49 protein-coding genes (1 of these 49 cut by a window edge) are annotated in these 57,199 nt (G+C 66.4%); 28 read left to right on the top strand and 21 right to left on the bottom strand.

Annotated elements, in window-relative coordinates; translation table 11 throughout:
* Positions 1-723 carry the 5' portion of a TRAP transporter substrate-binding protein gene (locus tag B3098_RS05425; RefSeq protein WP_105238069.1) on the bottom strand. It extends 252 nt beyond the left edge of the window, so 723 of the gene's 975 nt are visible here — the first part of the coding sequence; it begins with the start codon at positions 721-723; its stop codon lies off the left edge, out of view.
* 102 nt (positions 724-825) lie between these two features.
* Between B3098_RS05425 and B3098_RS05420 the strand changes: the two genes are divergently transcribed.
* The 9 genes from B3098_RS05420 (at position 826) to B3098_RS05380 (ending at position 9,664) form a co-directional block, all read left to right on the top strand.
* A complete protein-coding gene (locus B3098_RS05420; RefSeq protein ID WP_286892258.1) occupies positions 826-3,357 on the top strand; it encodes an ABC transporter permease in 2,532 nt (843 codons plus the stop codon).
* Positions 3,357-3,779 (top strand): group II truncated hemoglobin, encoded by a 423-nt coding sequence (locus B3098_RS05415; RefSeq protein WP_218345069.1) that lies wholly within the window; start codon positions 3,357-3,359, stop codon positions 3,777-3,779. Before B3098_RS05420 ends, B3098_RS05415 begins: the two co-directional genes overlap by 1 nt.
* Positions 3,769-4,500 carry a 3-deoxy-D-manno-octulosonic acid kinase gene (locus B3098_RS05410; RefSeq protein ID WP_286892255.1) on the top strand — a complete coding sequence of 244 codons (732 nt, stop codon included), beginning with the start codon at positions 3,769-3,771 and terminating at the stop codon, positions 4,498-4,500. Before B3098_RS05415 ends, B3098_RS05410 begins: the two co-directional genes overlap by 11 nt.
* 145 nt (positions 4,501-4,645) lie before the next feature.
* Entirely contained in the window at positions 4,646-5,749 is a 1,104-nt protein-coding gene (locus B3098_RS05405) for a polyamine ABC transporter substrate-binding protein (protein WP_286892253.1), read from the top strand.
* A 5-nt stretch (positions 5,750-5,754) separates the two neighbouring features.
* Positions 5,755-6,882: an ABC transporter ATP-binding protein gene (locus tag B3098_RS05400; RefSeq protein WP_175138744.1), complete on the top strand. Its 1,128-nt coding sequence runs from the start codon at positions 5,755-5,757 to the stop codon at positions 6,880-6,882.
* Positions 6,879-7,790 carry an ABC transporter permease subunit gene (locus tag B3098_RS05395; protein WP_175125746.1) on the top strand — a complete coding sequence of 304 codons (912 nt, stop codon included), beginning with the start codon at positions 6,879-6,881 and terminating at the stop codon, positions 7,788-7,790. The genes B3098_RS05400 and B3098_RS05395 overlap by 4 nt, the downstream gene beginning before the upstream one ends.
* Positions 7,787-8,596: an ABC transporter permease subunit gene (locus tag B3098_RS05390; RefSeq protein WP_056567137.1), complete on the top strand. Its 810-nt coding sequence runs from the start codon at positions 7,787-7,789 to the stop codon at positions 8,594-8,596. Before B3098_RS05395 ends, B3098_RS05390 begins: the two co-directional genes overlap by 4 nt.
* Positions 8,593-8,949, top strand: coding sequence for an arsenate reductase (locus B3098_RS05385; protein WP_286892247.1), 357 nt, complete (start codon positions 8,593-8,595; stop codon positions 8,947-8,949). The genes B3098_RS05390 and B3098_RS05385 overlap by 4 nt, the downstream gene beginning before the upstream one ends.
* Positions 8,918-9,664 (top strand): DNA-3-methyladenine glycosylase, encoded by a 747-nt coding sequence (locus B3098_RS05380; protein WP_286892245.1) that lies wholly within the window; start codon positions 8,918-8,920, stop codon positions 9,662-9,664. Before B3098_RS05385 ends, B3098_RS05380 begins: the two co-directional genes overlap by 32 nt.
* On the opposite strand, the gene B3098_RS05375 is transcribed toward B3098_RS05380, so the two are convergent.
* Complete coding sequence (locus B3098_RS05375; protein ID WP_246282971.1) at positions 9,661-10,359, bottom strand: PhoP regulatory network YrbL family protein; 699 nt, start codon at positions 10,357-10,359, stop codon at positions 9,661-9,663. The genes B3098_RS05380 and B3098_RS05375 overlap by 4 nt on opposite strands.
* Positions 10,360-10,491: 132 nt before the next feature.
* Here B3098_RS05375 and rmuC point away from each other — a divergent pair, with 132 nt between their 5' ends.
* From rmuC to phoU, 5 genes are all read left to right on the top strand, one after another.
* Entirely contained in the window at positions 10,492-11,877 is a 1,386-nt protein-coding gene (gene rmuC / locus B3098_RS05370) for a DNA recombination protein RmuC (protein WP_175125740.1), read from the top strand.
* Between the two features lie 70 nt (positions 11,878-11,947).
* Complete coding sequence (locus tag B3098_RS05365; RefSeq protein ID WP_286892240.1) at positions 11,948-13,516, top strand: amidase; 1,569 nt, start codon at positions 11,948-11,950, stop codon at positions 13,514-13,516.
* 50 nt (positions 13,517-13,566) lie between these two features.
* Positions 13,567-15,231, top strand: a complete 1,665-nt coding sequence (locus B3098_RS05360; protein WP_279975648.1) for an isovaleryl-CoA dehydrogenase — start codon at positions 13,567-13,569, stop codon at positions 15,229-15,231.
* 39 nt (positions 15,232-15,270) lie between these two features.
* Complete coding sequence (gene rpiA, locus B3098_RS05355) at positions 15,271-15,951, top strand: ribose-5-phosphate isomerase RpiA (protein WP_286892238.1); 681 nt, start codon at positions 15,271-15,273, stop codon at positions 15,949-15,951.
* 164 nt (positions 15,952-16,115) lie between these two features.
* Positions 16,116-16,844 (top strand): phosphate signaling complex protein PhoU, encoded by a 729-nt coding sequence (phoU, locus tag B3098_RS05350; protein WP_175138741.1) that lies wholly within the window; start codon positions 16,116-16,118, stop codon positions 16,842-16,844.
* Between the two features lie 21 nt (positions 16,845-16,865).
* Here phoU and B3098_RS05345 read toward each other — a convergent pair whose 3' ends face one another.
* From B3098_RS05345 to B3098_RS05290, 12 genes are all read right to left on the bottom strand, one after another.
* The gene (locus B3098_RS05345) at positions 16,866-18,818 is read right to left on the bottom strand and encodes a phosphocholine-specific phospholipase C (protein ID WP_286892235.1); all 1,953 of its coding nucleotides are present in this window, start codon (positions 18,816-18,818) and stop codon (positions 16,866-16,868) included.
* A 145-nt stretch (positions 18,819-18,963) separates the two neighbouring features.
* A complete protein-coding gene (locus tag B3098_RS05340) occupies positions 18,964-19,236 on the bottom strand; it encodes an oxidative damage protection protein (RefSeq protein WP_105238082.1) in 273 nt (90 codons plus the stop codon).
* A gap of 104 nt (positions 19,237-19,340) precedes the next feature.
* The gene (gene argA / locus B3098_RS05335; protein WP_175125729.1) at positions 19,341-20,699 is read right to left on the bottom strand and encodes an amino-acid N-acetyltransferase; all 1,359 of its coding nucleotides are present in this window, start codon (positions 20,697-20,699) and stop codon (positions 19,341-19,343) included.
* Between the two features lie 236 nt (positions 20,700-20,935).
* Positions 20,936-21,610: an amino acid ABC transporter permease gene (locus tag B3098_RS05330; protein WP_062838418.1), complete on the bottom strand. Its 675-nt coding sequence runs from the start codon at positions 21,608-21,610 to the stop codon at positions 20,936-20,938.
* Positions 21,611-21,722: 112 nt separating this feature from the next.
* Complete coding sequence (locus tag B3098_RS05325; RefSeq protein ID WP_234015831.1) at positions 21,723-22,400, bottom strand: amino acid ABC transporter permease; 678 nt, start codon at positions 22,398-22,400, stop codon at positions 21,723-21,725.
* Positions 22,401-22,420: 20 nt separating this feature from the next.
* On the bottom strand, positions 22,421-23,167 hold the full coding sequence (locus tag B3098_RS05320) for an amino acid ABC transporter ATP-binding protein (RefSeq protein ID WP_279975643.1): 747 nt from the start codon (positions 23,165-23,167) through the stop codon (positions 22,421-22,423).
* Between the two features lie 73 nt (positions 23,168-23,240).
* Positions 23,241-24,095 (bottom strand): transporter substrate-binding domain-containing protein, encoded by an 855-nt coding sequence (locus tag B3098_RS05315; protein WP_286892229.1) that lies wholly within the window; start codon positions 24,093-24,095, stop codon positions 23,241-23,243.
* Between the two features lie 10 nt (positions 24,096-24,105).
* Complete coding sequence (locus B3098_RS05310) at positions 24,106-25,053, bottom strand: N-carbamoyl-D-amino-acid hydrolase (RefSeq protein ID WP_175125726.1); 948 nt, start codon at positions 25,051-25,053, stop codon at positions 24,106-24,108.
* Positions 25,054-25,075: 22 nt separating this feature from the next.
* Positions 25,076-26,554, bottom strand: a complete 1,479-nt coding sequence (gene hydA, locus B3098_RS05305) for a dihydropyrimidinase (protein WP_286892226.1) — start codon at positions 26,552-26,554, stop codon at positions 25,076-25,078.
* 28 nt (positions 26,555-26,582) lie between these two features.
* Positions 26,583-27,362 carry an SDR family oxidoreductase gene (locus B3098_RS05300; RefSeq protein WP_279975637.1) on the bottom strand — a complete coding sequence of 260 codons (780 nt, stop codon included), beginning with the start codon at positions 27,360-27,362 and terminating at the stop codon, positions 26,583-26,585.
* A 13-nt stretch (positions 27,363-27,375) separates the two neighbouring features.
* The gene (locus B3098_RS05295; RefSeq protein WP_279975636.1) at positions 27,376-28,302 is read right to left on the bottom strand and encodes a dihydrodipicolinate synthase family protein; all 927 of its coding nucleotides are present in this window, start codon (positions 28,300-28,302) and stop codon (positions 27,376-27,378) included.
* 120 nt (positions 28,303-28,422) lie between these two features.
* Positions 28,423-29,364: a LysR substrate-binding domain-containing protein gene (locus B3098_RS05290; RefSeq protein WP_175125722.1), complete on the bottom strand. Its 942-nt coding sequence runs from the start codon at positions 29,362-29,364 to the stop codon at positions 28,423-28,425.
* 174 nt (positions 29,365-29,538) lie between these two features.
* On the opposite strand from B3098_RS05290, the gene B3098_RS05285 reads away from it, so the two are divergent.
* The 3 genes from B3098_RS05285 to hrpA all read left to right on the top strand — a co-directional run bounded on the left by B3098_RS05285 (position 29,539) and on the right by hrpA (position 35,725).
* Positions 29,539-30,219 carry an aspartate/glutamate racemase family protein gene (locus B3098_RS05285; protein WP_279975635.1) on the top strand — a complete coding sequence of 227 codons (681 nt, stop codon included), beginning with the start codon at positions 29,539-29,541 and terminating at the stop codon, positions 30,217-30,219.
* A gap of 7 nt (positions 30,220-30,226) precedes the next feature.
* Complete coding sequence (locus tag B3098_RS05280; RefSeq protein ID WP_279975634.1) at positions 30,227-31,636, top strand: FAD-binding oxidoreductase; 1,410 nt, start codon at positions 30,227-30,229, stop codon at positions 31,634-31,636.
* An 84-nt stretch (positions 31,637-31,720) separates the two neighbouring features.
* The gene (hrpA, locus tag B3098_RS05275; protein WP_286892223.1) at positions 31,721-35,725 is read left to right on the top strand and encodes an ATP-dependent RNA helicase HrpA; all 4,005 of its coding nucleotides are present in this window, start codon (positions 31,721-31,723) and stop codon (positions 35,723-35,725) included.
* A gap of 68 nt (positions 35,726-35,793) precedes the next feature.
* Here hrpA and lpxO read toward each other — a convergent pair whose 3' ends face one another.
* Entirely contained in the window at positions 35,794-36,693 is a 900-nt protein-coding gene (gene lpxO / locus B3098_RS05270; protein ID WP_286892221.1) for a lipid A hydroxylase LpxO, read from the bottom strand.
* 150 nt (positions 36,694-36,843) lie between these two features.
* Here lpxO and dnaE point away from each other — a divergent pair, with 150 nt between their 5' ends.
* From dnaE to B3098_RS05235, 7 genes are read left to right on the top strand one after another with little or no spacing between them, the layout of a single operon-like run.
* Complete coding sequence (gene dnaE, locus B3098_RS05265; protein ID WP_286892219.1) at positions 36,844-40,335, top strand: DNA polymerase III subunit alpha; 3,492 nt, start codon at positions 36,844-36,846, stop codon at positions 40,333-40,335.
* Positions 40,335-41,438, top strand: a complete 1,104-nt coding sequence (locus B3098_RS05260) for a glycosyltransferase family 4 protein (RefSeq protein WP_175138732.1) — start codon at positions 40,335-40,337, stop codon at positions 41,436-41,438. The genes dnaE and B3098_RS05260 overlap by 1 nt, the downstream gene beginning before the upstream one ends.
* A complete protein-coding gene (locus tag B3098_RS05255; protein WP_279975630.1) occupies positions 41,435-42,283 on the top strand; it encodes a polysaccharide deacetylase family protein in 849 nt (282 codons plus the stop codon). The genes B3098_RS05260 and B3098_RS05255 overlap by 4 nt, the downstream gene beginning before the upstream one ends.
* A complete protein-coding gene (locus B3098_RS05250) occupies positions 42,280-43,032 on the top strand; it encodes a glycosyltransferase family 2 protein (protein ID WP_286892215.1) in 753 nt (250 codons plus the stop codon). Before B3098_RS05255 ends, B3098_RS05250 begins: the two co-directional genes overlap by 4 nt.
* Complete coding sequence (locus B3098_RS05245) at positions 43,029-44,144, top strand: glycosyltransferase (RefSeq protein WP_279975628.1); 1,116 nt, start codon at positions 43,029-43,031, stop codon at positions 44,142-44,144. The genes B3098_RS05250 and B3098_RS05245 overlap by 4 nt, the downstream gene beginning before the upstream one ends.
* An 18-nt stretch (positions 44,145-44,162) precedes the next feature.
* On the top strand, positions 44,163-44,888 hold the full coding sequence (locus tag B3098_RS05240; RefSeq protein ID WP_286892212.1) for a polysaccharide deacetylase family protein: 726 nt from the start codon (positions 44,163-44,165) through the stop codon (positions 44,886-44,888).
* Positions 44,863-46,011 (top strand): glycosyltransferase family 4 protein, encoded by a 1,149-nt coding sequence (locus B3098_RS05235; RefSeq protein ID WP_286892210.1) that lies wholly within the window; start codon positions 44,863-44,865, stop codon positions 46,009-46,011. The genes B3098_RS05240 and B3098_RS05235 overlap by 26 nt, the downstream gene beginning before the upstream one ends.
* 27 nt (positions 46,012-46,038) lie before the next feature.
* On the opposite strand, the gene B3098_RS05230 is transcribed toward B3098_RS05235, so the two are convergent.
* The 3 genes from B3098_RS05230 to B3098_RS05220 are packed head-to-tail and all read right to left on the bottom strand — an operon-like array spanning position 46,039 to position 48,069.
* The gene (locus B3098_RS05230) at positions 46,039-46,320 is read right to left on the bottom strand and encodes a YkgJ family cysteine cluster protein (protein ID WP_414631262.1); all 282 of its coding nucleotides are present in this window, start codon (positions 46,318-46,320) and stop codon (positions 46,039-46,041) included.
* Positions 46,317-47,081 (bottom strand): YdcF family protein, encoded by a 765-nt coding sequence (locus B3098_RS05225; RefSeq protein WP_175138726.1) that lies wholly within the window; start codon positions 47,079-47,081, stop codon positions 46,317-46,319. Before B3098_RS05225 ends, B3098_RS05230 begins: the two co-directional genes overlap by 4 nt.
* Positions 47,082-47,100: 19 nt before the next feature.
* Positions 47,101-48,069: a glycosyltransferase family 9 protein gene (locus B3098_RS05220; protein WP_279975622.1), complete on the bottom strand. Its 969-nt coding sequence runs from the start codon at positions 48,067-48,069 to the stop codon at positions 47,101-47,103.
* A gap of 103 nt (positions 48,070-48,172) precedes the next feature.
* Between B3098_RS05220 and msbA the strand changes: the two genes are divergently transcribed.
* From msbA to B3098_RS05200, 4 genes are all read left to right on the top strand, one after another.
* Positions 48,173-49,948: a lipid A export permease/ATP-binding protein MsbA gene (msbA, locus tag B3098_RS05215; protein WP_175138724.1), complete on the top strand. Its 1,776-nt coding sequence runs from the start codon at positions 48,173-48,175 to the stop codon at positions 49,946-49,948.
* Between the two features lie 165 nt (positions 49,949-50,113).
* A complete protein-coding gene (locus B3098_RS05210; protein ID WP_218345051.1) occupies positions 50,114-51,919 on the top strand; it encodes a monovalent cation:proton antiporter-2 (CPA2) family protein in 1,806 nt (601 codons plus the stop codon).
* A 134-nt stretch (positions 51,920-52,053) separates the two neighbouring features.
* Positions 52,054-52,281, top strand: coding sequence for a hypothetical protein (locus B3098_RS05205; protein ID WP_175125694.1), 228 nt, complete (start codon positions 52,054-52,056; stop codon positions 52,279-52,281).
* Between the two features lie 238 nt (positions 52,282-52,519).
* Positions 52,520-54,010, top strand: coding sequence for a sensor domain-containing diguanylate cyclase (locus tag B3098_RS05200; RefSeq protein WP_286892204.1), 1,491 nt, complete (start codon positions 52,520-52,522; stop codon positions 54,008-54,010).
* Positions 54,011-54,075: 65 nt separating this feature from the next.
* Here the strand turns inward: B3098_RS05200 and B3098_RS05195 are convergent, their stop codons facing one another.
* From B3098_RS05195 to rng, 3 genes are all read right to left on the bottom strand, one after another.
* Entirely contained in the window at positions 54,076-54,777 is a 702-nt protein-coding gene (locus B3098_RS05195; RefSeq protein ID WP_175125690.1) for a DUF3053 domain-containing protein, read from the bottom strand.
* Between the two features lie 129 nt (positions 54,778-54,906).
* A complete protein-coding gene (locus B3098_RS05190) occupies positions 54,907-55,176 on the bottom strand; it encodes a hypothetical protein (protein ID WP_286892201.1) in 270 nt (89 codons plus the stop codon).
* Positions 55,173-56,636 (bottom strand): ribonuclease G, encoded by a 1,464-nt coding sequence (rng, locus tag B3098_RS05185; protein ID WP_286894699.1) that lies wholly within the window; start codon positions 56,634-56,636, stop codon positions 55,173-55,175. The genes B3098_RS05190 and rng overlap by 4 nt, the downstream gene beginning before the upstream one ends.
* Between the last annotated feature and the right edge of the window lie 563 nt (positions 56,637-57,199).

Here is a 57,199-nt window from a genome sequence, read left to right as displayed (position 1 = left end):
GGACATCAGCACCAGGGCCGGGCCGTACACGTGGCCGGTCAGCGACAGGTACTTCTGCATCTGCGACAGCTTGGCCGACGTGATCACGGACAGCGGATTTTCCTGGCCGTCGATGGTGCCCTGCTGCAGCGCGGTGGCCACTTCGGGCCAGGCCATCGGCGTGGGCAGGATGCCGATTTGGCGGAAGGCCGTGATGTGGATCGGGTTTTCGGTGGTGCGGATCTTCAGGCCCTTGGCGTCCGCCGGGGTCTTGACCGGGCGCACGTTGTTGGTCAGGTGGCGAAAGCCCTGTTCGCCCCACGCCAGCGCCACGATGCCGCGGCTGGGGAACTTGGCCAGCATGTCCTGGCCGATCTTGCTGTCCAGGACGGCGCGGGCGTGCGGCAGGTCGCGCAGCAGGAACGGGATGTCGAAAACGCCGGTCTCGGGAACAAAATTCAGGGTTGCACCGGTCGAAACGATCGCGAGATCGATGGTGCCGATCTGCAGGCCTTCGATCACTTCACGTTCGCCGCCCAGCGCGCTATTGGCAAACTGCTGGACCTTGAACTTGCCGTTGGTGGAGCCTTCGATGGATTTGGCCATCGCGTCGGCGCCGGCGCCGTAGTGCGACGACGTCGACAGGGCGTAGGCCATCTTCAGGGTGGTCTGCGCTGCCGAGGGCAGCGAGGTGGCGGCCGCGCAGGCGGCCAGAATCGTGGCCGCAAGCCAGGTTTTACGCATTGTCTTCTCCGGAATTGGTTATCTTTATGGGCGGCTTTGCCTCCCGCCCCGGGATGATATCGGGATTCGGACGCCCTACAGGCGCTTAGTTAACATGGACGAATGATGGATTTCCCTGATATGTCACAGGCCAGGCGCCCTGGTTTCTGGTCAACCTTGCGCCTGGGCGCCCGGATGATGATGCGCGATGCGCGAGCCGGCGAGCTCCGTTTGCTGGTCCTGGCGCTGGTCGTGGCGGTGGCCGCCGTCACCAGCGTGGGCTTTCTGGCCGACCGGGTGGGCCGCGCGCTGGAACGCGACGCCGGCCAGATGCTGGGCGCTGATCTGGTGCTGGACGCCGACGAACCCGTGCCCGCCGCCTTCAAGGATCAGGCGCGCGAGCGCGGGCTGACCGTTTCCGGCACGTGGCAGTTTCCTTCCATGGTGGGCGCCGGGGACGGCGCGCAACTCGCGGCGCTGAAAGCGGTGGAGCCCGGATATCCGCTGCGCGGGGCCTTGCGGGTGGCCGAGGCGCCGTTCGCGCCCGACGCGCCCACACGCGACATCCCGCCCGAAGGCGCGGTGTGGGTCGACGCGCAGTTGCTGGCGCTCTTGAACCTGAAGGTGGGCGACACGCTGAACGTGGGCGACGCCCACATGCGCATCGACCGCGTCATCACGTATGAGCCGGACAAGGGCATGCAGTTCGTCAACGTCGCGCCGCGCGTGCTGCTGCGCGCCAACGACCTGCCGGCCACCGGCCTCATCGCGCCGGGCAGCCGCATCGGCTATGCCATGCTGGTCGCCGGCCAGCCCGACGCCGTGGCTGGATATTCCGCCTGGCTGAACCAGAATCTGAAGCGCGGCCAGAAGATCGCCACTCTGGAATCGGGCCGCCCGGAAGTGCGCCGCACGCTGGACCGCGCGCAGCGTTTTCTGTCGCTGGTCGCGCTGCTGGCCGTGCTGATCTCGGCCGTGGCCGTGGCGCTGGCGGCGGGACGTTACATGACGCGGCATCGTGATGGCATCGCGGTCATGCGCTGCCTGGGCGCCGTGCAATCGCAGGTCGCGCGCATGCTGACGCTGGAATTCACGCTGGTCGGGCTGTTCTCGTCCGCCGCCGGCTGCCTGCTGGGGTTTGGTGTGCACCAGGTGCTCGTCATGCTGCTGGGCTCGCTGATCGACACGACCTTGCCGGCCCCGTCTGCCATTCCGGCCTTGCAGGGCGTCCTGACCGGATTGCTGCTGCTTCTGGGATTCGCGCTGCCCGCGCTGGCGCAATTGCGCCACGTGCCGCCCGCCCGCGTCCTGCGGCGTGATGCGGACACGATCAGCGCGCGCAGCGCGTTCGGCTACGTGCTGGGCGCGGCGGGTTTTGCGCTGCTGATCTGGTGGTTCGCGGGCGATGCCAAGCTGGGCGGCGTGGTGGCGGGCGGCTTTCTGGGCGCCTTTGGCGTGTTCGCGCTGGTCGCCTGGCTGTGCATCCTGGGCCTGGCGCGCGTGCGCCGGCTGGCCGCCGGCCTGCCCGCGCTGCGCTTTGCGCTGGCGGGCGTGGTGCGCCGCCGGGCGGCCACGATCACCCAGGTCTGCGCGCTGGCGGTCGGCTTGATGGCGCTGCTGCTGTTGACGATGACGCGCACCGATCTGATCCAGGGCTGGCAGCGCACGATGCCGCCGGACGCGCCCAACCGCTTTCTGATCAACGTGCAGCCGGACCAGCGCCAGGCCGTGACCGACGCGTTGACGCGCGAAGGCCTGGGCCGCATCACGCTGTCGCCGATGGTCCGGGGGCGGCTGATTGCCGTCAACGGCAAGCCGGTGGGACCGGACGATTATGAAGAGCCGCGCGCCAAGCGCCTGGTGGACCGCGAATTCAACCTGTCCTATGGCGACGAGATGCCGTCGTCCAACCGGATCGAGCAGGGCCGCTGGCTGACGCCGGGTTCCGCGGAGGTCTCGCTGGAGGCCGGGCTGGCGCAGTCGCTGCGCATCGGGCTGGGCGACAAGATGACGTTCGACGTGGCCGGCCAGCAGGTCGAGGTGGCGGTGTCGAGCATCCGCCGGGTGGATTGGGATACGATGCGCGTCAATTTTTTCGCCATCCTGACCCCCGCCGCACTGGCCGACATGCCCCAGAGCTGGATCACGTCCTTCTACCTGCCGCCCGAAAAGGCGGCGGTGTTGCCCGCCCTGGTGCGGGAGTTTCCGAACCTGACGGTGTTCGACGTGGGCGCCATCCTGCAGCAGTTGCAGTCCGTGCTGAATGAAGTGGGCCGCGCCGTGCAGCTGCTGTTCCTGTTCACCCTGGCCGCCGGCGTGCTGGTGCTGTCCGCGGCGCTGACCGCCACGCGCGACGAGCGCATGCGCGAGGCGGCGGTGCTACGCGCGCTGGGCGCCACGCGCCGTCAGCTTGCCCGTTCGCAGCGCATCGAGCTGTGGGCCGTGGGCGGGTTGGCAGGCCTTCTTGCGGCGGCCGGCGCGACCGCGATCGCTTGGGCTTTATCAACCCAGGTGTTCGACTTCACCATTACCCTCAGCCTCTGGCCGTGGCTGGCCGGCATCGGCACCGGCATGCTGGGCGCCTGGGCGGGCGGCGCGCTTGCCCTGCGCGGCGTCCTGCGCACGCCGCCGCTCGTCACCCTTCGAGAAACCTGATGACGTCCCGCGTCCACACCATTACAGAACCCGTGGAAAACTCCCGCACCATGTTTGACCTTCTTGGCGGCGAAGCCGGCGTGCGCGCCCTCGTCGACCGCTTCTATGACCTGATGGACATGGAGCCCGACCTCAAGGAACTGCGCGCCGCCCACGGCCCCAGCCTGGACGAGGCGCGCGACAAGCTCTTCTGGTTCCTCTGCGGCTATTTCGGCGGTCCGGACCACTACATCGAACGCTTCGGCCATCCCCGCCTGCGGGCGCGTCATCTGCCGTTCTCCATCGGCGAGGTCGAGCGCGACCAATGGGTGACCTGTATCGGCCGCGCAATGGAAGACGAGGGCATCGATCCCGTCCTGGTCGAGCGTCTGCTCGAATCGTTCTACGGCGTGGCCGACTGGATGCGCAACCGTGAAGGCTGACGATCAATCCGGCGCGCGGCGCACCACCTGGGATGGCCCGCTGGCCGGCGCCATGCTCAGCGATGCCCGGCGCCTTGCCGACGCGGGCCCCGAAGTCTTCAACCCCGGTCACTATGGCGACCGGGCGCGGCCGGTGGACGCCGGGGGACGCCAGGCCGCGTGGTTCGTGGAGGGGCGGGGCTGGCAGGGTGTGCTGCGGCGCTACCGCCGCGGCGGCATGATCGCCCGCATCAGCCGCGACGCGTATCTGTGGAACGGCGAGTCGCGCACGCGCAGCTTTCGCGAATACCGGCTGCTGGCCGCCCTGCGCGCGCAAGGGCTGCCGGTGCCGGCGCCGCTGGCGGCCGCCTACTGGCGCCAGGGTCCGATCTACCGCGCCGCCATCGTGGTCGAGCGCATTCCCGGCGTGCGGCCCCTGGCGCAGGCGCTTTCCGAGCCCCTGTGGCAGCCGGTGGCCGATGCCATCGTGCGCATGCACCGGGCAGGCGTCTGGCATGCCGATCTGAACGCCTTCAACATCCTGATTGGCAACGACGGCCGGGTCTGGCTCATCGACTTCGACCGCGGCACGCAGGGCGGGTTGTCGGAGCGGCAGCGCCAGGCCAATCTCGACCGCTTGCGCCGGTCGTTGCGCAAGGTGGCCGGCGAGGCCGGCGACCGTTTCTGGATGCGCCTGCGCGACAGTTACTGGACGGCCTGGGGCATCGGAATCCAGCCCTGACCGCTGGCCCGCCCGCCGCGGGCCGCCAAGGCAGCAATTGCGCCAATTACCCCCCAAAGTTGGGCAGGTCATCGCAAAATGGCTTTATCATTTCGCCTTTTGGTACTCCTGTCATAAACGGCATAGAGCAAGGGGGCTGGACATAATGGAACTGAAGGCGGGAATGCGCTGGGCGCTCGGGGCGGTGCTGGTCGCGGCGGCCACGTCGGCTGCGATGGCGCAGAACAAGGTCGTCAACGTCTACAACTGGGCCGAATACACGGCCCCGGACACGATCCCGGGTTTTGAAAAGGAAACCGGCATCAAGGTCCGCTATGACGTCTACGACAGCAACGACGCATTGCAGGCCAAGCTGCTGGCCGGCAAGTCGGGTTACGACGTCGTTGTCCCGTCCACCCATTACGCCTCGCGCCAGATCGAAGCCGGCCTGTTCCAGAAGCTGGACAAGTCCAAGATCCCCAACTGGAAGTACCTGGATCCCGAAGTCATGGCGCTGGTCGCCACGGTGGATCCCGGCAACGAACACGCCATTCCGTGGGGCTACGGCACCAATGGCCTGGGCTACAACGTCACCAAGGTCAAGCAGATCATGGGCGACGACGTGGACTTGGCCAGCTGGGACATGATCTTCAAGCCCGAGAACGCCGCCAAGCTGAAGGAATGCGGCATCTCCATGCTGGACGAAGCCGCGCAGGTGTTCCCGGCCGTGCTCAAGTACCTGGGCAAGGACCCCAACAGCACCAACAGCGCCGACTACCAGGCCGCGATGGAAGTGCTGAAGAAGATCCGTCCGTACATCCGCCAGTTCAGCTCGTCGGGCTACATCGACGAACTGGCCGTGGGCGACCTGTGCATGGTCTACGGTTTCTCCGGCGACGTCATGATTGCGCGCAAGCGCGCGCAGGACGCCAAGAAGCCTTATGGAGTGAACTACTTCATTCCGAAGGGCGGCGCGCCGGCGTGGTTCGACCTGATGGTCATCCCCAAGGATGCGCCACATCCCGAAGAGGCCCACGCGTTCATCAACTACATCGAAACGCCGAAGGTCCACGCAGCCATCACCAACACCATGTTCTACCCGAACGCCAACAAGGAAGCGCGGCAGTTCGTGAACAAGGATGTGGCTGAAAATCCCATGATCTACCCGCCCGCCGAGGTCTCCAAGACCCTGTACGTGATCAAGGCGTTGCCCTTGAACATTTCACGGCTGCAGAACAAGTTGTGGTCCGAGCTGAAGTTGGGAAATTAGTCATCATGAACGATAGCCGTTACTCGGCGCAGCACGCGGCGGACCCGGACGAGTTCGTCCGGGTCTCCGATGTGGTAAAGATCTTTGGCGATGTGGTGGCCGTGCGTTCGGTCAACCTGTCCGTCAAGCGAAACGAAATCTTCGCGCTGCTGGGCAGCTCGGGCAGCGGCAAGTCCACCTTGCTGCGCATGCTGGCGGGCTTCGAGGAAGTGACCTCGGGCCAGATCCTGCTGGACGGCGAGGACATCACCAGCGTGCCGCCGTACCGCCGGCCCGTGAACATGATGTTCCAGTCGTACGCGCTGTTCCCGCACATGACGGTCGAGGCCAACGTGGCCTTCGGCCTGAAGCAGGAAGGCGTGGACCGCGCCGAAATCCATGATCGCGTGTTCGAGGCGCTGGACCTGGTGCAGATGGCGGGCTATTCGCGCCGCAAGCCCAACCAGCTTTCGGGCGGGCAGCAGCAGCGCGTGGCGCTGGCGCGCAGCCTGGTCAAGCGTCCCAAGCTGCTTTTGCTTGATGAACCCATGTCGGCGCTGGACAAGCAGATCCGCCAGAAGACGCAGATCGAACTCGTGAAGATCCTGGAACAGGTCGGCGTGACCTGCATCATGGTCACCCACGACCAGGAAGAGGCCATGACCATGGCGCACCGCCTGGCCGTCATGACCGAAGGCCAGATCGTCCAGTGCGGCACGCCGCAGGACGTGTATGCCTTCCCGAACTCGCGCTTTGTCGCCAGCTTCATCGGGTCGACCAACATGTTCACGGGCACCATCGTCGTCGACGAGCCCGATCATGTGGCCATTGAATGCGACGAACTGACCCGTCCGCTCTTCGTGAACCACGGGGTCAGCGAACCCCTGGGCATGGAAGTGCACGTCTCCATCCGGCCCGAGCGCCTGCTGGTCTCGCGTGAACAACCGGACGGCGAATACAACTGGGCCCACGGCATGGTCAGCCACATGGCCTGGATGGGCAGCTACGCCCTGTATCAGATCCGCCTGGACTCCGGCAAGACGGTCGAGGCCAGCGTGCCCAGCCGCCTGTTGGCCCAGATGGACGCGCCGGGCATCGACGAAGAAATCTTCGTGAGCTGGGACGCCGACAGCGCAACGGTGCTTGCGTCATGATCCGCTTTTCGCCCCGCGAGTGGCTCCCGTCGGGCAGGGCCCTGGCGGTGGTGCCGCCGTTCGCCTGGCTGGTGCTGTTTCTGCTGCTGCCGTTCCTCCTGGTGCTGAAGATCAGCTTTGCCGAAATGAAGTTCGGCATTCCGCCGTACACATCGCTGGCGCAGTTTCAGGACGAGGCGATCCAGTTCAGCCTGCACCTGCGCGGCTACATCCTGCTGTTCACGGAAAACCAGTATTTCCGCACGTACCTCAGCTCGGTGAAGATCGCCGGCATCACCACGCTCGTCTGCGTGCTGATGGGTTACCCCATTGCGTACTACATCGCCCGGTCGTCGGCGCGCGTGCGCAACCTGCTGCTGCTGGCGGTGATCCTGCCGTTCTGGACATCGCTGCTGTTGCGCGTCTATGCCTGGGTGGGCATCCTGCGCAACGACGGGCTGCTCAACAACCTGCTGCAGGGTCTGGGCCTGATCTCCAGTCCGCTCGAGATCTACCGCACCGACCTGGCCGTGTACATCGGCATGGTCTATGCCTACCTGCCGTTCTTCATCCTGCCGCTGTACGCGACGCTGGTGAAGATGGACCTGCGCCTGCTCGAAGCCGCCTATGACCTGGGCGCCCGGCCGTGGCAGGCGTTCTGGCAGATCACGGTGCCGATGTCGCGCCAGGGCGTGATCGCGGGCGCGATGCTCGTGTTCATTCCGGCCGTCGGTGAATACGTGATCCCCGAAATGCTGGGCGGCGCGAACACGCTGATGATAGGCCGCGTGATGTGGAATGAATTCTTCAACAACGCCGACTGGCCGATGGCGTCGGCCGTGACGTGCGTGATGGTGTTGCTGCTGCTCGTGCCGTTGGTGTACTTCCAGTACAGCCAGGTCAAGCAGCAGGGCGGAGACCGCAAATGAACGGTCCGAACAAGACGCTGCGCGCCGTGGTGCTGGGGCTGGGCTACTTCTTTCTGTACGTGCCCATCCTCAGCCTGATGGTGTTTTCGTTCAACGAGTCGCCCTCGGTCACGTCGTGGACCGGGTTTTCGTTCCGCTGGTATCACTCGCTGGTCAATGACGACGCGCTGTTGCGCGCCGCCTGGCTGTCGTTCCGCATTGCCGTGCTGACGGCCACCGCGGCCGTCGTCATCGGCACCTGGGCGGGCTATGTGCTGGGACGCATGGGCCGGTTCCGCGGCTTTGCGCTGTATGTCGGCATGCTGAGCGCGCCGCTGGTGATTCCCGAAGTTGTGCTGGGCATCTCGCTGCTGCTGATGTTCGTCGAGGTGCGCGGTGCGCTGGGCTGGCCCGAGCAGAACGGCATGTTCACGATCTGGGTGGGGCACGTGACGCTGTGCATGGCGTTCGTGGCTGTCGTCATCCAGACCCGCATCCGCGACCTGGACCGCTCGCTGGAAGAAGCCGCGCTGGACCTGGGCGCCACGCCGATCACCGTGTTCTTCAAGATCACGCTGCCGCTGATTGCGCCCGCGCTGGCGTCGGCCTGGCTGCTGTCCTTCACGCTGTCGCTGGACGACGTCGTCATCGCGTCGTTCCTGTCCGGCCCCGGCTCCAGCACGCTGCCCATGGAGGTCTTCTCCCGGGTGCGGCTGGGCCTCAAGCCCGAGATCAACGCGCTGGCCACCCTGTTCATCCTGGCGGTGGGCACGTGCGTGATCCTCGCCAACCGCATGCAATGGCGCAAGGAGTCCGAATCCAAATGACGCAAACCACCCTGTATGGCCTGACCAAGTGCAGCACCTGCGTAAAGGCGCGTGACTGGCTGACCGAGCATGGCGTCGACCACGCCTTCGTCGATTACCGCGACGATCCGGTGCCGGCCGCCACGCTCAAGTCCTGGGCCGAGCAGGTCGGCGGCTGGGAAAAGCTGGTCAACCGCGCCTCGATGACCTGGCGCAACCTGCCCGAGGACCGCAAGACCGCCCATACCGACGCCCAGTGGACCAAGCTGATCGCCGAGTACCCGGCCCTGGTGCGCCGTCCGGTCACCGTCACGCCGGATGGCGAGGTGAGTGTTGGTTTCAGTGAAAAGCGCTACGGCGAACGATTCGCCTGAGGCCCGCGGCGGGGCCGGGCAGGCCTTGCCGGACGCCTTCTTCGACCGCGACGCGGCTCAGCTGGCGCGCGAGTTGCCCGGCAAGGTGATCCGCCACCGGGTCGGCGGCCTGTGGCTGTCGGCCCGCATCATCGAGACCGAGGCCTACTACCTGGAAGAGCGGGGCAGCCATGCCTCGCTGGGGTACACCCACAAGCGCCGCGCCCTGTTCATGGACGGCGGCACCATCTACATGTACTACGCCCGCGGGGGCGATTCGCTGAACTTCAGCGCGGGCGGCCCCGGCAATGCGGTGCTGATCAAATCGGCTTATCCGTGGACCGACGCGCTGTCCGGCCCCGAGTCGCTTGAACGGATGCGCGAACTGAACCCCGATGCGCAAGGCCGGCCCCGGGCGCTGGGCGCGCTTTGCGCGGGCCAGACGCTGCTGTGCCGGTCGCTGGGCCTGAAAGTGCCTGAATGGGACGCCCGCCGTTTCGATCCCGAGGCCCTGTACGTGGAAGACGTGGGCGAGTCGCCGCCGTATCTCATCTGCACCACGCGGCTGGGCATTCCGGCGGGGCGCGACGAACACCTGAGCTACCGTTTCGTGGACCCGGCCTACGCCGCGTTCTGCACGCGTAACCCGCTGCGGCGCGGGCAGCGCGCGGGACAGGATTACGTGTGGGTGGACCGGCAGGGCATCGTGCTGCCCGAGGCGCCGGCCGGCGGCTAGACGCCGGCTTCGCGCATGCGCCGGGCCAGCGATTCGCGCAGTTCGGCGTACTTGCGCTGCAGGCGGCGGCGGTTCAGGCGCTTGCTCCACGCATACAACGGGATCAGCGGCAGCACGCCGAAGCCGTCGATCAGGTACAGCCCCTTCTTGCCGTCGGCGTTCAGGCCCACGGCGATGTTGCTGGTCGACATGTCGTGCACCACGACGTGCGCATCGGCCAGATCATCGAAGAACGCATCGAGCTGCGCTTTCAGCGCATCGTCGAGCAGGCCTTTCATGGCCAGATCGGTCACGGTCGGCGCCATGTTGCCGGCTTCGTCGGTGATCTTTTCGACCACCAGCCCCAGGCCCAGCGAGGTCTGCGCCACCCCGACGATGCGCGCCATGGGCACCTGCCACACGCCGGACGGGCGCGTCGTGGTGGTGACGTATTCCGAGATCTCGTTCAGGTACACGCGGTAGGCGCTTTCGCGCTGATATTGCTTGTACCAGCGCTTGAACGGCCGCGCTTCCAGGTAGATCGCCCGCGCGCGCATGTCCATGACCTTGACGAGCAGGGCGGGCGAGTGCGGGTGCTGGAAAATGTGCCGGTCTCCGCCCGTGGCAAGCGGCGTTGCCGAATCCAGGTTCAGCGGTCCGAACACGGACTGGAATGAGACGGCAGGCGTGCAGGCGGAGCGGTCGGCGGAGTTCAAAGAAGCGAGGGGTATCCATGCAGATGGCCGCCAGTTTAATCCTCTTGCTCCCGCCGCGCCTTCACGCTGGCTGAGCAGGCTGGAAAGGGGGGCGGAATGGGACCTACAATTCGCGCTTTGGAGACGCCTTTCTTGAACGATATTCTGCTTTGGGTCGCCGCCGGCGGCGCCGTGCTGGCCTTCGTGGCCGCCGTGCTGGCCTGGCTGCGCCCGTCCGCCACCGATCCCCGACTGGACGCCCTGCTGGAAGGACTGGAGCGCACCGAGCGCGCGCTGCGCGCCGACATCGCCGAAGGCCAGCGCGGCCTGCGCAGCGAGTTTTCCGAATCCACACGCGCGCTGCGGCAGGAACTGGCGCAGTCGCACGGGGATCTGCGTGCCGGCCTGTCGCGCGATGCGCAGGCCGCCCGGGCCGAATCCGCCGAATCGCTGTCGCGCTTTGCCGCCGGCTTCTCGGAACAATTGCAGGGCCTCATCCAGATCAACGAACGGCGCCTGATGGAAGTGCGCGCCACGGTGGATCAGCGCCTGCAATCCCTGCAGTCGGACAACAGCGCCAAGCTCGACGAAATGCGCCGCACCGTGGACGAGAAGCTGCATGCCACGCTGGAGCAGCGGCTGGGCGAGTCCTTCAAGCTGGTGTCCGACCGCCTGGAAGCCGTGCACAAGGGGCTGGGTGAAATGCAGGCGCTGGCCGCCGGGGTGGGCGACCTGAAGCGCGTGCTGACCAACGTGAAGTCCCGCGGCACGTGGGGCGAAGTGCAACTGGCGCGCCTGATCGAAGACAACATGACGCCCGATCAGTACGCCAGCAACGTCAAGCCGGTGCCGGGCAGCGACGCGGCCGTGGAATTTGCCATCCGGCTGCCGGGGCGTGGCGACGGCGGCGATCCGGTCTGGCTTCCGATCGACGCCAAGTTCCCCAAGGAAGAATACGAGCGCCTGATGGACGCGCAGGAAGCGGCCGACGCCGAGGGCGTCAAGGTGGCCGGGGCCGCACTGGGCCGCGCGGTCGAGGTCCAGGCGCGGCTGATTGCCGGCAAGTACATCGCGCCGCCCCACACGACCGACTTCGCCATCATGTTCCTGCCCACGGAAAGCCTGTATGCCGAGGTGCTGCGCCGCCCCGGCCTGCTGGACAAGCTGCACGACCTGCGCGTCAACGTGGCGGGCCCGAGCAATCTGGCCGCGCTGCTGAACAGCCTGCAGATGGGATTCCGGACGCTGGCGATCGAACAGCGTTCCTCCGAGGTGTGGCAGGTGCTGCGGGCCGTCAAGACCGAGTTTGGCAAGTTCGGCGAATCGCTGGCCAGCGTCAAGAAGACCCTGGACACCGCCAGCAACAAGATCGGCCAGACCGAGGTGCGCACCCGCGCCATGCTGCGCAACCTGAAGGGCGTTGAAGCGCTGCCGGAAGCCGATGCGCTGCGCCTGCTGGGCGGGGCGTCGGCGGACGCCGCCGATCCCGAGGACGACGACGCCGAGGAACCCCGCGCGCCGTCGGCCGGCGCCGTCTGAACAGGCAAGCTGGGGCGCGCCCGTCGCCGGGCGCGCTTGTTGGCCGCCTTGACTGCCGATATCCTCATGCATGCGGCACTTCGCCGTCGATACCTGGAGCATCGTCAGCATGAGCATCGCCGAACGCCATGATTCCTCTTCTCTCGACGCGACGGCGCTAGGCGCCGACATCGCCCAAGGCGCCACCACCGCGCTGACTGCCATGCAGCAGGCGGTCGAGCGCGTCGCAGTGCGCAATCCGTCCATCAATGCCGCCTGCGGCGTGCAGGCCGAAGCCGGGCTGCGGCTGGCCCAGGCGCTGGACGACGAACTGGCGTCGCTGACGCCCGAACAGCGCCTCGCCATGCTGCGCGATCGGCCGTTCCTCGGCGTGCCGACCCTGCTCAAGGACCTCGCCACGGCGGCCATCGGCCTGCCCAGCGCGATGGGGTCCGTGCTGTATGGCCAGGTCACGTGGAACCTCGATGGGGACATCGTCAAACGTTACCGGCGCGCCGGGCTGATTCCGTTCGGCCGCACCACCAGCGCCGAGCTGGGCCTGAGCCCCACGACGGAGTCGCCCGTCTATGGCCCCGCCACGCAGAATCCCTGGAAAAAGGGCCACAGCGCGGGCGGCTCCAGCGGCGGCGCCGGCGCGGCGCTCGCCAGCGGCATGGTGCGCATCGCGCATGGCAGCGATGGCGGCGGATCGATCCGCATACCCGCGTCGTGCTGCGGCGTGCTGGGCCTGAAGCCCTCGCGCGGCCTCATGCCGCTCGGTCCGCTTAAAGGTGAAGGCTGGGGCGGCCTGGCCACCGAACACATGATGACCCTGTCCGTGCGCGACTGCGCGGCGGCGCTGGACATCAGCGCGGGCGCCGACGTGGGTGCGCCCTATGCCGCACCCGTCCCGCCCGCGGCGTCCTATCGCGGGGTGGTGGCCCGGGTTGCCGCCGATCCGAGCGCGGCGCCGCGCCGGCGCATTGCCTTCATCAACACCACGTACGAAGGCGAGGCCATTCATCCGGATGTTGCCGCGACGCTGGACGAGGCGGCCCGGTTCTTTGCCTCGCTGGGGCATGAATTGGTGCAGGAGGCACCGCCCGTCGGCTCCGAGGAAGTCCTGTCGCCGATGCTGCCGCTGATCGCCAGCGCGGCCGCCAACGCCATCGACAGCTTCGTGGCCGCGCGCGGCAGGCGCCTGGCCGCTGACGAACTGCAGCCCACCACGCTCGGCGCGCGTGAATATGCCCGCGCGATCTCCGGTGCGCAGTATGTGGCCTGCGTCGACACCTGCCACGAGATCACCCGCCGCATCGGGCGTTTCCTGCATCGGGATGGCGCCCAGGGCTATGACCTGTTCCTGAGTCCGGTGCTGGCGTTGCCGCCCGCGCCCATCGGCCGCTACGCCATGGACAACGCCGATTATCTGGCCTACCGTCTGGGCAAGAAGGGCGTCATCGGCTATTCGCCCTTCGCGCCGTTGGCGAACCTGACCGGCATGCCCGCTATCTCGATTCCGTTTGGCATGTCCGCGGACGGGCTGCCCATCGGCATCCAGGTGATGGGACCGCTGGGCGCCGAGGCGCAGCTGCTGGAACTGGCGGCGCAGGTCGAAGCGCTGCGGCCCTGGCCCTTGACCGCGCCCATGGCCGGGTAGCGGCTGCGGGCAACCCGCGCCGCCGCGGCCGTTCGAACCAGGGAGACTCCATGTCATCGTTCGCGACGCATACCGTGTTCAACCAGGTGCCGCCCCTGGAAGACTATTCCCTGTACGACACCGATCCGGCGCTGCGCGAGGCCGTGCGCCGCGAGGGCGCCGAAGCGTGGGCGGGCGACCTCGCCGCGCATGGCGCCTGGCTGGGCCGCGCGCAGACGCTGGCCGCGGGCGCCGAGGCCAACCGCTGTCCGCCACGTTTGGTCAGTTACGACCGGGCCGGCCATCGGGTGGACCGCATCGACTTTCACCCCGCCTGGAACGTGCTGATGAGCGGCATCATGGCGCGCGGCCTGCATAGCCGCGCGTGGATGCAGCCCGCGCCGGGCGCGCAGGTGGCGCGTGCCGCCGCCTACTTGATGCAGGGCCAGGTCGAGGCCGGCACGCTCTGTCCGACCACCATGACCTTTGCCGCCGTTCCGCTCTTGCAACGCGAGCCTGCCGGCGTCGTGGACTTTGCGGGCCAGTGGCTGCCTGCGCTCTACGCCCGGGATTTCGATGGCAGCGATGCGCCGCTCACCGCCAAGCGCAGCGCGCTGATCGGCATGGGCATGACCGAAAAGCAAGGCGGCTCCGACCTGCGCGCCGTTACCACCCGTGCCTCGCCGCTGGGCGCGCCAGGGCGCGGCAGCGCCTATCAGCTGGTCGGACACAAATGGTTCTTTTCGGTGCCGCAGGCCGACGCCCATCTGGTGCTGGCGCAGACCGATGAGGGGCTGAGCTGCTTTTTCGTCCCCCGCTGGATACCGGATGGCCCGCGCAATGCCGTGCGCGTGCGGCGCTTGAAGGACAAACTGGGCAACTGGAGCAACGCCAGTTCGGAAGTCGAATTCGAAGACGCCTGGGGCGTGATGGTCGGCGAACCCGGCCGCGGCCTGACCGTGCTGCTGGAAATGGCGGGCACCACGCGGCTCGATTGCGTGCTGGGCAGCGCGGCGCTGCTGCGCCAGGCGCTGGCGCAATCGGCGCATCATGCGCGGCATCGTCAGGCATTTGGCAAACCGCTGATCGAACAGCCGCTGATGCGCAACGTGCTGGCCGACCTGGCGCTCGAAAGCGAAGCGGCCATGGTGCTGGCGCTACGTCTGGCGCGGGCTGTTGACGAACGCAGCGACGCGGCCGCGCGCGCGCTGGTGCGTGTCGGCACGCCGGCCGCCAAGCTGTGGGTCTGCAAGCGCGCGGTCGCCGCCGTGGCCGAGTGCATGGAGGTCTGGGGCGGCAACGGCTACGTCGAAGAAGGGCCGATGCCGCGCCTGTACCGGGAAACGCCCGTCAATTCCATCTGGGAAGGTTCGGGCAACGTCATGGCGCTGGACGTGCTGCGGGCGCTGCAGCGCGAGCCTGACGCGCTGCCGGCGCTGGACGCGGAATTCGCCCGCGCCGCCGGCCAACACCGGGAGTTCGACGCGGCGCTGGCGCGTTGGCGCGCGCTGCTGGCCGATGGCGAGCAGGCGCCATTCCAGGCGCGTCGCATCGCCGCCGGTCTGGCGCGCCTGTGGCAGGCCGCCTTGCTCATCGAGCACGCGCCCGGCGCGGTGGCGCAGGCCTTCGTCGGCAGCCGCCTGCAGGAAGCGTCAGGCATCTTTGGCGAATTGGCCGCCGGCGTCGACACGCAGGCCATCCTGTCGCGCGCCTGGCCCGCCATCGCCGCGTGCTAAATTTCCCGGCTCAAGCAACTTTTCCGCACTTCTACCGCCATGCTCTCCCAGCAAGAACTCAAGCAGCAAGCCGCCGACGCGGCCCTGGAATTCGTCGAACAGGTCGCCGGCCCTGACGTCATCATCGGCGTGGGCACCGGTTCCACCGCCGATCTGTTCATCGATGGCCTGGCGCGATTCAAGGGCCGCATCGGCGGAACGGTCGCCAGCTCCGAGCGCAGCGCGGCGCGCCTGGCCGGCCACGGCCTCAAAGTGCTGGATCTGAACGACGTGTCCACGATGCCCATCTACGTGGACGGCGCCGACGAGATCAACGCCGATCTGCACATGATCAAGGGCGGCGGCGGCGCGCTCACGCGCGAGAAGATTGTGGCCTCGGTAGCCGAGCGCTTCATCTGCATCGCGGACGAATCCAAGCTGGTCCAAACGATGGGCAAGTTCCCGCTGCCGCTCGAGGTCATCCCGATGGCGCGCGAATCCATGGCCCGCGCACTGACCGCGCTGGGCGGCCAGCCCCGCCTGCGCGAGGGCTTCGTCACCGACAACGGCAACATCATCCTGGACGTGTCGGGTCTTTCCATCACTGACGCGCCCGCGTTCGAGGCCATCGTCAACAACCTGCCGGGCGTCGTGACCTGCGGCCTGTTCGCGCTGTCCGGCGCCGACGTGGCGCTGCTGGCCACCCAGAACGGCATCCGCCGCCTGGACCGCCGCGCCTGAGTCCGGTTGTGATGCGGGTCCCGCCGCTCCGTCTTGCGGGGCGCGAGGCCCGCATTCATAATCCTGTCACACTTGGGTCATAACCTTGCGGGTTGTGCAGGCCCATCTCGTAACCTCTCTACTTTCGGGGCAATGCAATGAGATCAACCACGCAGGGAGCCCGGATGACGGAGCATACAAACAAGCAGTTCGACGCCGATCTGGAAAGCGTCCGTTCGCAGTTCTTGCAAATGGGCGGCGTGGTGGAAGCCATGATCCAGGAAGCGATCGACGCGCTGGCCAGCGGCGACATGTCGCTGGTTGAAAAGGTTCGCGAGCGGGAAAAGGAAGTCAACCGCCACGAAGTCGAGATCGACGAAAGCATCAGCCGCATCCTGGCCCGGCACCAGCCCACCGCCATCGATCTGCGCATGCTGATGGCCGTGTCCAAGATGCTGACTGACATGGAACGTTCCGGCGACGAAGCCGAAAAGGTCGCCACCGTCGCCCGTCGCGTCCACGAAGGCGAACTGCGCCACATTCCGGTGATCGAACTGCGCCACATGGCCGCCAACGTGCGCAACATGCTGCACCAGGCGCTGGACGCGTTTGCCCGCCTCGACCCCATCCAGGCCGCCGCCGTCGTGCGCAGCGACAAGGAAGTCGACAAGGAATGGAAGGGCGCGCTGCGTCACCTGATCACGTACATGATCGAAGATCCCCGCACGATCTCACGCGCCATCGACATGATCTTCATCGCCCGCGCGCTTGAGCGCATCGGCGATCATGCCAAGAACATGTCCGAACGCGTGATCTACATGGTCAAGGGCGCCGACGTGCGCCACACCGGCGTGAAGAACACCGAGCGCCTGGCGCGCGGCGAAGAAGAAACCGAGGACACCTCGGAGCAGTAAACAGAAAGACCGGCTGCCGCTTCACAGCGGCAGCGCCGCTCCCTGGCACAGCCGGGGATCCGGCACCCCCGGCTTGCCCGCGTCGATGCGGCCCGCCAGCCGGCGTCCAAAGGCCGGCATCGCCGGCGCACCCACTTCCAGGTCGTACCAACCCTCGCAGCCGGCGTATTTGAGCTCGACCGCGCCGCCCGCGGGCACGTGGGCCATCGCGCGCCAGCCATCGTTCATGCGCGACTCCACCCTCACCGGCTGCGGCATGTCGCCGTGGTTCACGAGCCGCAGGCGCAGGCCCGAGGTCACGGGCACGAGCTGCGCTTCAAGCGTGCCCGCATCCTGCGCATCGCCGCGGAACGCCCGGTGAAAGCCATCCGGTCCCAACAGCCAGAGATCGTACGCGCCACCCGCGGCCAGCCTCCATCCGTCATCCAGACGCGCGCCCGCGCCCACCGTGTAGCGCCGGGGCGGATGCGCCAGCGCAAGGCGGTCGTAGACATGCAGCACGGCGCCCGCGCCGCCCGGGTTGCGCAGCGTCAGGCGGTAATGGTGGCCGTCGGCCGTGATCTTGCCCACGGCTTCCAGCACGTAGGGCAGGGGACACGCGTGGCGGTGGCTGTCGGGGTGATGCGAACATCTGTCGCCGGCAAAATCGAAGGCCGTCGTCAGGTCGCCCGCCACTGCGCGGCGCCAGGGGCTGATGTTGGGTTCGGCCACGCCAAAGCGCGTTTCCAGGAATCGGATGACCGACGTGTGGTCGAACACCTGCGAATTGACCCAGCCGCCGCGGCTCCAGGGCGAGACCACCAGCATCGGCACGCGCGGGCCCAGGCCGAAGGCGCGTCCGTACAACCCGGCCGGATCGTCGGCCGTGGACGCGCTGGGACCACGGCGCGCGTCGTGGTATTCGCCATCCAGTTCCACGGTGGACAGGCCGCCCGACTCGCCGTCCGGGTGGCGCGCCGGCGGGGCGGGCGGGGGCACGTGGTCGAAGAAGCAATCGTTTTCGTCGTAGGTGACGAACAGGACGCAACGGCTCCATGTGTCGGGATGCGCCGTCAGAATGTCCAGCACGCGCTCGGTGTAGGCGCCGCCCTGGCGAGGTGACGAGACCTCGGGATGTTCCGAATCCGCCGTGGGCGCGATGATCCACGACACGGCCGGCAGCGTGCCGTCCGCGACGTCGCGCGCCAGATCGTCCAGCGTGCGCGTGGCCAGCGCGCGGTCGCGCAGCGGGGCGTTGTCCATGTTGCCCGCATGCTGCCGTCGGTACTGCTGAAAGCCCGCGAGCGGATTGTCGTTGTAGTTGTCCGCCATGTCCTGGTAGATGCACCAGGTCACGTCGGCGTCCTGCAGACGCTCGGGGTATGTGGTCCAGGAATAGCCTTCACCCGCCGGACCCAGCCGGTCGTAGGTGTTGACCAGCGCGGGGCCGCCGGCCGCGCCCTGCGGGTCGTTGGTGCCGGTCCACAGGAACAGCCGGTTGGGGTTGGTGCCGGCCTGGACCGAGCAGTGATAGGCATCGCACAACGTGAAGGCATTGGCCAGCGCGGTCTGAAACGGCACGTCGGCGCTGCGGTAGGCGCCCATGCCCAGCCGGCTCTTGGCGGACAGCCACTGATCCATGCGGCCGTCGTTCCAGGCGCGCTGCGAATCGTCCCAGGTGTGCGGCGTGATGTAGCCGACCGGCTTGTCGCTGGCGACCTCTGTCTGCAAATCGTAGGGGCGGCAATGCGCGTTGCCATCGGTCTGCGTCAGCACCGTGCCCGCGCGCGTGGGCACGGGATGCGGATCGGCGAATCCGCGCACGCCGGGCAGCGTGCCGAAGTAATGGTCGAAGGACCGGTTCTCCTGCATCAGGATCACGACATGCCGCACATCCTGCAGCGTGCCGGTCTTGCGGTCGGGTTCGATCGCCAGCGCGCGCGCAATGACAGGGGACGGGTCCGGGTGGAGGGGCGGGCGCGATTCTTCTTTCATGACAGCTTTAATACGGTCTGCAACCTTGAATCTTAAGGCCTTCGCCTGCACGCTGGCGGTGCGTATCGGCGCGCCGCAAAAACAAAGCCCCTCGCGTGCGAGGGGCTTTGCCGTGCCGCATGCCCGAAGGCGCGGCGGGGGCGGATCAGGCCGAGGGAGGAACGTAGCCGTCGGCTTCGACGCTGCCGTCTTCGAACAGGAAACGCTCCATCTGCTGCTGCAGGTATTTGCGTGCGCGGGCGTCGGCCAGGTTCAGGCGGTTTTCGTTCACCAGGCGGGTCTGCACGCCTTTCCAGTCTTCCCACGCTTCCTTCGAAATGCTCTGCCAGATGCGGGTGCCGACTTCGCCGGGGTAGGGCGGGTAGTCCAGCCCTTCGGCTTCACGTTTCAGTTTCACACAGTTGACGATACGGGCCATGGTTCGCTGCCGGAAAAATGAATAACGCCACATTTTAGCGGGCTTGGCGTGCGTCGGGCGCCAAGCCCCTCTTGCTTACCGCGGAATCTCGCCGCAGGCCGGTGTCAGAGCTTCTTGATGAACACCAGGCTGTTGCGGGAGCGGTTGTAGTTGTTCTGCTTTTCGCGGGGCAGGTCGGTGATGCCGCCCTGCACGAAACCGCGCTTCATGAACCAGTGCGAGGTACGCGTGGTCAGCACGAACAGCCGTTTGGCGCCCAGCGCGCGGGCGCGCGATTCCATGTGGCGCAGCAGGATCTCGCCTTCGCCGGAGCCTTGCCACTCGGGATGCACGATCAGGCAGGCCATTTCGGCCATCTGCTCGTCGTGGAAGTCATGCAGCGCCGCGCAGCCGTAGATGACGCCGTCGTGCTCCAGCACAGTGAAGTTTTCGACGTCGCGCTCGACCACGCTGCGCGGACGCGGCACCAGCGTGCCGTCGGCTTCCAGCGGCTCGATGAGGCTGAGGATGGCGCCCACGTCGTCGATGGTGGCGGGGCGCAGGTCATCCAGCGTGTCCTCGACCACCATGGTGCCCACGCCGTCGTGGGTGAAGATCTCGAGCAGCACGCTGCCGTCCAGCTCGAACGGCAGCAGGTGGGCGCGGGCCACGCCACGCTTGACCGCGAGCGAGGCGTACTGCAGGAAGGAATGGGTCTCTTCGTCCAGCTCGCCGCCCGCCAGCAGCGCGTCAGCATCCACGCGCGCCAGTTCGGTGTCCAGCGTGCCATCGTCGTTCAGCACGCCCTGCGAGCTGGACAGGAAGATCAGCTTTTCGGCGCGCAGGCCTACGGCCACGCTGGTGGCCAGGTCTTCCATCGCCAGATTGAAGGCGTCGCCGGTGGGCGAGAACCCCAGCGGCGACAGCAGCACGACCGACGAGCCTTTCTCGATGGCGAACTTCAGCGCTTCGATGTCGATCTTGCGCACCTGGCCGGTGTGCTTGTAATCCACGCCATCCAGCACGCCCGTGGGACGCGCGGTGACGAAATTGCCGGAGATCACGCGGATGTGCGCGTGCGACATGGGCGTGTTGGGCAACCCCTGGCTGAAAGCGGCTTCGATGTCCAGGCGGATCTCGCCGGCGGCTTCCTTGGCGCATTCCAGCGCGGCGGCGTCGGTAGGGGACAGGCCCCGGTCGAACTGCTGCGTGTAGCCCTTCAGGCGCAGTTGCTCGTTGACCTGGGGCCGCGAGCCGTGCACCAGCACCAGCCGGATGCCCAGCGACGACAGCAGGGACAGATCCTGGACCAGGGCGTTCAACGCGCCCGCCTGCACGAGTTCCCCGCCAAACGCCACCACGAAGGTCTTGCCTCGGAACGCGTGCACGTAGGGGGCCACGTCTCGGAACCATCGCACAAACTGCGCGGCGGCGAATTCAGGGGCTTCAAGGGCGGAGACGGTGTCTGGTTCCAGGTCGGGCATGGTGTGAGTTGCTTAACAATCCTATGGGTCGCGGGACGGCGCAGGCCGGCAGGCCGTGCGGAGAGCGCCGCCCTCAGGGGGCGGCGCTACGCGGAATTATAGGGCGCGCGCTGGCCCGGTCCGCGCGGTGCGCAGCACGCATTGTTGCGGGCGCCCCACAGGAAGTTCCAGGGGCGAGTCGGGCCACCGCGCTGGCCGCCGCACTGGCCGCCGCGCTGGCCGCCGCGCTAAAAGGGTCAATGCCGGGAAAGCTGCCGGTGTTCCAGCCGGCTGAGCAGCCGCACCACCGGCCACAGCAGCGCCAGGTAGAACAGCGCCGCCAGCACGATGGGCGACGGGTTGTAGACCAGCGACTGGGCGTCGCGCGCCACCCGCAGCAGTTCCGGCAGCGCCACGGCGCTGGCCAGTGTGGTCAGCTTGACCACTTCGAGCGTGTTGCTGATGAGATCCGGCATGACGTTGCGCGTGGCCTGCGGAATCTGCACGTGCCACATCGTCTGCCAGGCGGACAGGCCGGTTGAGCGCGCCGCCTCGATCTGCCCGCGCGGCACGCTTTCCAGCCCGGCACGGAAGACCTCGCCGTAATAGGACGAATTGTTCAGCATGAAGCCCACGGCCACCGCCAGCAGCTTGGGCAGATCCAGGCCCAGGAACGGCGCCCCGAAGTAAATGAAGATCAGCAGCACCAGCGGCGGCAACGCGCGGAAGAAGTCGATGTAGATGGCCAGCAGCACCCGCGACCAGCGGGCTTTCAGCGTGACGGACAGCACGCCGATTAGCAGTCCCGAGGCCAGTCCCACCGGGATCACCATGGCCGACAGCATCAGCGTGCGCCCCAGCCCCTGCAAGAGGTACGGCGCGACGCTGACATAGATGTTCAGATTGAAGAAATTCTGCAGGATTTCGTCCATGCGGTTCCCCTGGGGCCCGTTCCAGGCTCCCTTGTTGTGCCGGGCGGGTGTGATCGGCCTTGCTTCCCGCCCGATATGTATTTGTAAAGATGCGTCCGGTCAGTGCTTCCCGTCAGTGTTTCCACTTGAAGCGCGTTTCGGTCCAGCGCCCCAGAATCACGACCGGCAAAAAGATCAGCAGGCACGCCACCGCAGCCAAGGTCAGCGGCGTGGCGTTGCCCGCGTTGCTGCTGGCCGATTGGGCGTTGTTGAGCACTTCGCTCAAACCCACGACTGAACCCAGCGCGGTGCTCTTCGTAATGGCGATGACCCGGTTGGTCAGCGGCGCGACCGTCAACCGCATCGCCTGCGGCATCACGACATACACCATGCTCTGCAGCCAGTTCAGCCCGGTGGAGCGCGCCGCCTCGGCCTGGCCGCGCGGCACGGACAGAATGCCTGCCCAGAAGATTTCCTCGGCGAACGCGGCCAATACCAGCGACAGCGACAGCCAACACGCCATGAACGCCGACATCGACAGGTTGATGTACGGGAATGCGAAGAACAACACCATGATCACCACCAGCGGCGGCAGCGCGCGCAGGATGTCGGCAAAGCAGATGATCAGGAAGTTCACCGGCCGGATACGCAGCGCGCGCACCACGGCCAGCACCAGGCCAAGCGCCACGCCGGTCGCGGCCACCGCCACGCCCAGTTGCAGCGTGACCCACATGCCGGCCAGGATGTCGGGCAGGTAGCGCCAGGCGACCTCAGCGTTGAAAAACGAGAACAGCAGGGCATTCAGATCCATGGAGCGCTCTTCAAACCGCCTTACGCGGCATGTTCCGCCATGCTGGCCAGAAAGGCCTGGGTGCGGGGTTGTCGGGGGGCGCCAAAGACGTCCTGCGGCGGGCCTTGCTCGACGATCACCCCGCCGTCCATGAACACCACCCGGTCGGCCGCCGCGCGGGCAAAGCCCATTTCGTGGCTGACCACCATCATCGTCATGCCGTCGCGCTTCAGTTCTCGCATCACGTTCAGCACGCTGCCCACCAGCTCCGGATCCAGCGCGCTGGTGGGCTCGTCGAACAGCACCACTTTGGGCCGCAGCGCCAGCGACCGCGCGATCCCCACTCGCTGCTGCTGGCCGCCGGACAACTGGTCGGGATAGGCGTTCGCCTTGTCGGCCAGTCCCACACGATCCAGCGCCTCCAAGCCGCGGCGGTCGGCTTCGGCGCGCGCCAGTTTCTGCACCTTGCGCAGCGCCAGCGTGATGTTCGACAGCACGGACATGTGGCGGTACAGGTTGAAGTGCTGGAACACCATGCCGATGTTCTGGCGGATGCGGTTCAACTCGGCCGACGGGGCGGTGATCTCCTCGCCGTCGACGTGGATGCTGCCGGCGGTCGGCTCCTCCAGCCGGTTGCAGCAGCGCAGGAGGCTGCTCTTGCCCGAGCCGGAAGGGCCGATCATGAAGACCAGCTCGCCGCGGCTCACGTCCAGGTCGATTCCCTTGAGGACCGCGTTGTCGCCATAGGACTTGTGCAGCCCGGCGATTTTCAGGATCGGCGTTTCCATCTAAAGCTCCTCAATGCGCGGGCAGGGGCCGCGTGGCGGCTCCTTACCCAGTCGTGGGCGGTGCGTCGGAAAATCAGCTGCAGCGCAGCTCGACCGGCTGGGCGTCGTAGCCCGGCAGATCCGGGACGCCCTGACCCGGCGTCACGGTGGCCGCCGCCGAACCGGCTGCGGGCGTGAAGCCGAACCACTTCTGCGCCAGCTTGGAGACCGTGCCGTCCTGCTTCAGGCACTTGAGCGCCATGGACACGCGGTCGCGGCCCGCCTTGTCGTCCAGCCGGAACGCCAGCGCCCAGACCAGGCCCGTCTTGATCGTGTAGCTGGTGCGCACGGCCGGATTCTGCTTGGCGGCCCAGGCCGCCACGGTGTTGCCCGCCAGGTTGGCGTCCGCGCGGCCGGCCTGCACTGCCTGCACCGCGTCGGCGTTGGAGGCGTACACGTCATAGGTGAAGCCGTACTTGGCTGCGTTGTCGCGCGCCCAGTTCTCGTAGGCCGACCCCTTGTTGACCGCCAGCTTCCTGCCCTTAAGATCATCCAGGCCCTTGATGTCCTTGCCGTTCTTGCCGATCACGAAGGTGTAGTCGGTGTTGAGGTACCCCTCGGAAAACAGCAGGGCGCGGGCGCGTTCCTCGGTGGCCGTGGTGGGCGCCAGCACGAAGTCGTATTTCTTGGCGTTCAGGCCCGGGATCAGCGCGGCGTACTCGGTGCCTTCGATCTTGATGGTGGTGCCCAGCTGCTTGGCGATGGCTTGGCCCAGTTCGATGTTGAAGCCGTCCAACCCGCCGCCTAGCTTGGGCATGGCGTGGGGGGCAAACGTGGCGTCCACGCCGGTCGTCAGCGGCTGGGCGGCCGCGGCCAGGCTGGCGCCGGCCAGGCACAGCGTGAGGCCGTAACGGCCGGCAAAAGTCAGGGTGCGGAGAAGGCGGGTCATGACAGGTCCTTTAGGGAAGAGGCGTCTTGCCCAGGGCGGGACCGGCCCCCACGCGCTCGAGTATCAAGCCGTAGTGTTCCGGGCGCCGGTGGGCGGCGAAGTTGAAGATGTGCTGCTTGAAGGTGTCTCCCAGCGCCAGATCGGCCTGGCAGAAAATCACCTCGTCCTCCTCCCCCTGCGCCTGCGCCACGATCTCGCCCGTGGGCGCGACGATGGCCGATCCGGCGATCAGGTGGCTGCCGTCCTCGTTGCCGGCCTTGCCTGCGGCGGCCACCCAGACCGCGTTCTGGTACGCGGCCGCCTGCAGGCTGAGCAGGTGGTGGAACATGCGCAAATGGACCGGTTCGTTCCAGTGGATGTTCAATGACGGCGTGTTGTATCCCAGCGCCACGATCTCGGCGCCCTGCAGCGCCAGCACGCGCCAGGTCTCCGTCCAGCGGCGGTCGTTGCACAGGCACATGCCGATGCGCGTGCCCAGCGTTTCCCAAACGTTGAAGCCGTCGTTGCCGACTTCAAAGAACTTCTTTTCCAGGTGCTGAAACGGCGCCTCGGGCTTGTGGTCGCTGTGGCCCGGAAGATGGATCTTGCGGTAGCGCCCGACGATGCGCGCGTTGGCGTCGACCAGGATGCTGGTATTGAAGCGCCGGCCGTCCGAGGCGATCTCGGCGTAGCCCAGGTAAAAGCCGATGCCCAGCTCCCGCGCGGTGTCGAACAGCACGCGGGTCTCGGGGCCGGGCATTTCCTTTTCGAAGTAGCGCGCCATCGCTTCTTCTTCCGTCATCCAGTAACGGGGAAAGAAGGTGGTCAGCGCCAATTCCGGAAACACCACCAGGCGCGCGCCGCGTCCATGCGCCTCGCGCATCATCGCGAGCAGGCGCGCCACCGCCTGCCGGCGCGTCTCCTGCGGTTGCACCGGACCCATCTGCGCGACCGCCAGGCCGAAGGGACGTTTGCTCATGCCGGGATCCTTTCGCAATGACTCAGGCGGCGCTATCGGCCGAAAAATACTTGCGCACCAGCGCGTTCGGATTGCCGGTCAGGCGCTGGCGCAATACGGGCTCGGGCGTGCCGCGCTTGATGAAGCGGCCGCTGCCGCGCTCGACATGCAGCTGGCCGTTCTCAATAGCGATGCGGCCGCGGCTGATGACCACCTCGGGCCATCCGCGCACCGTTCGGCCCTCGTAGGGCGTGTAGCCGACGTTGTCGTGCAGCATGGACGCGGAGATCGTGACCTCCCGTTCCGGATTCCAGATCGCGATGTCGGCGTCCGCGCCCACCGCGATAGTTCCCTTCTGCGGGTACAGGCCATACGTGCGGGCATGATTGGCGGCGGTCAGCGCGACGAAGCGTTCAATCGAAATGCGTCTGCCCAGCACGCCTTCGGAGAAGAGCAGCGGCATGCGCACTTCCAGTCCCGGCACGCCGTTGGCCACGTCCTTGAACGTGGTGGCGTCGCCCTTGGGCAGCTTGCCGCTGGCGTCGAAGCGGTAGGGCGCGTGGTCGGAGGAATAGATCTGCAGGGTGCCGTCGATCAGGCCCTGCCAGACGGCTTCCTGCGAGGCCGCATCGCGCGGGGGCGGGCTGCAGCAGAACTTGGCGCCTTCCAGGCCGGGCGCGTCGATGTCATCGGCCGTCAGGAATAGGTACTGCGGACAGCTTTCAGCGTGAATCGGCAGCCCCAGCGCTTGCGACGAATGCACTACGCGCACTGCTTCCAGCCCCGCGACGTGAACGATCAGGATGGGCACGTCCATCATGCGGGCCAGCGTCACGGCACGATTCGTTGCCTCGCTTTCGGCCAGCGGCGTGTGCGCCACGGCGTGGTACTTCGGCGCCGTCATGCCGCGTTCGGCCAGGCGGCGGGCCACCCAGCGGATCATGTCGTTGTTTTCGGCATGCACCATCACCAGCGCGCCTTCACGGTCGGCGACCTCCAGCACGTCCAGCAACTGGTAATCGTCCAACTTCAGGCGGTCGTACGTCATGAACACCTTGAAGGACGTGATGCCGTTCTTGATGAGTTCGGGCAGGTCGTGCTTGAGCGCCTGTTCCGTGGGGTCGGACAGGATCAGATGAAAGCCGTAGTCGATGACCGCCTTCTCTTCGGCGCGGCGGGCGTAGTCGGCCACCACTTCCGGCAACGCGTTGCCGCGGTGCTGGGCGGCGAACGGAATGATGGTGGTGGTGCCGCCGAATGCGGCCGAGACGGTCGCGCTGTAGAAGTCATCGGCGCACATGATGCCCATGCCCGACAGCTGCTCGACGTGGCAGTGGCTGTCGATGCCGCCCGGCAGCACCCACCGCCCCGCGGCGTCGATGTCCCGGGCGCCCGGCGGCAGGCCCTGTCCCAGTGCGACGATCACGCCGTCGCGCACGCCGATGTCGGCGTGGAAAGTGTCGGTGGCGGTGCTGATGCGGCCGTTGCGGATCGTCAGGTCAAATGCTGCGGTATCGGTCATGGGTAAGGGTTTCCGCGCAAGTAATGGGTCAGAGCGTTCCGGGATAGATGCCGCCGTCCAGCACCAGGTTCTGGCCTGTCATGTAGCCGGCGCGCGCGCCGCACAGGAAGGCGCAGGCGTCGCCGAATTCGGCGGGGTCGCCATAGCGTCCGGCAGGAATGCCCGCCAGCCGGGCGGCCAGCACGTCGTCCACCGTCTTGCCGCTGTCGCGCGCACCGCGTTCGGCGGTCTGGCGCAGGCGATCCGTCAGGAACGGGCCGGGCAGCAGGTTGTTGATCGTGACGCCATGTCGTACCGTCTGACGCGCCAGTCCCGCCACAAAGCCGGTCAGCCCGGCCCGCGCGCCGTTGGACAGGCCCAGGATGTCGATCGGCATCTTCACGGCGGCGGACGTGATGTTGACGATGCGGCCAAAGCGGCGCGCGATCATGCCGTCCACCGTGGCGCGGATCAGTGCAATGGGCGTCAGCATGTTGGCGTCCAGCGCGGCAATCCAGTCTTCGCGCGACCACTCGCGAAAGTCCCCAGGCTTCGGCCCGCCCGCGTTGGTGACCAGGATGTCGGGTTCGGGGCAGGCCGCCAGCAGCGCCTGCCTGCCGGCCTCGGTGGTGACGTCGGCCGCCACCGTGACAACCGCCGCGCCGGTCTCGCGTCGGATCGCGTCCGCCGCGGCGTCCAGCGTGGTCGTGGTTCGCGCGGCCATCACCAGATTCACGCCTTCGCGCGCCAGAGATAGTGCGCAAGCGTAGCCCAGGCCTTTGCTCGATGCGCACACCAGCGCGTGCTTGCCCTTGATTCCGAGGTCCATGCGTTTGCTCCTTTCAACCCTGCACGGGTTGGCGGCCGGTGGCGCCCAGCGACAGCCCGACGCGCGCGACGGTCGCCTCCAGTTCGGCGGCGGTCACCGGATCGATCCGCATCCCGGGCGCGCGCAGCGCGTGGCTCTTGATGGCGCCGCGGCGCTGATAGACGTACTTGCGCAACGCCAGCCCGATCTTGGGCTGGAACTCGTAGCGGATCAGCGGGCAGTAGCGATCGAAGATCGCGGCAGCCCCGGCGTGGTCGCCACTGGCGTAGCGTTCGTAGATGGCGACCAGGATCTCCGGGAACGCAAAGCCGGTCATCGTGCCGACCGCGCCGCGCTGCAGCTCTTCCAGGAAGTACACGCCGCCCAAGCCGCCGAAGATGGCCATGTCGGCGTCGGGCACGAGTTCGCGGATGCGGCTGATCTTCTGCCCCACCGGCGGCTCTTCCATCTTGATCATGTGCACGCCGCCTTCGCGGCCCAGTCGCGCCACCACCTCGGGGCGGATCTCGGTGCCGAAGGAATCCGGAAAGTCGTGGATCACGACCGGAATCTTCAGGGCGTCGGCCACGGCCTTGTAGTAGTCGAACAGCAGGGCATCGGTGGCGTTGTCCAGGGGCGCCGCGAACACGGCCGATGCGCCCAGCTCCTGCGCTTCGCGGGCCTGCTCGATGGCGCCGGCGATGCCATGGGCTCGCACGCCAACCCACACCGGCACGCGGCCGTTCGTGTGCTTGACGAAGGTGTCCAGCACCAGCCGGCGCTCGTCGTTGGACAGCTTGTGCAACTCGCCCAGAAAGCCCAGGATGGCCAGCCCGGTCACGCCGGTTTCAAGCAGGAAGTCGACCATCGTGCGGATGCTGTCGGCATCGACCCGCAGGGCGTCGTCAAAGGGCGTGGGGCAAATGGTGAAGACGCCTTTGGCGTCGATGGAGGCTGCCATCTTTTCTCCGTCAGGATGCGTGAAAACCGAATTCGGAAGCGACGTTTCGATGTCATCCTAAAGCGGAAGTTTTAGAACTCCACTTGCTTTTTTATTGCCTTGGTATAACAGCCAGTTAAGTCAAGGTTTACCCTTGGCAGGGTTTGCCTGGACGTTTGCGGACAGCTCGAAACCCTGTTCGCAAAGCGTGTGGCGCAGCACGTCGACAAAGGCCTGCGCAAGCTGCGACAGCGGTTCGAAGCGCGACTGCACCAGGCTTGCCGTCAGGATTTTTGCCTGGTCGATCGGGCGCACCACAAAGTCGCCTTGCGTGCGGCTCTTGACGGAGAATTCATCAACGATGGCGATGCCCGCACCGGCCTGCACCAGCGAGCACGCGTTCTGCGGCGAACTTACTTCCACCGCCAGCCGGCGGGCCTGTCCGGCCTCGTGGTACATCTGCTCGACCAGCATGCCGAACGGCGTGTCGCCGCCGTACGAAATCAGTGGGTAGGGCAACAGGTCGCCGATGGATAGCAGCGAGCGATGGGCAAGCGGATGGTTGTACGGGCAGATGCAGACCAGCCGTGCCTGGCCGATCGGCTGGGTCAGCAGATTCGGGTGCTGCACGGGCAGGATCACCACGCCCAGTTCGGCGCGGTTGTCGAGCAGCATCTGCGTCAGGGGCTGCTGCGTCAGCGGCTGAAAGGTCACCTTGACGTCGGGGTGCGTTTCGCGAAAGCGGGAGATGGTCAGGGGCACGAGCATGTGGCCGATGCTGGGGCTGGACACCAGATGCAGGATGCCGCTGCGGCGCTCGGACAATTCCGAAGCCAGTTCTTCCACGCGCCGCACGCCGGCATAGACCGTTTCCACTTCGCGAAAGAGCTGCCGGGATTCGGGCGTGGGATACAGCCGGCCCTTGATGCGCTCGAACAGCGCGAAGCCAAGCCGCTGTTCCGTGTGCGACAGCAACCGGCTGACCGCAGGCTGCGACACGAACAGCAGCTTGGCCGCCCCGCTGATCGAACCCGTGGTCATCACCGCCCGGAAAACTTCGATTTGCCGCAGATTCAGTTGCATGGCGCACCCGTTCTGAATTGACGCGACGAGCATAACAAAGGGTTAAGGGCAGCGCACAAATTGACAATACATGCTCAGGCCGCCCGCAGATAGACTGGCGCCGTACCTTGCCCCCGCCCGCGCCAGCGTGGCCCGGGCCCCGCCACCACCAGGACGGACGACCAGGACGGACGAATGGAACAGACCCTGTTTGTGATCAATCCCAATTCCACGCAAGCCGTGACGGACGCATTCGACGCGGCGCTGGAGCCGCTGCGCATGGCCGGCGGTCCGCGCATCCAATGCCTGACGCTGGCCGAAGGACCGGCGGGCGTCCAGACGCAGCTCGACGTCGAAAGCGTGACGTTGCCGCTCGCCGCGCTGGTGCGCAAGCTCGATGCGGAGCACGGCGCGGCCGCCGCAGGCTACGTCATCGCCTGCTTCAGCGATCCTGGCCTGCACGCGGTGCGCGAAGCCACGCGCAAGCCCGTGCTGGGCATCAGCGAATGCGGCATGCTGACCGCGCTGACGCTGGGCCAGCGCGTCGGTGTGATTGCGATCCTGCGCCAATCGCTGTCGCGCCACGGACGCATGTTCGGCGCGATCGGCCTGTCGGGCCGCGTGGCGGCCGAGCTGCCGCTGGATCTGGGTGTGGTCGAACTGTCGGACGAGGCGCGTACCCGCGAGCGCCTTTTGCACGTGGGCGCGCGGTTGCGCGACGAGCATCAGGCCGACGTGCTGGTGCTGGGCTGCGCCGGCATGGCGGCGTATCGCGGCTGGCTGCAGGCCGAGCTGGGCCTGCCCGTCGTCGAGCCGACACAGGCTGCCGCGGCGATGGCGATCGGCCGCATCCGGCTGAACTGGCACGGCGCCTGAGGCCACCATGCGCAACCACGAACTGATCGAACGGCTGTCGCATCTGGTCGGCGACAACGGGCTGGTGCTGGACGCCGAGGGGCAGGGGCCCTACGTGCGCGACTGGCTGGGCAAGTGGCAGGGCAGCACGCCAGTGGTGGTGCGGCCACGCAACGCCACCGAGGTGTCGGCCGTCATGCGTCTGTGCCATCAGACGCGCACGCCGGTGGTGCCGCAGGGCGGCAATACCGGTATGAGCGGGGGCGCCACGCCCGACGGCAGCGGCGCGCAGGTGATCCTGAGCCTGAACCGCATGAAACGCATCCGCGAGGTCGATCCGGTCAACAACACGCTGTGTGCGGACGCCGGCGTGCTGCTGGCCGACGTGCAGGCCGCCGCGCGCGAGGTCGGGCGGTTTTTCCCGCTGAGTCTGGGCGCGGAGGGCAGCTGCACCATCGGCGGCAATCTGGCCACCAATGCCGGCGGCACCGCGGTGCTGCGCTACGGCAACACGCGCGACCTGGCGCTGGGGTTGGAGGTGGTGCTGCCCGACGGCCGCGTCTGGAATGGCCTGCGCGGCCTGCGCAAGGACAACACCGGCTACGACCTCAAGAGTCTCTTCATCGGGTCGGAGGGCACGCTGGGCATCATCACCGGCGCGGTGCTCAAGCTGTACCCCGCGCCGGCGGGCCGCGTGGCGGCGTGGGTGGGGGCGGACACGCCCGCGCAAATCGTGGCGTTATTGAGCCGCATGCAGGGCGTCTGCGGTGAACGGCTGACCGCGTTCGAAATGATGTCGGCGCAATGCCTGGATCTGGTGGTGGCGCACGTCAGCGGCGCGGCCAGTCCGCTGGCCGCCCGCCATGCCTATCACGCGCTTCTGGAACTGTCGGACACCGAGCCCGCCGGCCTGCCCGCTTTGCTGGAAGCGGCGCTCGGCGCGGCGCTGGAGGACGGCGTCATCCAGGACTGCGTCGTCGCAATGAACGACACGCAGGTCCAGACGCTGTGGCGGCTGCGAGAAGGCATCTCGCAGGCGCAGGTGCGCGCGGGCAAGGCGGTCAAGCACGACATCGCGCTGCCCATCTCGCGCCTGGCCGCATTCGTCGAGGAAGCGGATCTGGCGCTGGTGTCGGATTTTCCGGGACTGCCCATCATCAACTTTGGCCACATCGGCGACGGCAACCTGCACTACAACGTGCTGCTGCCGCCGGACGTGGCGCCCGCCGAGTACGCCCGGCTGACCGCGGCGCTGAACCGCCGCGTGCACGACCTGGTGGCGCAGCGCGGCGGCAGCATCAGCGCCGAACACGGCGTGGGCCAATTGCGGCGCGACGAGCTGCGCCGCTACAAGTCGCCGGTTGAAATGGACCTGATGCTGATGATCAAGCGGGCGCTAGATCCCAATCAGCTCATGAACCCCGGCAAGCTGCTGTAGGAGCCCCGCGCGCGGGCAGCCAGGGGCCGCGCGCGCGAAGTCCGCCAGAAATTTATAATGGCGGGCTAATCGGATAAATCCTACATGCCTGAATCCTCCAGCCCGCGGGCGCCGAAGAAGCCGGCGCCGCGCGCCACTGACCGGGAGCAGACCCCGGAAGACGCCCGGCAAAGTGCTCAGCCGGACCCTCGGCAAGCCGCCCGGCAAGAGCCCCGGGCCCGTCCCGAAGGCCGCTCCGCCGCGCCCCGTCCCGAACGGCCCATCCCGGCCGTCACCTACCCCGAAGACCTGCCCGTCAGCGCACGGCGGCAGGAGATCGCGCGCGCCATCGCCGGCCATCAGGTCGTGATCGTCAGCGGCGAAACCGGCTCGGGCAAGACCACGCAGCTTCCGAAGATCTGCCTGGAACTGGGCCGTGGCCGTCAGAAGATGATCGGCCACACGCAGCCGCGCCGCCTGGCGGCGACCTCGGTGGCCAAGCGCATCGCCGAGGAACTGAACACGCCCATGGGCGAAGTCGTCGGCTATCAGGTGCGGTTCAACGACCGCACCGGGCCCAACGCGTCCATCAAGCTGATGACGGACGGCATCCTGCTGGCCGAGTCGCAGCGCGATCCGCTGCTGCGCCGCTACGACACGATCATCATCGACGAAGCGCACGAACGCAGCCTGAACATCGACTTCCTGCTGGGCTACCTCAAGCAGCTCTTGCCGCGGCGTCCGGACCTCAAGCTCATCATCACGTCGGCCACCATCGACGCCGAGCGCTTCGCCAGGCACTTTGCCGCGTCGGAAGACAAGCCCGCGCCGGTCATCGAAGTCTCGGGGCGGCTGTATCCCGTGGAAGTGCGCTACCGGCCCGTGCGCGAAGAGCCGGCCGCCGACGACAACGCGCCGGCGCCCAACAAGGCCGGGCGCGACCGCGAGCGCATGTCGGGCGACGAAGAGCGCGACCTGATCGACGCCATCGTCGACGCCGTCGACGAATGCGCGCGGCATGGTCCGGGCGACGTGCTGGTGTTCCTGCCCGGCGAACGCGAGATCCGCGAATCGGCCGAAGCGCTGCGCAAGCGGCACCCGGCCGGCACCGAAGTCCTGCCGCTGTTCGCGCGCCTGTCGCAGGCCGAGCAGGAACAGATCTTCCGCCCGCGCGGCAACGCGCGCCGCATCGTGCTGGCCACCAACGTGGCGGAAACCTCGCTGACGGTGCCCGGCATCCGCTTCGTGGTCGACAGCGGCCTGGCCCGCATCAAGCGCTATTCGTGGCGCAACAAGGTCGAGCAGCTGCGCATCGAGCCCATCAGCCGCGCCTCGGCCAACCAGCGCGCCGGCCGTTGCGGCCGGGTGGGGCCGGGCGTCTGCATCCGGCTCTACGACGAGTTGGATTTCAACAACCGCGCGGCCTTCACCGATCCCGAAGTGCTGCGCTCGTCGCTGGCGTCGGTCATCCTGCGGATGAAGTCGCTCAAGCTCGACGACATCGAACAATTCCCCTTCGTCGAGGCGCCGCCGGGGCGGGCGGTGGCCGACGGCTACCACCTGCTGCAGGAACTGGGCGCCATTGAACTGGCGTCAGCGTCCGACGACGACACGGACGACGGGCGCACGGGCGCGTCTTTTGTCCTGACCCGCACCGGCGATGAACTGGCCAAGCTGCCCGTGGACCCGCGCATCGGCCGGATGATCCTGGCCGCGCGAGAACACCAGTGCCTGGCCGAAATGCTGATCATCGCCTCGGCGCTGTCCGTGCAGGATCCGCGCGACCGCCCCATGCAGGAGCGTGAGGCCGCCGAGGCCGCGCACGCCAAGTTCGGCGACGACAAGTCCGAGTTCATTTCTTTCCTGAAACTGTGGCGCTGGTATGGCGAGCAGGTGCAGCACAAGGCATCGCAGCGCAAGCTGGTGGGCCTGTTGCGGCAGAACTTCCTGTCGCCCATCCGCCTGCGCGAGTGGCACGACGTGCACACACAGCTGTCGGCGCTGGTGGGCGAGCAGGGCTGGCGCGTCAATCAGTCCGAAGCCACGTACGAACAGCTGCACATGGCGCTGTTGTCGGGCCTTTTGGGCAACATCGGTTTCAAGAGCGACGAAGGCGGCAGCTACCAGGGCGCGCGCGAAATCCGCTTCCACATCCATCCGGGCTCGCGCCTGGTGAAGAAGGCCGGCCGCTGGATCATGGCGGCCGAACTGGTCGAGACCACGCGCCTGTACGCGCGCTGCGTGGCGCGCATCGACCCGGTGTGGCTGGAAAAGGTCGGCGCGCACCTGATCCGCAAGAACTGGTCGGACCCGCGCTGGGAAAAGAAGGCCGGGCAGGTCGTGGCCAACGAGCGGGCCACGCTTTACGGCCTGGCCATCTACACCGGCCGTCGCATTCACTACGGTCGCGTGAATCCCACCCATGCGCGCGAACTCTTCATCCGCCAGGCGCTGGTGCCCGGCGAGATCGACACGCGCCTGCCGTTCGTCGCGCACAACCGCAAGCTCATCGCCGGCATCGAAAAGCTTGAGCACCAGACGCGGCGGCCGGACATCCTGGTCGATGACGAGCTGATCTACGCGTTCTACGACCGGCAGCTTCCCGCCGACATTTCGCAGACCGCATCGCTGGAAAAGTGGGTGAGCGGCCTGGACAAGGCGGCCGCCGCCAAGCTGATGCTGACGCGCGACGAGCTGATGCGGCACGAGGCGGCCGGCGTCACGACCGATGTCTTTCCCAAGAAGGTGGAATGGCAGGGCGTGTCGATGGCGCTGGACTATCACTTCGAACCCGGCTCGCCGCGCGACGGCGTCACGCTGTCGGTGCCGCTGTTCGCGCTGAACCAGATCGATCCCGCGCGCTGCGAGTGGCTGGTGCCCGGCATGCTGAAGGAAAAGGTGCATCTGCTGCTCAAGTCGCTGCCGCAGAAGCTGCGCCGCCACTGCGTGCCGCTGCCCGACTACGCCGCGGGCTTCTACGACCGCTGGTTCGAGCGCCTGGCCGACCCGCAGACGGGGCTGGTGGATGCCATCATCGCCGACATGTGGGACCAGGTGCAGATCCGCCCGGCGGTGGGGGACTTCAAGCTGGAAACCCTGCCGGCGCATCTGTTCATGAACTTCCGCGTTGTGGACGAGCACGGCCGCATGCTGGCCGCCGGCCGCAATCTGGCGCAACTGCGCGCCGAATTCGGCAAGCAGGCTCAAGCCACCTTCCAGCAACTGGCGGCAAGCGACACGCAGGTCGCGCAGGCGCTGGCGCACGAAAACCTGACCTCCTGGTCGTTCGGGCCTTTGCCCGAGATCATGGAGATCAAGCGGCGCGGCCAGTCCGTCATCGGCTATCCGGCCCTGGTGGACCGAGGGGCGCATTGTGACCTGGACGTGTTCGACGATCCCGACGAGGCGCGCAAGCACCACCGCGCGGGCCTCTTGAAACTCTTCCGGCTGGGCCTGCGCGAGCAGGTCAAGTTCCTCGAAAAGAATCTTACCGACCTCACCAAGATCAGCATGCTGTACATGACGCTGGGCACGCAGGAAGAGCTGCGCGACCAGATCATCGACTGCGCGCTGGGGCAGGCGTGTCTTGCCGAGCCCTGGCCGGTGAACGAGCAGCAGTTCGAAGCCCGCCGCGCCGAGGGCAAGGGCCGGTTGGGTCTGCTGGCCCAGGAGGTCGCGCGGCTGGCCGGCGCGGTGCTGACGGAATATGCGGCGCTTCAACGCAAGCTGCCGCAGGCCAAGCCCCACGCGGCCGCATACGCGGATCTGCAGCAGCAACTGGGTGCGCTGATGCCCAAGTGGTTCATCCGCGATACGCCGTACGCGCAGTTGTCGCACTTTCCGCGCTACCTGAAGGCGGCGGTCGCGCGCATCGACAAGCTGCGCGCCGACCCGGCGCGGGACGCAAAGCTGGTGTCGGAAATGGCGCCGCTCGTCACGCAATACCAGCGTGCCCGCGCGGCGCTGAAAGGCGCGGCCGATCCCCGCCTGGACGAATTCCGGTGGCTGCTCGAGGAATTGCGCGTCGCGCTCTTCGCCCAGGAGCTGCGCACGCCGATGCCGGTGTCGGTCAAGCGGCTGATGAAAAGCTGGGAATCGTTGCAACGCTGAGCGCTAGCTGACGCCGCATGCAAAACGGGCCGCAAATCGCTTTGCGGCCCGTTCTTTTTGCGGCGTCTTTACAGCGCCAGGAACCCGACGATCACCAACGCGATCAGCCCGTACTTCGTGGCCTTGTACGCCGTGCGGTTCCACTTCTTGAACGCCTTGCGCCTCTGGTCGATCACCCAGTGCGCGTGCGTCAGCTTGTTGATGGCCCCCGTCTGGTCGCCGCCGTCGTTGGGCGAGCTGGCCGCCGACATGACTTTGCGGCCGAACCAGCGGTTGAAGGCCTCGGCCCAGCGCCACTTCAGCGGACGCTCGACGTCGCAGAACAGAATGATCCGGTTCTCGCCCGTCTTGTTGTAGGCCTCGTGGACGTAGGTCTCGTCGAACACCACGCTTTCGCCATCGCGCCAGCTGTAGTGCTCGCCATCAACGATGATGTGGCAGCCGTCGTCGTTGGGCGTGACCAGTCCCAGGTGATAGCGCAGCGACCCGGCAAACGGGTCACGGTGCGGATTGAGCTGGCCGCCCGGCGGCAGCTCGGCAAACATGGCGGCCTTGACCTTGGGCAGGCCCTTCAGGATGGCGACCGTCTTGGGGCAGAGTTCCTCGGCCGACGGGTGGCGGGCGTCGTACCACTTCAGGTAGAACCGCTTCCAGCCATACTTGAAGAACGAGTTGAAACCGATGTCGTTGTGGGTGTCGGCCGCCTTGATCCGGCGAAGCTCGGCCATCTGCATGGCCTCTTCGCGGATCGTCTCCCAGTTGTCGTCCAGCACTTTCAGTTCAGCGATTTCGCTGGTCGTCAGGTACGGCGTCGTGGGCACGCGGGACGTCAGCACCATGAACGCGTTGATCGGCGCCAGCAGCACCGAATGGTCCAGGAATTGCCGTCCCAGGGGCAGTTTGACGCGGCCTCGGAAGTGCGCGAACAGGATGGCGGCCAGCCAGATCCCAGGTATTAACCATTTCATAGGTATGTCTCGTCGTGCGACGGGGTAGTGCGGTATGGGCGGTATTGTCCCACAAGCCTCCCGGGCGGATCCCGTCAGGGCGGGATGCAACTGGCGGATTCTGATGCAAGGATTGTTCTAGGGCGGTCGGCCGCTGGGTACAATTCCGCCATGTCCGAAGCCGTAACGACCCCGACCCCATTTGTTCACCTGCGCGTCCACTCCGAGTTCTCGGTCGTGGACGGTACGGTGCGTATCCCCGACCTCATCAAGCGCGTGGCCAAGCTGGGCCAGCCCGCCGTCGCCCTGACCGATCTGTCCAACCTGTTCGGACTGATCAAATTCTATAAGGGTGCACGCGGCGCGGGGGTCAAGCCCATCGCAGGCTGCGACGTCTGGATTTCCAACGACGAAGATCCGACGAAGCCCTTCCGCGTGCTGTTGCTGGTGCGCAACCACCAGGGTTACCTGAATCTGTGCGAACTGCTGTCCAAGGCGTTCCTGACGAACCAGGGCAAGGGCCGGGCCGAAATCCGCCGCGAATGGCTCCAAGGACAGGCTGGTCTCATCGCCCTGTCCGGCGGGCGCGCCGGTGACGTCGGGCAGGCGCTCGAGGCCGGCAACGCCGTGTCGGCGCTGGCCCTGGCGCGCCAGTGGGCGCTGATGTTCCCGGGCAGCTACTACGTCGAATTGCAGCGCGCCGGCATGGACGGCGACGAAGGCTACTGCCAGGCCGCCATGCGGCTGGCCTCGGAAGCCGGGCTGCCGGTGGTCGCCACCCATCCCGTGCAGTTCCTCGACGAATTCGAATTCCAGGCGCACGAGGCGCGCGTCTGCATCGCCGAAGGTGAAATCCTGGCCAACCCGCGCCGCGTGCGCCGGTTCTCGAAAGAGCAGTATCTGCTCAGCTCCGAGGAAATGGCGCGCCGGTTCGCCGACGTGCCGTCGGCGCTGGCCAACACGGTCGAAATCGCCAAGCGTTGCAACCTGAGCCTGGTGCTGGGCAAGCCGCGCCTGCCCAATTTCCCGACCCCCGACGGCGTGACGCTGGACGATTATCTGGTCCAGCTCTCCGAAGAGGGCCTCGAAAAGCGCATGGAGTTCCTGTTCCCGGACGTCGCCGAGCGCGAGTCCAAGCGCGAGCAGTACTACGAGCGGCTGCGCTGGGAGTGCAAGACCATCATCCAGATGGGCTTTCCCGGCTACTTCCTGATCGTTCAGGACTTCATCAACTGGGGCAAGAACAACGGCGTGCCGGTCGGCCCGGGCCGGGGCTCGGGCGCCGGTTCGCTGGTGGCCTACGCGCTGGGCATCACGGACCTCGACCCCATCCGCTATGACCTGCTGTTCGAGCGCTTCCTGAATCCCGAGCGGGTCTCCATGCCCGACTTCGATATCGACTTCTGCCAGGACAACCGCGAACGGGTCATCGACTACGTCAAGGAAAAATACGGCCGCGCCGCCGTCAGCCAGATCGCCACGTTCGGCACGCTGGGCGCCAAGGCCGTGGTGCGCGACGCCGGCCGTGTGCTGGACATGCCCTACATGTTCTGCGACGGCCTGTCCAAGCTGATCCCGTTCAATCCGATGGATCCGTGGACGCTGGAGCGCACGCTCAAGGACGAGCCCGCCTTCAAGGACCGCTACGAGCAGGAAGAAGAAGTCCGCGCGCTGGTCGACCTGGCCAAGCCGCTCGAAGGCCTGACCCGCAACATCGGCATGCACGCGGGCGGGGTACTGATCGCGCCCGGCAAGCTCACCGACTTCTGCCCGCTGTATTGCCAGCCGGGCCAGGAAAACAGCGCGGTCTCGCAGTTCGACAAGGACGACGTCGAGGCGGCCGGCCTGGTGAAGTTCGACTTCCTGGGCCTGCGCAACCTGACCATCCTGGACTGGGCCGTGCGCTACGTGCGCCAGTTCAACGCCGAAAAGCGCGACTTCGACGTCATGGCGCTGTCCCTGGACGATCCGGCGGCCTACAAGATCCTGTGCGACGCGAACACCACCGCGGTGTTCCAGCTTGAATCGCGCGGCATGAAAGAGCTGCTCAAGAAGCTGCGGCCCAATACGTTCGAAGACATCATCGCCATGCTGGCCCTGTATCGTCCGGGGCCGCTGGAATCGGGCATGGTGGACGACTTCGTGAACCGCAAGCACGGGCGCGCCGCGGTCGATTATTTCCACCCGGACCTGGAAGCCACCCTCAAGAGCACCTACGGGGTCATCGTCTACCAGGAACAGGTGATGCTGATCTCCCAGATCATCGGGGGCTATTCGCTGGGCGGCGCCGACCTGCTGCGCCGGGCCATGGGCAAGAAAAAGCCCGAGGAAATGGCCAAGCACCGCGAACTGTTCGAACAGGGCGCCAAGGAAAAGGGCCACGATCCGGATCTGGCGGTCAAGCTCTTCGACCTGATGGAGAAGTTCGCGGGCTACGGCTTCAACAAGTCGCACTCGGCCGCGTACGCGCTGATCTCGTACCAGACCGCCTGGCTGAAGGCCTACCACCCGACCGAGTTCCTGGCCGCCACCATGTCGTCGGACATGGACGACACCGACAAGGTCCAGATCTTCTGCCGCGACGCCCAGGACAACGGCGTCGAGGTGTTGCCGCCCGACGTCAACCATTCTGGCTACCGGTTCGAACCCGTCGCCGACAAGCACACCGAAAAAGGCAAGCCGCCGCGCACCATGCGTTACGGGCTGGGCGCGGTCAAGGGCACCGGGCAGGGCGCCGTCGAGGACATCCTGCGTGCGCGCAAGGAAGGCGGCCCGTTCCTGAACCTGTTCGACTTCTGCCGCCGCGTCAGCAAGCAGGCCGTCAACCGCCGCACCATCGAGGCCCTGATCAAGGCCGGCGCGTTCGACACCATCGAGCCAAACCGCGCCGCCATGCTGGCCTCCGTGCCCACCGCCATGGAAGCGGCCGAGCAGGCCGCGCGCAGCGCCAACCAGGCCTCGCTCTTTGGCGACGACAGCGGCGACGTGGTCGCGGGCGAGCTGGCCAAGGTCGCGCCGTGGGATCTGCACAAGAAACTGACCGAAGAAAAATCCGCGCTGGGCTATTACTACAGCGGCCACCTGTTCGATGCATGGCGCGACGAAGTGCGCCGCATCGTGCCGATGCAGCTGGCCCGCGTGGAGCCGCAGCGCGACCTGCAATGGATGTGCGGCGTGCTGGCCAGCGTGCGCGTCATGATGACCCGCCGCGGCAAGATGGTCTTTGCCGTGCTGGACGACGGCACGGCGCAGGTGGAAATCTCGGTCTTCAACGAACTCTTTGAAAAGCACCGCAACCGGCTGCGCGAAGACCAGCTCGTCATCGTGCAGGGCAAGGTCAGCAATGACGACTATTCCGGCGGCATGCGCATCGTCGCCGAGCAGCTCTATGACCTGCAGCTTGCGCGCGAAGCCCGCGCCAAGTCGCTGCGCGTCAAGCTCAACGGCAGCGCCGATGCGGCCCGTCTGCGCCAGATGCTCAACCCGTTCCGCGCCGAACCCGAGAACGGCATTCCAGGTGTGCCGGTCGACATCGTCTACACCAAGAACAATTTCCTGTGCACGGTCAGGCTAGGCGAGGAATGGCGCGTGCGCATGGCGGACACGCTGCTCGCCAACCTGAACGCCTGGACCAAACCGGACGGCGTGGAGGTCACGTACTGATGTCTTCAAGTCTACGTATCGTGCATTCGGAAGCCGCCACCGCCTTTGGTGGACAGGAAGGACGAATTTTCAAGGAAATGCATGCCATGCGGGCGCGCGGGCATCATGTCGAAGCGATCTGCCAGCCGCGCGCGCAACTGACTGAGCGTTTGCGGGATGCCGGTTTCACCGTGCATGCCGTCGATATGAAGGGGACGGTGGCCTATTTGAAGGGCGTCCCCGCCGTCCGCCAGATCCTGAAGGCGGGGCGCTTTGACGTGCTCAATACCCACAGCCGGCGCGACACGGTCATCGCTGCCCTGGCCGGGCGCATGGCAGGTACGCCCCTCATCGTGCGCACCCGCCACCTGTCCAACGTGGTCGGCTCGATGTGGTCTTACACCATCCTGCCGCACCGCGTCACCGCCGTCAGCGACCATGTGCGCGAATACCTGATCAGCCGCGGCGTCCCGGCCGAGAAGATCGCGACCGTGTATTCGCCCATCGTGCTGCCCGCGCCCGTCGAGCACTCCACCTTGCGTGACGAACTCGGCCTGGCCGATGACGACATCGTCGTGGGCTGTGTGGCCGTCATGCGCGCCACCAAGGGCCACAAGGACCTGATCGACGCCATGGCGCCGCTGATGGCCGTGCGTCCGAAGCTGCATCTGGTGTTCGTGGGCGCCGGTTCGCCAGTCTTCGAGCAGACGCAGGCATACATTGCTCAGCGCGGCCTGCAAGACCGGATCCACCTGATGGGCACGCGGCGCGACGTCCCCAATCTGTTGGCGGGATTCGACCTCTTCGCGCTGGCCACCCAACAGGAAGCCTCCGGTACGGTCTATGTCGAGGCGCAGGCGAGCGGGCTGCCGGTCGTCGGCACGAACGTCGGCGGCGTATCCGAGATGTTCCGGGACGGGGTGACGGGCTTTCTGGTCCCGCCCAAGAACTCGCTCGCCTTGACCACCGCACTCGAGCGCCTGATCGACGACCCGGCCCTACGCCGCACCATGGGCGAGGCCGGCCGCAAGATGGTCTGGGAAGAGGGCGTGTTTTCTCCCGCGCGCCTTGCGGAAACCACGGAGGCGATCTATACGCGCTGGCTGGCGGAGCGCCGCAAATGAACGCGCCCAACGTTCCGGTGCTGATGTACCACCACATCACGCCGGCGGGTGGCATGATCGCCGCGACGCCCGACGTCTTTGAAACGCAGATCGCTCGCCTGGCGCGCGCCGGCTACCAGTCGCTCACCACCGCGCAGTTCGCGGCCTACCTGGCCGGCGGCAGCGTGCCCGAACGCTCTGTGCTCATCACTTTTGACGATGGCTACCTGAACAATTGGGTGCACGCGCATCCCGTTCTGGCCCGCCACGGGATGCGCGCGGTGCTGTTCACCATCACCGGCTGGATCGGCGACGGCCCCGTGCGGCCGCATGCGGGTCAGGGCGGCGCGCTGCCCGCAACGCCCGATCACCACGCCTGCAAGGAACTCGTGGCGTCGGGCCGCGCCGACGAGGCGATGCTGCGCTGGAGCGAAATCGAAGCCATGCAGGCCGCCGGCACCTTCGAGTTCCATTCCCATACCAACACGCACACCCGCTGGGACAAGGTCTGTGGCGCGGATGTGGCCGCCAAGCGCGAACGCATCGCGCAGGATCTGCACGATTCGCGCGACACCCTGATCCGCCGGCTTGGCGGCGTGAGCGATCACCTGTGCTGGCCGCAGGGTTATTTCGACGCAGACTACGTGGCCGCCGCGCGGCAGGCCGGTTTCCGGCACTTGTACACTACCGACCCTTTCGGCCAGAACCTGCCCGGCACGGATCCCGGCCATATCTATCGCTTCGCGGTGCGCAATCTGGGCGGGTCCTGGCTGAACCGCCGGATCTGGCTGTCGCGCGACCCGTTCTGGGGACCGCGCTATCACGCCTGGAAGGCCTGGAAAAAGCGTCTTAGGAATCGCGGATGAAGCTATCAGTCATCATCATCACCAAGAACGAAGCGGCAAATATTGCCGCCTGCCTGAAGTCCGTGTCGTTCGCCGACGAGTTCATCGTCGTGGATTCGGGCAGCACCGACGGGACCGTGGAACTGGCGCAGGCGCTTGGGGCCCGCGTTGAAGTCACCGCCGACTGGCCCGGTTTCGGTCCGCAAAAGAACCGCGCGCTGGATCTGGCGACGGGCGACTGGGTGCTGTCGATCGACGCGGACGAGCGCGTCACCCCCGAGTTGGCGCAGGAAATCCAGGACGTGCTGAGCGCGCCCCGCGCCGACGCCTACGAGATCGCGCGCCTGTCCAATTTCTGCGGCCGCGACATCCGCCATAGCGGCTGGTGGCCCGACTACGTGCTGCGCCTCTTCAAGCGCGGCACGGCGCGCTTCACCGACGCCGCCGTCCACGAGCGCGTGGTGCCGGCCAACGGCCGGCCTCTGCAGATGCGCGGCTACTTCAACCACTATCCGTACGACAACCTGGACGCGCTGATCAACAAGGTCAACCGTTACTCGTCCGACGCCGCGGCCATGATGTATGCCAAGGGCAAGCGGACCTCGGTCTTCGGGGCGCTGGGCCACGGCTTCTGGACCTTCGTGCGCATCTACCTGATCCGGCGCGGTTTCCTGGATGGCCGCCACGGACTCGTGCTGGCCGTCACCGCGGCGGCGGGCAGCTTCTTCCGCTACTCGAAGCTGATGTTCCTGGCAGAAAACAAAAAGTGAAGATCCTCTACACGAACTTCCACGCTGGCAACGGCGGGGGGCACGTCACCTACATCATCAACCTGGCCAAGGCGCTGGCCCGCGATCACGACATCACCGTGGCGGTGCCCGGCACCAGCCGGCTGTACCGCTACGCCAAGGCCATCCCCGGGGTGACGGTGGTGGACATGCGCTACACGACCCGCCCGTCGTCCTGGTTCAAGGATCGCGCCCGGCTGCAGCGCCTGATCGCCGAGGGCCGGTTCGACATCATCCACGCCAACGGCTCGGCCGACCACAAGCAGGTCATGCTGGCCACGCTGGGCATGCGGCGCCGTCCGCGCATTGTGTTCACCAAGCACAACGATCACCCGCTTTCCAGTTTTGGACACAAGCTGCGGGTGGCGCTGGCGACGGATCACGGCATCGCCGTCAGCGACTACATCCGCGGCATGATGGAGCACTCGCCGTACCGCAAGCGCCCCATCACCACCATCCGGCACGGCATCGATACCAATTTCTTCGCGCCGCCGCCGCCCGAAAGCCTGGACAAGCTGCGCGAGCTCTTCTTTGGTCCGGATTGGCAAGGCAAGCTGCTGCTGGGCAGCGCCGGGGGCACCGACTACGACAAGGGCTGGCTGGACCTGGTGGCCGCCGCGGCCGCGCTGCCGCCGGCCGACAAGGCACGCATCTTGCTGATGGTGGCGGGCGATCCGCCGACCGAGGCCAAGCTTGCGCGGGTGCGCGAACTCGGCATGATCGATCAGGTGAAGTTCCCGGGGCTGCTCGATGACGTGCGCGCGGCGCTGGCGTCCTGCCATGCGGGTTTCGTCCTTTCTTACCGCGAGGCGCTGTCGTTTGCCTGCCGCGAGATCATGGGACTGGGCCTGCCGGCGCTCGTCAGCGACGCCGGCGGCCTGCCGGAGAACGTAACGGACGGCGAGGACGGTTGGATCGTGCCGGCGCGCGACGTGCCCGCCATGACCGCCAAGCTGCGCTTCATGCTGGACAATCCGGACGTCGTCCGGCAGATGGGCAGCAAGGCACGTGAAACAAGTTTGCGCGACTTCAACCTGGAGCGTTTCGCGCAGGCTACGGTGGATGTGTATCGGCGTACGCTTGGCGGACACTGACCCATATAATGTCGAGCTATGTCTATTCCAATCCTTATGTATCACCAGATCGGCGAGCCCAACCCCAAGGGCACGCCGTTTCGCGGATTGACGGTACATCCTGATAGCTTTGCTCGGCAGATGCGCTGGATGCGCCGGCTCGGTTACCGCGGGCTGTCCATGCGCGACGTCATGCCGTATGTCCGTGGCGAGCGCCAGGGCAAGGTATTCGGCATCACATTCGACGACGGCTTTCGCAACGTGCATCACAACGCGATGCCGGTATTGAGCGAATTGGGGTTCACCGCCACCAACTATTTCGTGGCTCGGCAGTTCGACGGCGGCAACGTGTGGGACCTCCAGAAGGGCATCCCGTTTTCGCCGCTGATGACCGTGCAGGAAATGCGGGAATGGGCGCAGGCGGGCAATGAAGTCGGTTCGCATACGCTTGACCACGTCCATCTTCCCGAGCTCGCGCCCGAAGAAGCGCGGCGCCAGATCGTCGAGTCCAAGGACGAGCTCGAACAGGCGCTCGGTGCGCCGGTCACCGCGTTCTGTTATCCGTACGGCGACCACGGCCCGGAGCACCAGGCCATGGCGCGCGAGGCTGGATACGACAATGCCACGCTCACCAAGCGCGGCCTGGCGGCGGCGTCCGACGATCCCTTCGGTCTGGCGCGGGTGACGGTGGCGCGCTCCACCAACATCATCCGTTTTCTCCAGAAGTGCCTCACCCGGTATGAAGACAGCCGCCGGCGCCCATAATCGGCGGCTTCGCATTGCGCTGTTGGTGGACCGCTTCGGCAATCGTTTCGGAGGCGCAGAGGCGTATGGCGTCGAGCTGATGCGTGTGCTGGGCCAGCGGCACGACGTCACCGTGGTCGCCCGGGACTTCGACAGCGATCTGCCATTCGATTTCTTGCCCGTGCGGTTTCCCGCCTGGCTCCCAAGCTGGACCCGGGTGCTGTATTTTGCCTGGCGCGCTGACCGTCTCACGCGCGGCCGCTTCGACATCGTGCATTCGCACATGAACGGCTGGGCGGGCGAGATCCAGGTCATGCACGTAACGCCGGTCCGCTACAACCACGTCACCCGTGTCAAGCCGCTGCAGCGCCTGACCGCCTGGCTCAGTCCGCGCCTTGCCACCTATCTGACGCTGGAATGGCTGCGCGTGCGCAAGACCCCCCGGCGCCGCGTGGTCGCGGTGTCCGGCCTCATCATGGACCAGCTCCACCGCAGCTACGGCGAGCAGCTTCCCGTGGACATCATCGCTCCGGGCGTCAAACTGCCGGCCCCGGACGGCAACGGCGCCCGCGCCGCCCTGCGGGCGCGGCTGGGCTGGGATGCCGACACGATCGGCTGTCTGCTGGTGGCGCGCAATCCGCTGCGCAAAGGCTTGCCGGCGCTGCTGGATGCGCTGGCGCTGCTGCCACCCCAATACAAGCTGCTGGTCGTAGGCGCCGACGGGCCCACGCGCGATCGAGTCCGCGCCGCGGGCGACGTCGCCTCCCGTGTCACCTTGATCGATCCTACGTCGGACGTCGGCCAGTATTTCAACGCAGCCGACATCTACGCCCATCCGACGCTGAACGACAGCTACGGCATGGCGCCGCTGGAAGCCATGTCGCATGGCCTGCCGGTCATTGTCAGCTCCCCGGTCTATTGCGGATTCGCGCAGTATCTGACGGCGGGCACTGACGCGCTCATCCTGTCGGACCCGCGTGATGGCGCCCAGCTGGCGCAGGCGCTGGAAAGCCTGGGGGCGAACCCCGAGCTGCGCGCAGCGCTCACGACGCGCGGCCTGGAAATCGCCCGGGACCAAAGCTGGGAGACGGTAGCGTCGCGCTTCGAGGCGCTGTACGAACAGGTGCTGCTTGAGCGCAACTGAAAAAAAACGGGGCTGCGAGCCCCGTTTTCAGTGGTGCGGCGCTGTCGCCCGTTCCAGGTCGGCCAGCCAGTGGATGGCGTGTTCGCGGTCCGAGCCGCACATCTCGTGTTCCGGCTGCAGTCCGCCGCAGAAGTCCGGGCGGGAAGGGTCGCCAAAGATGGCGCACCGCATGTCCGGCAGCAACTGAATACAGGGCACGCCCGCGGGCTTGCCGTGCGGCATGCCCGGAATGGGGCGCGTGATCGACGGCGCGATGCAGCAGGCGCCGCATCCCGCGCGGCATTCCAGCGCGGCGGCGGCCAAGCTCATACCCATCCGCGCAACCAATAGACAAAAAGTCCGGCGTATTCCTTCACGATCGAGCGGCTGGCATCGAACGTACGTTCGTCGGGCAGCCACAACGACAGCGAGCCGTCAGCCGGCGCCACGATCTGCGGCGGCGCGGGGGCGGCAATCACTTCCACGCCCTGCTTGGAAAAGGCCGCCATCGCGCGGGGCATGTGCAACGCGGACGTGACCAGGAGTACCTTGCCGATGCCGCGGGACTTGAGCTGGTCCTCGGTCAGCGTGGCGTTTTCGTAAGTGGTGCGGCTGGCGTTTTCCAGGATCAGCGCCGACTCCGGCACCCCTTGCTGGCGGATCGCGTGCGCCATCCCGCGGGCTTCGCTGACGTCGCCTTCCAGAGCGCCGCCGGACAGCAGGACCTTGGGCGCGCGGCCCGCCAGATACAGCTGGGCGGCCGCGTCCACGCGTACGATCGCCGTGTCCTTGTCATAGGGCAGGAACCAGTTGGCGCGGCCGTTTGCCGTGTTGCCGCCCAGCACCACGATCGCGTCTGCCGTTGGCATTTCGGTGGGCGGTTTGTGCGGATACCGGTTCTCCAGGGCGCCGCCGGCCCATAGCGACGTGGCGGGCAAGGACCAGGCCAAGGCCCAGAGCAGACCCGCGGCAACGAGGGTCAAGCCGATCTTGCGAAGCCGGAACAGTCCCAGCACCAGGCCAAGGACCACCAGAGTGATGCACAAGTTGAAGGGAATGATCAGATTCGTGAGATAGCTGGAAAAGGTCATTTCGAGACTGTCCTGATTACTACGTACCATCCAGCAGGCGCTCGGCCTGCCGTGTCACTTCTTCCTGCGACGGCCACGCCTGGTCGGAGCCGACGCACACCGCGCGCGGGGACCAGGGGCCGGTGCGCTGCGGTTGCGTCACGCCGAACAGCGTGAGCTGCCGGGCCGATGCCGCCGCCGCCACGTGCGACACGCCGGAATCGTTACAGATCACCAGCGTGGCCCGCGCGGTCAAGGCCGCAAAGGCGCCCAGTCCCAACGGGGGCAGCAACTGCGCCGTGGGCGCATTGCGCCGGGCTTCGTCGGTTTCGGCCGGAGGGGGGCACATTACCACGGTATGGCCGCGGGCCTGCAGGGCGCGCGTCAGTGTATCGAATCCCGGCCAGACCTTGATCCGGCCCTTGTGCAAGCCGGTCGCGGTGGGCGCGATCAGGACGAAGGGCCGGCCGTCCAGCCCGGCCTGGACCAGCGCCTCGCCAGCCGCGCGTTCGTGCGCCGCCGTCAGCGGCAGGTCCAGCGTCGGACCCGGCGTGGCCGGGCCGCTGGGCAGATTCCAGCGGTTCAGGGCTTCGCGCGTGAGGTGATGCCAGGACTCGACGGCGTGCATCGGCTGGGCGGGCTTGGCGAACGGCCAGCGCAGCAGGAAGCTGCGCCCATCGTCGCGATAGCCCGCCGACGGCACGCCGGCCAGGCGGAACACCAGCGCGCTGGACAGGGAATCCGGCAGCAGCAGGCCGCGGGCGCGGCGGCCTTGCGCACCCAACCCCCGGCGGTGCGCACTGACGGCCGCCCGGTCCGGGCCCACCTTGCCTCGCATGGGAATGAAATCCAGCTTGTCCACGCCATCGAGCAGATCGCGGGCCCAGGGACGGGCGCAGAGCACCAGGGGGAGACCGCTTGCGGCCAGGGCGCGCAGGCTGGGCAGGCTCATGCAGACATCGCCCACCCAGTTGGGCAGGCGGACATACAGGCAACTGATATCGGACATGGAAGGGCGCACGGGCGCGGATAGGGCTAAGGGGGCGGGGACGGCGCGCACGCGCGCAGCCGGTACAATCCTGGGCACAATTGTATAAAAGCGAGTGATCCCTTTGAATTCTGCCGCACGGAATGCGCCAGCGGGCTCCCAACCCGTCAAATCCGAACTCTGGTCCCGGATCTACAGCCGCGTGGGTTCCTATTGGAAGGGTTTGTTGGCGGCTGTCCTGCTGATGGCGGGCGCCGCAGCCACGCAGCCTGTGCTGGCGGTCATCATGAAGCCCCTGCTCGATGGCGGTTTCTCGGGCGCCAAACCGTATTACGTCTGGGCGCTGCCGCTGGCGGTCGTCGGCCTGATCCTGCTGCGCGGCATCTGCAACTTCTTCAGCGACTACCTGCTGGCCTGGGTGGCCAACAACGTGCTGCTCGGCATGCGGCGCGACATGTTCGAGCGCCTGCTGGGCCTGCCCGACGCGGACTTCAAGCGCGGCGACACCGGCCGCCTCCTGAACCGCTTCACCATCGACGCCGGCAACGTTACCGGTTACGCCACCGACGTCATCACGGTGCTGGTGCGCGAAACCCTGGTGGTCATCGCCCTGATCTGCGTCCTGCTCTATATGTCGTGGGTGCTGACGCTGATCATCCTGGTCATGCTGCCAGTCTCGGTCATGATCTCGCGCTTTTTCATCAAGCGCCTGCGCCGCATCAACCGAGAAACCGTCAACATGAATGCCGAGCTGACCCGCGTGGTCGGCGAAGGCATCGACGGCCAGCGCGTCATCAAGCTGTTCGACGGCTACGACGTCGAACGCGGCCGCTTTGATTTCGTCAGCCGACGCCTGCGCCGCTTCGCCATGCGCACGGCCACCGCCGACGCGGCCCTGACCCCGCTGACCCAGGTCTGCATCTCCATCTCAGTGGGCGCGGTCATCGCCGTGGCGCTCAGTCAGGCCAACAGCGGTTCGCTCACCGTGGGCAGCTTCGCCTCGTTCATGGCCGCGCTGGCCCAGATCTTCGACCCCATCAAACGCCTCACCAACGTGGCCGCCCGCATGCAGAAGATGCTGGTGTCGGCCGAAAGCGTGTTCACGCTGATCGACCAGGTGCCGGAAAACGACACGGGCACCAAGGAACTGCCCGAACCCGTCCGCGGCAAGGTCGAATTCCGCAACGTGTCGCATCGTTTCCCCGATGCCGACCGCGACACGGTCAACGACATTTCCTTCGTGGTCGAACCCGGCCAGACCGTCGCCCTCGTGGGCCGGTCCGGCAGCGGCAAGACCACGCTGGTCAACATGCTGCCTCGCTTCGTGCTGGCCGACAGTGGCCAGATCCTCGTGGACGACGTGCCCGTCGACGACCTGACGCTGCGCAGCCTACGCTCGCACCTGTCGCTGGTCAGCCAGGACGTCGTGCTGTTCGACGACACCATCGCGGCGAACGTCGGCTACGGCGCGCTGGGCAAGTCCAGCGAGCAAAAAGTGCGCGACGCGCTCGCCGCCGCCAACCTGCTCGAGTTCGTTGAAGGCCTGCCGCAGGGCATCAACACGCCGGTGGGCGAAAACGCCGCGCGCCTGTCCGGCGGCCAGCGCCAGCGCCTGGCGATCGCGCGCGCGCTCATCAAGAACGCACCCATCCTGATCCTGGACGAAGCCACGTCCGCGCTCGACAACGAATCCGAACGCCAGGTGCAGGCCTCGCTGGAGCGCCTGATGAAGGGCCGCACCACGCTGGTCATCGCGCACCGCCTGTCCACCGTGCAGAACGCCGACCGCATCATCGTGCTGGACGCCGGACGGATCGTCGAACAGGGGCCGCACGCCGAACTCCTGGCAGCCGACGGCCTGTACGCCTCGCTGTACAAGATGCAGTTCCGGGAAGACTGAGCCGTCGCGCGTCGTTCCCCAGCCGCCGCCCTTCGGGGCGGTTTTTCATTGCCGAAGTTCCTGTTTGCCAATCCCGTGGTTTGCCGGAAAATGGCCCCAGCCCGTGCGTAGCGGGCTGGGCGGCGTCCCAGGCGCTTCGGCCCGCCATGCAACCAGGAGCGCTCCATGGCCCTGCCTTCCGAAGGCAATCAAGTCCTTAACGTCGTCGTTCTGCTCGGCGCAGCGGTGATTGCCGTCCCCCTGTTCAAACGCCTCGGGCTGGGCTCGGTCCTGGGCTACCTGGCCGCCGGTCTGGCGATCGGTCCCTTCGGCATCGGCTTTTTCTCCGATCCCAAATCCATCCTGCACGTCGCCGAACTAGGCGTGGTGATGTTCCTGTTCATCATTGGCCTGGAAATGCAGCCGTCGCGCCTGTGGAAGTTGCGCGGCGAGATCTTCGGGCTGGGCGTCGCGCAGGTCCTGGTCTGCGGCGCGCTGCTCACGGGCGTGGGCTTGCTGGCCGGCCTGTCGGGCGCCGCCGCGTTCATGGCGGCAATGGGTTTTGTGCTGTCGTCCACGGCCATCGTGATGCAGATCCTGGCCGAGCGCGACGAGACCACCAGCGCGCAGGGCCAGCGCATCGTCTCCATCCTGCTGCTCGAAGATCTGGCGATCGTCCCGCTGCTGGCGCTGGCCGCCTTGCTGGCGCCCGCGGGCAGCGGCAGCGATGGCGATCCCTGGTTGCAGGCGGCCATCGCGGTCGGCTGCATTCTGGCGCTGCTGGCCGCCGGCCGGTGGCTGCTCAATCCGCTGTTCCGCCTGCTGGCCGCGGCGCACGCGCGCGAAGTCATGACCGCGGCGGCATTGCTCGTCGTGCTGGGCGCGGCGCTGCTGATGGAACTGGGCGGACTTTCCATGGCCATGGGCGCATTCCTGGCGGGCGTCCTGCTGTCCGAGTCCACGTTCCGCCATCAGCTCGAGGCTGAGATCGAACCCTTTCGCGGCATCCTCCTTGGCCTTTTCTTCCTGGGCGTCGGCATGTCGCTGGACCTGTTGGCCGTGGCGCGCGAATGGCCGCTCATCCTGGCGGGCGTCGTCGTCTTCATGGCCGTCAAGTCCGTGGGCGTGTATGTCGTGGCGCGGCTGCTTCGCGCGACGCATGCCGAAGCGATCACCCGGTGCGCGTTGCTGGCGCAAGGCGGCGAATTTGCCTTCGTGCTCTACAGCGCGGCGGCGGAAAAAGGCATCTTCGATGCGCATACCGGCGCGGTGCTGACCGCGGTCGTCATCATTTCCATGGCGCTCACGCCGCTCTGCGTCCTGGCGTTGCGTTGGCTGTTGCCCAAGCCCGTGCCCTCCATGGACGGCGTGGACGTGGCCCGGGACTTGGACGGTTGCGCGCTGATCGTGGGTTTTGGCCGTTTCGGCCAGATCGTGACCCAGGCGATGCTGGCCCGCGGGGTCAAGGTATCCATCCTCGACACCGATACCGACGCGATTCGCGCTGCCGCGAAATGGGGCGTCAAGGTCTATTACGGGGACGGTACGCGTGCCGACATGCTGCGTTCGGCGGGCGCCGAGAATGCCTGCGCCATCCTCGTGTGCATCAACGACCCGCGAGCCGCCACGCATATGGTGCAACTCATCAAGTCCGAATTTCCGCTGGTGCGCCTGGTGGTGCGGGCCTACGACCGCATTCATTCGCTGGCGCTTGCCCGCGAGGGCGTGGATTTCCAGGTCCGCGAAACGCTGGAATCGGCGCTGGTGTTCGGCGAAGCGGCGTTGCGCGCCATCGGCGTGCCCCCGGACGAGGCCGAGGAGGTCATCCAGGACGTCCGGCAACGCGACACCGAACGCTTCGACCTCGAGGTGGCGGGCGGGCTGTTCGCCGGCCGCTCATTGCTCTACGGAAATATGACTGGTCAACCGGATGGCATAAATGACCGGCCGGACCGCGAAACCGGCGACGCCGCCGCAAGTCCATCCGCCTGACGGTTGTTTTTCGGCGCGCATTTCGGCTTCTTTGCATTACTTTACGCATCATTTCACGCGCAAAATCAAACGGCTAGGGTAGATTAATCCGCATGACGCTTCACTCAGGAAGCGCTTTTTGCCAGGGGGCTGCCATGCTGCAAACGGACCGTAATTCGACCACGTCGCACGTCATCGGAATCGAGCTTGCCCGGCGTCAGGCCATGACGCTTCGCTGCGGGTTCTCGGGTGTGCTGACGCGCCAGTTGATGGCGCAGGCCGGCGCGGTGGGGCCCGCATGGGCCATCAACGCCCACCGCGAAACCGACAAGGCGCGCGGCGCCAAGGCCTTCCCCTTCCGCATCGCCGCCGCAGTCTCCTGAAATCCGGCTCGGGCGCGCCGCGCCCGTCACCAGCTTCGCGCCGCGGCCGTCGTCAGCTTTGCGCCGCGTCACCTGCGGCCCCATCCCGCCATCAATACCGCCACCCGCGCTGATCGCCGCCCACGGTTCCGTGCCCCGGGCGGCGATGCCTTGCGCCCGGCATCGGACACCGGCATCATCATGCAGAACTTGCAGATGAACTACGCCACCCCGAACGCCATCGCGAAGGAGCGCCGTATTGAAATCCCGCGGGATCGTGCACCGCACGCTGTACGCGCTGGCCGGCCTCGTCGCCATCGGTATCTGTGCAGCGGCCATCTCCCTGTTATGGATGGATCGCCGCGTCACGTGGGAAGCAGCCTACGTATCGGCCCGCAACCTGGCCAGCGTGCTCGCCGCGGACATCGGCCGTACGTTGCACGTCTACGACCTTTCGCTGCAAGGCGTGGTCGAGCGCCTGCAAGACCCCGGCATTGCCGACCTCGACCCGCAATCGCTGCACCGATTCCTTTTCGACCGTTCGGCCACGGCCGCATATCTGGGCGCCATCGTCGTGCTCGACGCCCAAGGCAACATACGCTACGACTCGCTGGCCTTGACGCCGCCCAAACTCAATTTCGCTGACCGCGATTACTTCCAGGTCCACCGGAACGCCGACGACACGGGACTCTTCGTCAGCCCGCCGTACAACAGCCGCTTGCGCGGCGGCGATGAAAGCATCGCCATCAGCCGGCGCATCACCAACCCCGATGGCAGTTTCGGCGGCGTGGTGGCCGGGTCCCTGCGTACGGCATATTTCCGCGACCGCTTTGCCGAAGTGTCCATCGGTCCGCACGACGCCATCACGGTCTTTCGCAACGACGGCGCCGGCCTCTTGCGCAATCCGTACTCCAGCGCCGACGCCGGCAGCGGCATCGACGTGCCGCTCGACTTTCAGCAATACCTGATCGGCCGCGAGGGCGCGTTTGTCGGGGTGCTGGCGCACGACGGCGTCAATCGGCTCTATGCGTTCGACGCCATCGAGCGCACGCCGCTCGTGATCGACGTTGCGCTGGCCGTCGACGACCTGCTTGAACCGTGGGTCCGGCGCGCCGCGCTGATCGTGCCCATCACGTTGGCGCTCTTTGCTTCGGTCATGGCGCAGATCGTTCTATTCAGGCGCGAGATGCGCTGGCGGCAGGCATTCGAAGCACAGTTGGCGCGTCAGGCGCAGACAGACGGGCTGACCGATATCGCCAACCGGCGCACCTTCGACGACACGCTGCAAGTGGAATGGGCGGCCGCGCGGCGCGATCGCACGCCGCTGTCATTGCTGTTTCTGGATGCCGACCACTTCAAGCGCTACAACGATCGGTATGGTCACCAGGAGGGCGATGTGCTGCTCCGGACGCTGGCCCTCACATTCCAGAAAATGGCCCGCCGCCCGCGCGACCTGGCGGCCCGGTACGGGGGCGAGGAGTTCGTGGTGCTGCTGCCCGATACCGGCCTCGAACAAGCACAGGACATTGCCGAAGGCATCCGGCGCGCTGTCGCGGAGCTGGCTGTTGCGCATGAGGACAACGAAGGCGGCATCGTCACCGTCAGCATCGGCGTGGCCACGGCCATGCCACAGGGAGACGACGGATCGGCGGCGCTTGTGGAAGCCGCCGACGCCGCGGTGTACCGGGCGAAGGCATCCGGCCGCAACCGGGTGGCTGCGGCGTCCGGCGTGATAACCGCGCCGGCATGAAAAAGCCCCGCCGCACCTTCAGGTGGCGGCGGGGCGATGCGCAGTGTCGGGTATTGAAGCGGCGCTTAGCGGCCCATCACCACGGCCTGCAAACGGGTCTGGGCCTGCTGCACATTCTTGGCCTGTGCATTCATCTCTTGCAGCAGCTTGTTCAGCTCGGCCTGCACGGCAGGGTCCGTCACGGACACGCTGTTGCCGGAGATCTCGATCTTCGACTTGTTCGCTTCCACGTAATCGGCAACCTTCAGGGCGACGTCGTAGGTGGCGTTGATCTGCGGCAGCACATCGGCAAACGTATCAGCCGGCAGGGTGATGGTCTTCTCGTAAGCCTTGTCGTACACGACCTTCAGGTCTTCAGGTTGCTTGAGCTGGGCGCGCGCCGCGTCGGCCTTGGCACGGTGTTCCTTCAGCGCCGCATTCATGTCGTTCAGACCGGCACGAACCGTCTTCAGGTCCTCGCGACGCGACACGATATCGTTCACCGAGCGCACCTGACCTTTCTGCAGGATCCCCGACAACGGCTTGACCGAGGCGTCCATGCCCGCGTTGAAGTCGGTGATCACCGCGTATTGGGCCGCGTAATCGCCAAACGACTTCTTCTCTTCATCCGTCAGTTTCGGCACGCGCACGCCCGGCTTGTCCACGATGCGCGTTTGCAGGAACTGCGTGAACGCGGCGCGCTGTTCGGGCTCCTTGTCGCCGCAGGCGGCCAGCACCAGCGGCAGGGCCGCGATCAGCACCAGGAACGGACGGAATAGGGACTTCATTGCAATGACCTCCGATTGACTAGGGAAGAGCGCCGAGGCGGTTACCCACCCGGCAAAGCGCCCGCAGCTTATCGATAACCCTTAGTCGCCGCCATCGGTTTCAGAATTCATTGCAAACGAAGCGTTAAGTCACAAAATCCATACATATCGAGTTGAAGCGTATGGGCGAATCAGGTAGGCCTCGTCACATTTGCCATCGCATTGCACGGGCAGCGCGGTGAAGAACGGCTCGCCGTGCGGTTCACAGCCCGGCTCGCCGGCCAGGATGTGGTCTTCAACGGCGTCACGTTTGCGCCGCGTGACCTCTTGGATCTCGTGAAGCAAGAAATAAAAAAGCCGCGCAAACGCGCGCGGCTCTTCATTCAGTCCGATGACTAGGCATTCATCTGATGCCGTCATACCAGGATGATGTCGTACTTCTCCTGAGAGTACGTCGCTTCCACTTCAAGCGACACCCGCTTGCCCACGAAGTCACCCAGCATCGCCAGGTGCTGGCTTTCCTCTTCCAGAAAAAGGTCGACCACTTCCTGCGAAGCCAGAATGCGAAACTCCTTCGGGTTGAACTGCCGTGCTTCTCGCAGAATCTCCCGCAGGATTTCGTAGCAGACCGTGCGTGGCGTGCGCACATTGCCGCGCGACTCGCACATGGGGCAGGGCTCACAAAGCTGGTGCGCCAGCGAATCGCGCGTGCGCTTGCGCGTCATTTCAACCAGACCCAGCTGCGTAAAGCCATTGACCGTCATGCGGGTCCGATCGCGTGACAGCGCCTTCTTCAGTTCCGCCAGCACCGTGTCACGGTGTTCCTGTTCCTCCATGTCAATGAAGTCCAGGATCACGATGCCACCCAGGTTCCGCAAACGCAGCTGGCGCGCGATCGCCTGCGCCGCCTCAAGGTTGGTCTTGAAGATCGTGTCATCGAAATTGCGGCCGCCCACAAAGCCACCCGTGTTGACGTCCACCGTCGTCAACGCTTCCGTCTGGTCGATGATCAGATAGCCGCCCGACTTCAAGTCGACCCGGCGCGACAGTGCGCGCGCAATCTCGTCATCCACATTCGCCGTATCGAACAAGGGCCGTTCGCCGCTGTAATGCTGGATGCGGTCCACCACCGACGGCGTGTAGATACGCGCCCATTCCAGCATCGCGGCAGTCGTCGTCCGCGAATCGACCAGAATAGACCCGGTATCGGGCCCGACCATGTCACGCAGCACGCGCTGCGCCAGCGTCAGGTCCTGGTGCAACAGCGCGGGGGCGGGTTGCGTGCGGGCCGACGCCTGCACACTCGTCCACAGCTTGCGCAGATACTCCACGTCCGCCGTCAGCTCAGCGTCATTGGCGCCCTCGGCCTGCGTGCGCACGATGAACCCGCCTTTTTCATCAGACGGCATCAGCGCTTGCAGACGTTCCCGGAGCTGGATGCGTTCCGACTCCGAATCGATCTTTTGCGAAATCCCGATATGCGGATCGTGCGGCAGGTACACCAGCATCCGCCCCGCCATGCTGATCTGCGTGGAAAGCCGCGCGCCCTTGGTGCCAAGCGGATCCTTGACCACCTGCACCATCAGGGTCTGTCCCTCAAAAATCAGCTTTTCAATCGGCGTGGGCGTGAGCCCTTGACTGCGTTCGGCGCGATTCTCACGAAGATCCGCAATATGGATGAACGCCGCACGCTCCAGCCCAATGTCGATAAAGGCGCTCTGCATTCCTGGCAGCACCCGGACGACCCGCCCCAGATAAATGTTGCCGACGTGGCCCCGTTGAATGCTTCGTTCGACGTGCAGTTCCTGAACCGAACCTTGTTCCACCAGCGCAACGCGGGTTTCGAACGGGGTGACGTTGATCAGGATGTCTTCGCTCATGGCGATCGCAGGGGGCATAACGGGTCTGACTCCAATGGATGCGGCGTACAGGCGAATAGTAAACGTACATGCTAGCCCGGCCATCAGGGGCTGCCGCCCTCTATATATATAGGGAAGACCGTTCGCAAGCCATGCCGCTGTCGACGGGAGCAGGGCTGATCGGCTGAAAACCTTAGAGGCCAACAACAATTTTGCGACGCCGCCATGACAGCGCAAAATTCTGTGCTATAGTCTCGCTCCTTCGCAGCTCACACAGTTTTTGAGACGCGAAGCCAAGCAAGTGCAACAGGCGAGGCGGGGCATCCCGGCATCACCTGCCGCAACGGCAATCAGAAATGAGCGCTCCGCGGTTATTGCAAAGATCGACGCAAATTAGGCAGAAGCCAGTTGCAAGATCTGCAAAAATTGTGCTATAGTCTTCGGCTTGGCAGTTACTGAAAAATTAGGGTTTACCCTGATGTTTCGACAGCTGCTAGGGCAGGGCGAAAGTCCTGGCGAGACCTGAAGAGGTCGCGGCAAGAAAGCAAAGCAAAATGCGAAGTTGACTTGACAAGCGATAAAAA

It is taken from the genome of Achromobacter sp. UBA2119 (assembly GCF_002331005.1).
In the GTDB taxonomy this organism is placed as follows: Bacteria; Pseudomonadota; Gammaproteobacteria; order Burkholderiales; family Burkholderiaceae_B; genus Achromobacter; species Achromobacter animicus.
This window is presented reverse-complemented; position numbering and strand designations above follow the sequence as displayed.

Excerpts from the sequence above, each read along its gene's own strand:
- B3098_RS05420 (WP_286892258.1), top strand. The coding sequence starts at position 826 with ATGATGGATTTCCCTGATATGTCACAGGCCAGGCGCCCTGGTTTCTGG.
- B3098_RS05415 (WP_218345069.1), top strand. The coding sequence starts at position 3,357 with ATGACGTCCCGCGTCCACACCATTACAGAACCCGTGGAAAACTCCCGC.
- B3098_RS05405 (WP_286892253.1), top strand. The coding sequence starts at position 4,646 with ATGGAACTGAAGGCGGGAATGCGCTGGGCGCTCGGGGCGGTGCTGGTC.
- B3098_RS05400 (WP_175138744.1), top strand. The coding sequence starts at position 5,755 with ATGAACGATAGCCGTTACTCGGCGCAGCACGCGGCGGACCCGGACGAG.
- B3098_RS05395 (WP_175125746.1), top strand. The coding sequence starts at position 6,879 with ATGATCCGCTTTTCGCCCCGCGAGTGGCTCCCGTCGGGCAGGGCCCTG.
- B3098_RS05390 (WP_056567137.1), top strand. The coding sequence starts at position 7,787 with ATGAACGGTCCGAACAAGACGCTGCGCGCCGTGGTGCTGGGGCTGGGC.
- B3098_RS05385 (WP_286892247.1), top strand. The coding sequence starts at position 8,593 with ATGACGCAAACCACCCTGTATGGCCTGACCAAGTGCAGCACCTGCGTA.
- B3098_RS05365 (WP_286892240.1), top strand. The coding sequence starts at position 11,948 with ATGCGGCACTTCGCCGTCGATACCTGGAGCATCGTCAGCATGAGCATC.
- B3098_RS05360 (WP_279975648.1), top strand. The coding sequence starts at position 13,567 with ATGTCATCGTTCGCGACGCATACCGTGTTCAACCAGGTGCCGCCCCTG.
- rpiA (WP_286892238.1), top strand. The coding sequence starts at position 15,271 with ATGCTCTCCCAGCAAGAACTCAAGCAGCAAGCCGCCGACGCGGCCCTG.
- phoU (WP_175138741.1), top strand. The coding sequence starts at position 16,116 with ATGACGGAGCATACAAACAAGCAGTTCGACGCCGATCTGGAAAGCGTC.
- B3098_RS05345 (WP_286892235.1), bottom strand. The coding sequence starts at position 18,818 with ATGAAAGAAGAATCGCGCCCGCCCCTCCACCCGGACCCGTCCCCTGTC.
- B3098_RS05340 (WP_105238082.1), bottom strand. The coding sequence starts at position 19,236 with ATGGCCCGTATCGTCAACTGTGTGAAACTGAAACGTGAAGCCGAAGGG.
- argA (WP_175125729.1), bottom strand. The coding sequence starts at position 20,699 with ATGCCCGACCTGGAACCAGACACCGTCTCCGCCCTTGAAGCCCCTGAA.
- B3098_RS05330 (WP_062838418.1), bottom strand. The coding sequence starts at position 21,610 with ATGGACGAAATCCTGCAGAATTTCTTCAATCTGAACATCTATGTCAGC.
- B3098_RS05325 (WP_234015831.1), bottom strand. The coding sequence starts at position 22,400 with ATGGATCTGAATGCCCTGCTGTTCTCGTTTTTCAACGCTGAGGTCGCC.
- B3098_RS05320 (WP_279975643.1), bottom strand. The coding sequence starts at position 23,167 with ATGGAAACGCCGATCCTGAAAATCGCCGGGCTGCACAAGTCCTATGGC.
- B3098_RS05315 (WP_286892229.1), bottom strand. The coding sequence starts at position 24,095 with ATGACCCGCCTTCTCCGCACCCTGACTTTTGCCGGCCGTTACGGCCTC.
- B3098_RS05310 (WP_175125726.1), bottom strand. The coding sequence starts at position 25,053 with ATGAGCAAACGTCCCTTCGGCCTGGCGGTCGCGCAGATGGGTCCGGTG.
- hydA (WP_286892226.1), bottom strand. The coding sequence starts at position 26,554 with ATGACCGATACCGCAGCATTTGACCTGACGATCCGCAACGGCCGCATC.
- B3098_RS05300 (WP_279975637.1), bottom strand. The coding sequence starts at position 27,362 with ATGGACCTCGGAATCAAGGGCAAGCACGCGCTGGTGTGCGCATCGAGC.
- B3098_RS05295 (WP_279975636.1), bottom strand. The coding sequence starts at position 28,302 with ATGGCAGCCTCCATCGACGCCAAAGGCGTCTTCACCATTTGCCCCACG.
- B3098_RS05290 (WP_175125722.1), bottom strand. The coding sequence starts at position 29,364 with ATGCAACTGAATCTGCGGCAAATCGAAGTTTTCCGGGCGGTGATGACC.
- B3098_RS05285 (WP_279975635.1), top strand. The coding sequence starts at position 29,539 with ATGGAACAGACCCTGTTTGTGATCAATCCCAATTCCACGCAAGCCGTG.
- B3098_RS05280 (WP_279975634.1), top strand. The coding sequence starts at position 30,227 with ATGCGCAACCACGAACTGATCGAACGGCTGTCGCATCTGGTCGGCGAC.
- hrpA (WP_286892223.1), top strand. The coding sequence starts at position 31,721 with ATGCCTGAATCCTCCAGCCCGCGGGCGCCGAAGAAGCCGGCGCCGCGC.
- lpxO (WP_286892221.1), bottom strand. The coding sequence starts at position 36,693 with ATGAAATGGTTAATACCTGGGATCTGGCTGGCCGCCATCCTGTTCGCG.
- dnaE (WP_286892219.1), top strand. The coding sequence starts at position 36,844 with ATGTCCGAAGCCGTAACGACCCCGACCCCATTTGTTCACCTGCGCGTC.
- B3098_RS05260 (WP_175138732.1), top strand. The coding sequence starts at position 40,335 with ATGTCTTCAAGTCTACGTATCGTGCATTCGGAAGCCGCCACCGCCTTT.
- B3098_RS05255 (WP_279975630.1), top strand. The coding sequence starts at position 41,435 with ATGAACGCGCCCAACGTTCCGGTGCTGATGTACCACCACATCACGCCG.
- B3098_RS05250 (WP_286892215.1), top strand. The coding sequence starts at position 42,280 with ATGAAGCTATCAGTCATCATCATCACCAAGAACGAAGCGGCAAATATT.
- B3098_RS05240 (WP_286892212.1), top strand. The coding sequence starts at position 44,163 with ATGTCTATTCCAATCCTTATGTATCACCAGATCGGCGAGCCCAACCCC.
- B3098_RS05235 (WP_286892210.1), top strand. The coding sequence starts at position 44,863 with ATGAAGACAGCCGCCGGCGCCCATAATCGGCGGCTTCGCATTGCGCTG.
- B3098_RS05230 (WP_414631262.1), bottom strand. The coding sequence starts at position 46,320 with ATGAGCTTGGCCGCCGCCGCGCTGGAATGCCGCGCGGGATGCGGCGCC.
- B3098_RS05225 (WP_175138726.1), bottom strand. The coding sequence starts at position 47,081 with ATGACCTTTTCCAGCTATCTCACGAATCTGATCATTCCCTTCAACTTG.
- B3098_RS05220 (WP_279975622.1), bottom strand. The coding sequence starts at position 48,069 with ATGTCCGATATCAGTTGCCTGTATGTCCGCCTGCCCAACTGGGTGGGC.
- B3098_RS05210 (WP_218345051.1), top strand. The coding sequence starts at position 50,114 with ATGGCCCTGCCTTCCGAAGGCAATCAAGTCCTTAACGTCGTCGTTCTG.
- B3098_RS05205 (WP_175125694.1), top strand. The coding sequence starts at position 52,054 with ATGCTGCAAACGGACCGTAATTCGACCACGTCGCACGTCATCGGAATC.
- B3098_RS05195 (WP_175125690.1), bottom strand. The coding sequence starts at position 54,777 with ATGAAGTCCCTATTCCGTCCGTTCCTGGTGCTGATCGCGGCCCTGCCG.
- B3098_RS05190 (WP_286892201.1), bottom strand. The coding sequence starts at position 55,176 with ATGACGGCATCAGATGAATGCCTAGTCATCGGACTGAATGAAGAGCCG.
- rng (WP_286894699.1), bottom strand. The coding sequence starts at position 56,636 with ATGAGCGAAGACATCCTGATCAACGTCACCCCGTTCGAAACCCGCGTT.